Source organism: Zestomonas carbonaria, assembly GCF_904061905.1.
Taxonomy (GTDB): domain Bacteria; phylum Pseudomonadota; class Gammaproteobacteria; order Pseudomonadales; family Pseudomonadaceae; genus Aquipseudomonas; species Aquipseudomonas carbonaria.
Genome location: NZ_CAJFCI010000016.1, coordinates 1 through 55,509 on the forward strand (window position 1 = coordinate 1; position 55,509 = coordinate 55,509).

53 protein-coding genes, 1 other RNA gene and 1 pseudogene (1 of these 55 only partly in view) are annotated in these 55,509 nt (G+C 65.2%); 11 read left to right on the plus strand and 44 right to left on the minus strand.

Annotation, left to right across the window (positions count from 1 at the left end; all coding sequences use genetic code 11):
* Positions 1-192 precede the first annotated feature (192 nt).
* Positions 193-438: a hypothetical protein gene (locus PSEWESI4_RS01820; protein WP_187669492.1), complete on the plus strand. Its 246-nt coding sequence runs from the start codon at positions 193-195 to the stop codon at positions 436-438.
* A gap of 39 nt (positions 439-477) precedes the next feature.
* Here PSEWESI4_RS01820 and PSEWESI4_RS01825 read toward each other — a convergent pair whose 3' ends face one another.
* On the minus strand, positions 478-3,387 hold the full coding sequence (locus PSEWESI4_RS01825) for an ATP-binding protein (RefSeq protein ID WP_187669493.1): 2,910 nt from the start codon (positions 3,385-3,387) through the stop codon (positions 478-480).
* A 134-nt stretch (positions 3,388-3,521) separates the two neighbouring features.
* Between PSEWESI4_RS01825 and ssrA the strand changes: the two genes are divergently transcribed.
* Positions 3,522-3,878, plus strand: a transfer-messenger RNA (tmRNA) gene (ssrA, locus tag PSEWESI4_RS01830).
* Between the two features lie 319 nt (positions 3,879-4,197).
* On the opposite strand, the gene PSEWESI4_RS01835 is transcribed toward ssrA, so the two are convergent.
* The 8 genes from PSEWESI4_RS01835 to PSEWESI4_RS01870 form a co-directional block, all read right to left on the minus strand.
* Positions 4,198-4,635 carry a lipocalin-like domain-containing protein gene (locus PSEWESI4_RS01835; protein ID WP_187669494.1) on the minus strand — a complete coding sequence of 146 codons (438 nt, stop codon included), beginning with the start codon at positions 4,633-4,635 and terminating at the stop codon, positions 4,198-4,200.
* Positions 4,636-4,639: 4 nt separating this feature from the next.
* Positions 4,640-5,476, minus strand: coding sequence for an alpha/beta fold hydrolase (locus PSEWESI4_RS01840; protein ID WP_187669495.1), 837 nt, complete (start codon positions 5,474-5,476; stop codon positions 4,640-4,642).
* Positions 5,473-6,432, minus strand: a complete 960-nt coding sequence (locus PSEWESI4_RS01845) for a VOC family protein (RefSeq protein ID WP_187669496.1) — start codon at positions 6,430-6,432, stop codon at positions 5,473-5,475. Before PSEWESI4_RS01845 ends, PSEWESI4_RS01840 begins: the two co-directional genes overlap by 4 nt.
* Positions 6,433-6,466: 34 nt before the next feature.
* Complete coding sequence (locus PSEWESI4_RS01850; protein WP_187669497.1) at positions 6,467-7,225, minus strand: SDR family NAD(P)-dependent oxidoreductase; 759 nt, start codon at positions 7,223-7,225, stop codon at positions 6,467-6,469.
* Between the two features lie 68 nt (positions 7,226-7,293).
* Entirely contained in the window at positions 7,294-8,742 is a 1,449-nt protein-coding gene (gene iaaH / locus PSEWESI4_RS01855) for an indoleacetamide hydrolase (RefSeq protein WP_187669498.1), read from the minus strand.
* 26 nt (positions 8,743-8,768) lie between these two features.
* Positions 8,769-10,091, minus strand: a complete 1,323-nt coding sequence (locus PSEWESI4_RS01860; protein WP_187669499.1) for a zinc-binding metallopeptidase family protein — start codon at positions 10,089-10,091, stop codon at positions 8,769-8,771.
* Between the two features lie 9 nt (positions 10,092-10,100).
* A complete protein-coding gene (locus PSEWESI4_RS01865; RefSeq protein ID WP_187669500.1) occupies positions 10,101-11,126 on the minus strand; it encodes a ring-hydroxylating dioxygenase ferredoxin reductase family protein in 1,026 nt (341 codons plus the stop codon).
* Between the two features lie 414 nt (positions 11,127-11,540).
* Positions 11,541-12,443, minus strand: coding sequence for a LysR family transcriptional regulator (locus tag PSEWESI4_RS01870; protein WP_187669501.1), 903 nt, complete (start codon positions 12,441-12,443; stop codon positions 11,541-11,543).
* A gap of 101 nt (positions 12,444-12,544) precedes the next feature.
* On the opposite strand from PSEWESI4_RS01870, the gene PSEWESI4_RS01875 reads away from it, so the two are divergent.
* The 3 genes from PSEWESI4_RS01875 to PSEWESI4_RS01885 all read left to right on the plus strand — a co-directional run bounded on the left by PSEWESI4_RS01875 (position 12,545) and on the right by PSEWESI4_RS01885 (position 15,856).
* The gene (locus tag PSEWESI4_RS01875) at positions 12,545-13,729 is read left to right on the plus strand and encodes an MFS transporter (RefSeq protein ID WP_187669502.1); all 1,185 of its coding nucleotides are present in this window, start codon (positions 12,545-12,547) and stop codon (positions 13,727-13,729) included.
* A 47-nt stretch (positions 13,730-13,776) separates the two neighbouring features.
* Positions 13,777-14,583, plus strand: coding sequence for a 2,5-didehydrogluconate reductase DkgB (gene dkgB, locus PSEWESI4_RS01880; RefSeq protein ID WP_187669503.1), 807 nt, complete (start codon positions 13,777-13,779; stop codon positions 14,581-14,583).
* A 154-nt stretch (positions 14,584-14,737) separates the two neighbouring features.
* Positions 14,738-15,856, plus strand: a complete 1,119-nt coding sequence (locus tag PSEWESI4_RS01885) for an alkene reductase (RefSeq protein ID WP_187669504.1) — start codon at positions 14,738-14,740, stop codon at positions 15,854-15,856.
* Here PSEWESI4_RS01885 and PSEWESI4_RS01890 read toward each other — a convergent pair.
* The 23 genes and pseudogenes from PSEWESI4_RS01890 to PSEWESI4_RS02000 form a co-directional block, all read right to left on the minus strand.
* Entirely contained in the window at positions 15,819-16,064 is a 246-nt protein-coding gene (locus tag PSEWESI4_RS01890; RefSeq protein ID WP_187669505.1) for a DUF2274 domain-containing protein, read from the minus strand. The two genes, PSEWESI4_RS01885 and PSEWESI4_RS01890, sit on opposite strands and share 38 nt — an antisense overlap.
* Positions 16,061-17,353: a TrbI/VirB10 family protein gene (locus tag PSEWESI4_RS01895; RefSeq protein ID WP_187669506.1), complete on the minus strand. Its 1,293-nt coding sequence runs from the start codon at positions 17,351-17,353 to the stop codon at positions 16,061-16,063. Before PSEWESI4_RS01895 ends, PSEWESI4_RS01890 begins: the two co-directional genes overlap by 4 nt.
* A gap of 2 nt (positions 17,354-17,355) precedes the next feature.
* Positions 17,356-18,345, minus strand: coding sequence for a P-type conjugative transfer protein TrbG (trbG, locus tag PSEWESI4_RS01900; protein ID WP_187669507.1), 990 nt, complete (start codon positions 18,343-18,345; stop codon positions 17,356-17,358).
* Positions 18,342-19,046 carry a conjugal transfer protein TrbF gene (gene trbF, locus PSEWESI4_RS01905; RefSeq protein WP_187669508.1) on the minus strand — a complete coding sequence of 235 codons (705 nt, stop codon included), beginning with the start codon at positions 19,044-19,046 and terminating at the stop codon, positions 18,342-18,344. The genes trbG and trbF overlap by 4 nt, the downstream gene beginning before the upstream one ends.
* Before the next feature lie 12 nt (positions 19,047-19,058).
* Entirely contained in the window at positions 19,059-20,447 is a 1,389-nt protein-coding gene (trbL, locus tag PSEWESI4_RS01910) for a P-type conjugative transfer protein TrbL (RefSeq protein WP_187669509.1), read from the minus strand.
* Positions 20,444-20,776: a hypothetical protein gene (locus PSEWESI4_RS01915; RefSeq protein WP_187669510.1), complete on the minus strand. Its 333-nt coding sequence runs from the start codon at positions 20,774-20,776 to the stop codon at positions 20,444-20,446. The genes trbL and PSEWESI4_RS01915 overlap by 4 nt, the downstream gene beginning before the upstream one ends.
* 12 nt (positions 20,777-20,788) lie before the next feature.
* Positions 20,789-21,517, minus strand: a complete 729-nt coding sequence (gene trbJ, locus PSEWESI4_RS01920) for a P-type conjugative transfer protein TrbJ (RefSeq protein WP_187669511.1) — start codon at positions 21,515-21,517, stop codon at positions 20,789-20,791.
* The gene (gene trbE, locus PSEWESI4_RS01925) at positions 21,514-23,964 is read right to left on the minus strand and encodes a conjugal transfer protein TrbE (protein ID WP_187669512.1); all 2,451 of its coding nucleotides are present in this window, start codon (positions 23,962-23,964) and stop codon (positions 21,514-21,516) included. Before trbE ends, trbJ begins: the two co-directional genes overlap by 4 nt.
* Positions 23,965-23,976: 12 nt before the next feature.
* On the minus strand, positions 23,977-24,246 hold the full coding sequence (locus tag PSEWESI4_RS01930) for a VirB3 family type IV secretion system protein (protein WP_043208638.1): 270 nt from the start codon (positions 24,244-24,246) through the stop codon (positions 23,977-23,979).
* Positions 24,243-24,626: a TrbC/VirB2 family protein gene (locus PSEWESI4_RS01935; protein WP_033482754.1), complete on the minus strand. Its 384-nt coding sequence runs from the start codon at positions 24,624-24,626 to the stop codon at positions 24,243-24,245. The genes PSEWESI4_RS01930 and PSEWESI4_RS01935 overlap by 4 nt, the downstream gene beginning before the upstream one ends.
* On the minus strand, positions 24,623-25,669 hold the full coding sequence (trbB, locus tag PSEWESI4_RS01940; RefSeq protein ID WP_187669513.1) for a P-type conjugative transfer ATPase TrbB: 1,047 nt from the start codon (positions 25,667-25,669) through the stop codon (positions 24,623-24,625). The genes PSEWESI4_RS01935 and trbB overlap by 4 nt, the downstream gene beginning before the upstream one ends.
* A complete protein-coding gene (locus PSEWESI4_RS01945) occupies positions 25,666-26,130 on the minus strand; it encodes a ribbon-helix-helix protein, CopG family (protein WP_187669514.1) in 465 nt (154 codons plus the stop codon). Before PSEWESI4_RS01945 ends, trbB begins: the two co-directional genes overlap by 4 nt.
* Positions 26,127-28,130, minus strand: a complete 2,004-nt coding sequence (locus PSEWESI4_RS01950) for a conjugal transfer protein TraG (protein WP_187669515.1) — start codon at positions 28,128-28,130, stop codon at positions 26,127-26,129. The genes PSEWESI4_RS01945 and PSEWESI4_RS01950 overlap by 4 nt, the downstream gene beginning before the upstream one ends.
* A 236-nt stretch (positions 28,131-28,366) precedes the next feature.
* Entirely contained in the window at positions 28,367-28,645 is a 279-nt protein-coding gene (locus PSEWESI4_RS01955) for an EexN family lipoprotein (RefSeq protein WP_187669516.1), read from the minus strand.
* Entirely contained in the window at positions 28,642-29,586 is a 945-nt protein-coding gene (locus PSEWESI4_RS01960; RefSeq protein ID WP_187669517.1) for a LysR family transcriptional regulator, read from the minus strand. The genes PSEWESI4_RS01955 and PSEWESI4_RS01960 overlap by 4 nt, the downstream gene beginning before the upstream one ends.
* Positions 29,587-29,692: 106 nt before the next feature.
* Positions 29,693-30,706 (minus strand): patatin-like phospholipase family protein, encoded by a 1,014-nt coding sequence (locus PSEWESI4_RS01965; RefSeq protein WP_187669518.1) that lies wholly within the window; start codon positions 30,704-30,706, stop codon positions 29,693-29,695.
* A 265-nt stretch (positions 30,707-30,971) separates the two neighbouring features.
* Positions 30,972-31,733, minus strand: a pseudogene (gene tam / locus PSEWESI4_RS01970) (trans-aconitate 2-methyltransferase).
* A gap of 159 nt (positions 31,734-31,892) precedes the next feature.
* Complete coding sequence (locus tag PSEWESI4_RS01975; protein ID WP_187669519.1) at positions 31,893-32,642, minus strand: SDR family oxidoreductase; 750 nt, start codon at positions 32,640-32,642, stop codon at positions 31,893-31,895.
* A 145-nt stretch (positions 32,643-32,787) separates the two neighbouring features.
* Positions 32,788-34,203, minus strand: a complete 1,416-nt coding sequence (locus PSEWESI4_RS01980; protein ID WP_187669520.1) for an efflux transporter outer membrane subunit — start codon at positions 34,201-34,203, stop codon at positions 32,788-32,790.
* The gene (locus PSEWESI4_RS01985) at positions 34,197-34,931 is read right to left on the minus strand and encodes an SDR family NAD(P)-dependent oxidoreductase (protein WP_187669521.1); all 735 of its coding nucleotides are present in this window, start codon (positions 34,929-34,931) and stop codon (positions 34,197-34,199) included. Before PSEWESI4_RS01985 ends, PSEWESI4_RS01980 begins: the two co-directional genes overlap by 7 nt.
* Before the next feature lie 13 nt (positions 34,932-34,944).
* Positions 34,945-38,133 (minus strand): efflux RND transporter permease subunit, encoded by a 3,189-nt coding sequence (locus PSEWESI4_RS01990; RefSeq protein WP_187669522.1) that lies wholly within the window; start codon positions 38,131-38,133, stop codon positions 34,945-34,947.
* Positions 38,134-38,219: 86 nt separating this feature from the next.
* Positions 38,220-39,476 (minus strand): efflux RND transporter periplasmic adaptor subunit, encoded by a 1,257-nt coding sequence (locus PSEWESI4_RS01995; protein WP_187669617.1) that lies wholly within the window; start codon positions 39,474-39,476, stop codon positions 38,220-38,222.
* A gap of 49 nt (positions 39,477-39,525) precedes the next feature.
* Positions 39,526-40,269: an SDR family oxidoreductase gene (locus PSEWESI4_RS02000; RefSeq protein WP_187669523.1), complete on the minus strand. Its 744-nt coding sequence runs from the start codon at positions 40,267-40,269 to the stop codon at positions 39,526-39,528.
* Positions 40,270-40,370: 101 nt separating this feature from the next.
* Between PSEWESI4_RS02000 and PSEWESI4_RS02005 the strand changes: the two genes are divergently transcribed.
* Positions 40,371-41,267 carry an AraC family transcriptional regulator gene (locus PSEWESI4_RS02005; RefSeq protein WP_187669524.1) on the plus strand — a complete coding sequence of 299 codons (897 nt, stop codon included), beginning with the start codon at positions 40,371-40,373 and terminating at the stop codon, positions 41,265-41,267.
* Between the two features lie 295 nt (positions 41,268-41,562).
* A complete protein-coding gene (locus PSEWESI4_RS02010; RefSeq protein ID WP_187669525.1) occupies positions 41,563-41,769 on the plus strand; it encodes a winged helix-turn-helix transcriptional regulator in 207 nt (68 codons plus the stop codon).
* Between the two features lie 45 nt (positions 41,770-41,814).
* On the opposite strand, the gene PSEWESI4_RS02015 is transcribed toward PSEWESI4_RS02010, so the two are convergent.
* Entirely contained in the window at positions 41,815-42,129 is a 315-nt protein-coding gene (locus PSEWESI4_RS02015) for a winged helix-turn-helix transcriptional regulator (RefSeq protein WP_235978864.1), read from the minus strand.
* A 195-nt stretch (positions 42,130-42,324) separates the two neighbouring features.
* Here PSEWESI4_RS02015 and PSEWESI4_RS02020 point away from each other — a divergent pair, with 195 nt between their 5' ends.
* Entirely contained in the window at positions 42,325-42,720 is a 396-nt protein-coding gene (locus tag PSEWESI4_RS02020) for a nuclear transport factor 2 family protein (RefSeq protein WP_187669527.1), read from the plus strand.
* Positions 42,721-42,773: 53 nt separating this feature from the next.
* On the opposite strand, the gene PSEWESI4_RS02025 is transcribed toward PSEWESI4_RS02020, so the two are convergent.
* From PSEWESI4_RS02025 to PSEWESI4_RS02065, 9 genes are all read right to left on the minus strand, one after another.
* Complete coding sequence (locus PSEWESI4_RS02025; protein ID WP_187669528.1) at positions 42,774-44,768, minus strand: relaxase/mobilization nuclease domain-containing protein; 1,995 nt, start codon at positions 44,766-44,768, stop codon at positions 42,774-42,776.
* Positions 44,769-45,216: 448 nt separating this feature from the next.
* On the minus strand, positions 45,217-45,816 hold the full coding sequence (locus PSEWESI4_RS02030; RefSeq protein WP_116325962.1) for a S26 family signal peptidase: 600 nt from the start codon (positions 45,814-45,816) through the stop codon (positions 45,217-45,219).
* On the minus strand, positions 45,813-46,370 hold the full coding sequence (locus PSEWESI4_RS02035) for a DUF2840 domain-containing protein (RefSeq protein WP_047337403.1): 558 nt from the start codon (positions 46,368-46,370) through the stop codon (positions 45,813-45,815). The genes PSEWESI4_RS02030 and PSEWESI4_RS02035 overlap by 4 nt, the downstream gene beginning before the upstream one ends.
* Positions 46,367-46,630: a hypothetical protein gene (locus tag PSEWESI4_RS02040; RefSeq protein WP_047337411.1), complete on the minus strand. Its 264-nt coding sequence runs from the start codon at positions 46,628-46,630 to the stop codon at positions 46,367-46,369. The genes PSEWESI4_RS02035 and PSEWESI4_RS02040 overlap by 4 nt, the downstream gene beginning before the upstream one ends.
* Entirely contained in the window at positions 46,627-47,265 is a 639-nt protein-coding gene (gene parA, locus PSEWESI4_RS02045) for a ParA family partition ATPase (RefSeq protein ID WP_116325961.1), read from the minus strand. Before parA ends, PSEWESI4_RS02040 begins: the two co-directional genes overlap by 4 nt.
* A 253-nt stretch (positions 47,266-47,518) precedes the next feature.
* Positions 47,519-48,376, minus strand: coding sequence for a replication initiator protein A (locus tag PSEWESI4_RS02050; protein ID WP_047337401.1), 858 nt, complete (start codon positions 48,374-48,376; stop codon positions 47,519-47,521).
* A 14-nt stretch (positions 48,377-48,390) separates the two neighbouring features.
* Positions 48,391-48,660 carry a helix-turn-helix transcriptional regulator gene (locus PSEWESI4_RS02055; RefSeq protein ID WP_425375622.1) on the minus strand — a complete coding sequence of 90 codons (270 nt, stop codon included), beginning with the start codon at positions 48,658-48,660 and terminating at the stop codon, positions 48,391-48,393.
* Positions 48,661-48,786: 126 nt separating this feature from the next.
* Complete coding sequence (locus PSEWESI4_RS02060; RefSeq protein WP_047337400.1) at positions 48,787-49,557, minus strand: DUF2285 domain-containing protein; 771 nt, start codon at positions 49,555-49,557, stop codon at positions 48,787-48,789.
* Between the two features lie 348 nt (positions 49,558-49,905).
* Positions 49,906-50,256 (minus strand): DUF2958 domain-containing protein, encoded by a 351-nt coding sequence (locus tag PSEWESI4_RS02065; protein ID WP_047337399.1) that lies wholly within the window; start codon positions 50,254-50,256, stop codon positions 49,906-49,908.
* 317 nt (positions 50,257-50,573) lie between these two features.
* Between PSEWESI4_RS02065 and PSEWESI4_RS02070 the strand changes: the two genes are divergently transcribed.
* From PSEWESI4_RS02070 to PSEWESI4_RS02080, 3 genes are read left to right on the plus strand one after another with little or no spacing between them, the layout of a single operon-like run.
* Positions 50,574-50,867, plus strand: a complete 294-nt coding sequence (locus PSEWESI4_RS02070; RefSeq protein WP_047337410.1) for a helix-turn-helix domain-containing protein — start codon at positions 50,574-50,576, stop codon at positions 50,865-50,867.
* Positions 50,860-52,113 (plus strand): hypothetical protein, encoded by a 1,254-nt coding sequence (locus PSEWESI4_RS02075; RefSeq protein ID WP_116326035.1) that lies wholly within the window; start codon positions 50,860-50,862, stop codon positions 52,111-52,113. The genes PSEWESI4_RS02070 and PSEWESI4_RS02075 overlap by 8 nt, the downstream gene beginning before the upstream one ends.
* Entirely contained in the window at positions 52,110-53,129 is a 1,020-nt protein-coding gene (locus PSEWESI4_RS02080) for a hypothetical protein (protein WP_116326034.1), read from the plus strand. The genes PSEWESI4_RS02075 and PSEWESI4_RS02080 overlap by 4 nt, the downstream gene beginning before the upstream one ends.
* 71 nt (positions 53,130-53,200) lie before the next feature.
* Here the strand turns inward: PSEWESI4_RS02080 and PSEWESI4_RS02085 are convergent, their stop codons facing one another.
* Positions 53,201-53,515, minus strand: coding sequence for a DUF736 domain-containing protein (locus tag PSEWESI4_RS02085; protein WP_047337397.1), 315 nt, complete (start codon positions 53,513-53,515; stop codon positions 53,201-53,203).
* An 842-nt stretch (positions 53,516-54,357) separates the two neighbouring features.
* Positions 54,358-55,509, minus strand: partial view of a ParB/RepB/Spo0J family partition protein gene (locus PSEWESI4_RS02090; protein ID WP_058142532.1) — the 3' portion only. The gene runs 894 nt beyond the window's last position; only the last 1,152 of its 2,046 coding nucleotides appear in the window; the start codon falls outside the window, past its right edge; the stop codon is at positions 54,358-54,360.

The window sequence follows — 55,509 nt, forward strand, 5'->3', positions numbered from 1 at the left end:
CGGATCAAGGTGATCAAACGCATGGCCTATGGCTTCCGGGACTCGGACTACTTCTTCCTGAAAATCAAGGCCGCCTTCCCCGGGAAAGCGCGATGAACCCTTTTTTTGCGGCGGCATTCCGACGACACCCACCGGCCGAATGGCGCAGGCTTTCCTATACTCAAAAGCCCACCCATTCATGGGAGAACCGCAATGCGCCGCCTCAGCCTCCTGTTTGCCGCCCTGCTGTTCAGTACCCCACTGTGGGCCATGCACTGCCCGCAGGACATGGCCAAGATCGACCAACTGCTGCAAAGCAACCCGCCCAGCGACCCCGCCGTGCTGGCCCAGGTGCAGAAACTGCGTGCCGAGGGTGAAGAACTGCACAAGGCAGGCAACCACTCCGAATCGGTGAAAGTGCTCGGCGAAGCCCTGCAACTGCTCGAAGCCAGCGAGTAGCCACGTTATCGGCCCGGGCCCCCGCCGATAAAGGGGCCCTCAGGCCGTCTGCCCCAGCAACGACATGGCCAGCCGGCGCACCTGCTGCAGGTCCACCGGCTTGGCCAGGCAACCCTGGGCGCCGCGATGGCGGGCTTCGGCGAAGGCTTCCTCGTCGGCCGCCGCGCTGATCACCAGCACCGGCACCTCATGCAGGCGCACGGAGCGGCGCAGGTAGTCGAGCACTTCGAGCCCGTCGCCATCCGGCAGGTCGAGATCGAGCAGCACCAGGGCCGGCGTCGCCGTCTCCAGCTCGGCGAGCGCCCGCTGCACGGTGGCCACCCCACGCACTTCCGCGAGATCGCGCAACCCCTCCTGCAACACCTTCAGGCAGGCCGGATGGTCCTCGACGCACAACACCTCGGCCAGCGGCCGTGACTCAGGCGCCGGAGTGGATGCCTGGACGTCGTCCGTATCGACTGGAGCGGCCGCGCCGGGCAGGTCGATCCAGAAGCGGCTGCCCTCGCCCGGCGCACTGCGCAGGCCGATCTCGCCATCCATCAGCTCGGCCAGCTCACGGCACAGCACCAGGCCGATGCCGGCGCCGGGAATGCTGGAGTTTTCCCAGCCGAGCCGCTGGAACGGCTGGAACAGGCGCTCCTGCTGCTCCTCGCTGAGCCCCGGACCGCTGTCCTCGACCCACAGCCGCACGCAGCTCGGGCGCACCTCGTAGCCCAGGCTGACCAGGCCGTGCGGGCTGTTGTACTTGATCGCGTTGGACAGCAGGTTGAGCAACACCTGGCGCAGCCGGCGCACGTCGCCGAGCACGTACAGCGGCGGATCGACGGGCATCACCTGCAACTGCTGCTGGCGCTGCTGCACCTCCGGTTGGATCAGCTCGGCACAGCCGGCCAGCAAGGCACCGACCTCCACCGGCTTGAGCTGCAGTTGCTGGCGCCGGCTCTCGATGCTCGACAGGTCGAGGATGTCGTCGACCAGCGAGGTCAGGTGGCGGCTGGCATTGACGATCTCCCGCGCGTAGCCGAGCACCGGCTGGGCATCACCCTGCTCCTCGGCCTCCAGCTCGATCAGTTGGCCAAAGCCGTGGATGGCATTGAGCGGCGTGCGCAGCTCGTGGCTCATGCTGGACAGGAAGCGGCTCTTCGCCTGGCTGGCGGCCTGGGCCTCCAGGCTGGCGCGGCGCAGGTCTTCCTGTACCTGCTTCAGGCGGGTGATGTCGACGTGGGTGCCGGCGATCTTGGTCGCGAAGCCATAGGCGTCCCGTTCGAGCACCTGGCCACGGCTGAGCAGCCAGGCGTAGCGCCCTTCGGCGTCGGCGAAACGGTACTCGGCATCGAAGACATCCTCGCTCTCGCGGCATTGCAGGCGCAGGCGGCGCACGCGGTCTCGATCGTCGGGATGGACACGCTCGTTGTACTCGACCAGCGGCACCTGGTCGCGTTGCAGGCCGAAACGGCGGATGAAGCGCTCGCCCAGCTTGAAGGTCAGGGTCTCGCCATCCATCTCCCAGAGGCTTTCGGTGGTGCTTTCCAGCACCAGCTCCAGCTTGCGCTGGGCGCGTTCGCGCTCCGCCTCGCTGGCCTGCAACTGCGCGCCGGCCTGGCTGACCGCCTCGCCCATGACGACCAGTTCGTCGATCGAACTGCTCGGCGCAGGCGGCTGGTAATCGCCCTGGCCGAGCTTGCGCAACATGCCGGCGATCCCCTGCAACGGCTCGGCCAGTTCGCCGCTCAGGCGCCGCGAGCGCCGCCACATCCAGGCGAAGAACAGCGCATAGAAGGACAGCAGGCCGGCGATCAGCAGGTAGCCGATCTGCCGGTAGTGTTCCGCCAGGCGGTTGGTCTCCTGGAAGATGTTCGCCTCGTCGACCACCAGCAGCAGGCGCCAGCCGGTCTGCGGGATCTCGCTCCAGGCCACCAGTTGCTTGCGCCCGCCGAGCGACACCTCGCGCACGTCGCTGCCGCTCGCGGCCATCGCCTCCAGCAGCGGCTGCAATTCGCTGCGCTTGCCGAGGTTGAAATCCTCGGGCTTGAAGGTTTCCTGCTGCACCGCCTGGCGATAGGCGTACTGGGTCAGCTCGCTGACACCGAAGTCGCGCTCGCCGGCCTTGGGCAGCGCCATGATGTTGTTGTCGCGGCTGACCAGCATCGCGTAACCCTGCCAGGGCACTTGCAGGCTGCCGATCTCGGCGAGCATGTTGTTGATGGTGATGTCCAGGCCGACCACCCCTTCGAGGAAGTCGCCGCGATACACCGGGGCGATCCCCGACATCATCCAGCCCTGCCCGGCCGGGTCCAGGTAGACGTCGGTCCAGGCCACCTTGCGCTCCGGGTTGTGGCGGGCGTCGGCGAGGTAATAGAAGTTGTAGTTGGGGATCACCATGTCGTGCGGATAGCGATCCGGGGTCATGAAGAACGGATAGATGCGGTTGTAGCTGTCCCAACTGTTGAAGTAGACCGCCGCCACCAGCGGGTTGGCCTCGTGGATCGAGCGCATCAGCGGGTCGACGTGCATCAGCCGCAGGGCCTTGGCGTGATCCTGGCGCTCGGGCGGCGTGCCATTCGCATAGAAGGAAGCCGCGCGGCCATCGTCGCTGCGGCTGTAGAACACCCCGCTCGGGGTCATCGCGTGGCGCTGGCGCTCCAGCTCGTCCGGCTGCAGGTCCGGGTCGAGCAACGCGCGCGTCACCGCGTCGCGATAGATGCGCACCTGCGCCTCGATGGCCTGCAGCCGGCTGTCGATGACCTGCCCCTCGCGGCGCACCGCGGCGGCCAGGTCCTGCACCGCGCTCTCCTGCAGGTGATCGATCTGCGAATCGCGAATCGCCGCGTTGGTCAGCAGATACACCGCGATCAACACCGACTCGACCAGGATCAGCGGAATCAGCGCGCTCTGCACGAAGGCTCGCCAGATCCACTGGCGCAAGGGATAACGAGATGATCGCGGCATGGACGTCCCTGAGTCGACGACGGCAAAGAGCGCATCATAACGATTGTCGGACAGCAGCAGGGCACTCCGATGGTCGACTCGACGGAACCTTTGCCGTAGACTGCGTGTCCCTCCTGTGTACCCACAGAGGTTTTGGGGCCGATTAGGATTCGACGCCGGTAACGAAACTTGAGGGGCATGCCGAGTAGGTGACAGTTCTCGTAAATCCGCTGCCACAACTTCATAGTTGCCAACGACGACAACTACGCTCTGGCCGCCTAAGGGCGCCAGCAGACCCTAGGGGATGCCTGTAAACCCGAAGATTTGGTCTGTCAGATAGAACAGGATCGCCGCCAAGTTCGCTGTAGACGTAACGGCTAAAACTCATACAGCTCGCTCCAAGCACCCTGCCACTCGGGCGGCGCGGAGTTAACTCAGTAGAGATGGCTAAGCATGTAGAACCGATAGCGGAGAGCTGGCGGACGGGGGTTCAAATCCCCCCGGCTCCACCAAACAACCATCAAAGACGTCCTCGGACGTCTTTTTTTGTGCCTGAAACCCAGTAAATACGGGACCTCCAGCGCTATTACGATCCGATAGCGTCCAGCAGGATCCACGAAACTCGGTATTCCAAGTGGTATTCCAAGCCATCGATTGGTCATTCTTGGAATACCGGAACCGCTCTTGGAAAACCTATGTTCGCCCATGCTAGCCGCCTCTCGGACCTCGCCATGCTTCAGGCCGAGATCACCGAGCCTTGGACGCCTCCAGGATCCAGGAAGGTTTGAGCCCTTCGGCCGCCCCTCTGCCGACCTACCGGGGCTGGGGCAGTCAAGCATCGACCGGAACGGCCCGCCGCCAGACGAGCCTGGCGGTGCGCGCTTCCGGGGTACCCTCCTCGAGGCGCGCGGTCAGCGCCAGCACGTCCCCATCCAGAACCGCCACCCGGCGCTGCGTGCCGCCCCCCCAGTTGGGGAACAGGCTGTGGCGCACATGGTGCTGGATAACATCCCCCTGCACCTCGTAGCCCCCCGCGTAGGTCAGGTAGCTGCCGTAGGCGGCGGCCTTCTCCGCATCGCTGGCCGACCATTGCCCGCCGCTACGGAACGGCTCGCGGTTCTTCCTGGCGACCACGCAGAACATGCCGTGCGGCCCGTATTCGATGAAGCCCTCCAGTTCCACGCCCATCGGGTGGACCACGCGGCCGTCGTCGTAGAGCTGTTCCCAGGCGAGGATTTCCCAGCGGCCCTGGATGTCTGCTGCGTTCATGGCGTTACTCCGGCGTTTTAATGAGGAAATCCATCAGCAGGCGGATGAACTCCCCTGCCCGCTCGATCTGCACCCAGTGCCCGCACTCGCCGAACACGTGCAGTTGCGCATGGGGGATCAGGCGCAACATGCGCTCGGAGACCTCCAGCGGAATCACCTGGTCGTCGCGGCCATGGATCAGCAAGGTTTGCTGGGGCAGGTCGCGTAGCGCGTCCTCGGGCAGCGCGAGCATCTCCACGCCCTGCTGGCGTGGCGCGGGGAACAGCCGGGCGAAGCGCGTTTGCACGTCGTCGCGGATGCTGGCCTCGTAGCGCATGCGCACCAGGTCGTCGTTGATCAGCGAATGGTCGTAGGCGAACACGCCCATCAGCTCGCCCATGGCCTGCAGCGAGGGTTGGTAGCCCCAGACCTTCTCCAGGCCCTCGGTGATGGGGAAGGAAAGCCCCGCCGAGCCCATCAGCACCAGGCGCTTCACCCGTTGCGGATGGCGCTGGGCCAGGGCCAGGGCGATGGCGCCGCCGAAGGAGTTGCCGACCACCGAGACGCTGGCGATGTCCAGGGCGTCGAGCAGGCCGGTCAGTTGCTTGACCCAGGCTTCGGGGTCCAGCCGGCGCTCGCCGGGGCACTGGGTGTAGCCGAAGCCGAGCATGTCCGGGGCGATCACCCGGGCGCGCGCGGAGAGTTCGGGGATCACCCCGCGCCAGTTGGCCCAGGCGGTGACGCCCGGGCCGGAACCGTGGATCAGCAGGATCGGTTCGCCCTTGCCCTGGTCGTGGTAGTTGATGGTGCAGTCGCCGATGCGAAGGCTGTTGGCGATTTCTGGCGATGTCCGGGTAGTCATTGTCTGGCCTTTGCGGTCTGGCTGGTGGTAACGACGGGAGCACGCATGCCCTGCGCGGCCAGGCGCTTGAGAATCTGCCTGGCCTCCTCGCGCTTGTCCGGCGGCAGCCAGGTGCGGTCGTGCCCCCACAGGCTCATGCCCTGCAGTTCTTCCACCTCCCAGTCGGGGCCGATGGTGCGCCCGGCCCAGCCGAGCTCGAACATCCAGCCGTCGGGGTTCTTCAGGTAGAAGGAGGTGACGTGGTCGTTGATGTGCCGGCCGAGGGTGACGCCGATGCACTCGGGGTCGGCCAGCGCCATGTCGTAGGCCCGCCCGAGGTCGTCGAAGTCGTTGTACTCCAGCATCATGTGGTAGATCTTCGCCGGCCCGCCGGTGTGGGCGATGCCCAGGGTGTGGTGGCGCGGGTTGACGTGGAGGAACTCGACGCGGAACGGCGCCCGGGCGCGGTCGCTGACCTTGAAGCCCAGCACCTCCTTGTAGAGGTGGCACATCTGCTCGAAGTGCGCGGTGATCAGCGCCACGTGGCCGATGCCCAGCTCGCCGGTGCGGAAACCGCCCAGCGGGCGCCCCGGCACGAAGGGGCTGGCGGCGTCGGCCAGGCCCCAGGCCACTTCGATGCGCACACCGTCGGGGTCGCGGAAATGCAGCATTCCGGCGACGCCGCGCAGGGCGTTCTCCTGCTCTGTGCCGCGGGTGATCGGGTAGCCCGCCGCCGTCAATGCCTGGGCGGCCTGCTCCAGCTCCTCCGCGTCCCCGACCTCGAAGCCCATGCCCATGCTGGGTTCGCCTTCGCAGGCTTCGAGCAGCAGGCGCTGGACCTTCTGGTCGGCGCGCAGGCGCACGCAGCGCCCCGGCTCGACCACCTCCACCTGCAGGCCGATGTGTTCCGCCGCCTGCTTCTGCCAGGCCGGCAGGTTGGGTGTGCCGACTATCACGTAGCTCAGTGCCCTGATCATGCTTGCGCCTCTCCTGCGCTGGTCCATGTGTGTGTCATTCCGCCGACATCCCGCCATCGACCGAGAGGGTGGCCCCGGTGACGTAGGAGGCCTGCCCGGAAAGCAGCCACAGCAGCGCCGCGCAGACTTCCCCGGGCTGGCCGATGCGCCGCATGGGCACGCCGTCGTCGTACAGGTGCTCGTCGCCGCCGGTGACGCGGTCGAAGCTCGGCGTCTTGATCGGCCCCGGGCAGAGGGCGTTCACTCGGATGCCGCGGGTCGCGTAGTCCAGCGCCGCAGCGCGGGTGGCGCCGACGATGCCGTGCTTGGCGGCCACGTAGCCGGCGGTGCGCGGCATCGCCTTGAGGCCGAAGATCGAGGCGTTGTTGACGATGGAGCCGCCGCCCGTGCGCAGCATCGCCTCGGCTTCGAATCGCATCATGTAGAGGACGCCCTTGAGGTTGATGTCGACCACCTCGTCGAGCTCTGCCAGGGGCGTTTCGTGGATGTCGTGGAACGCGCGCTGCAGGCCGGCGTTGTTGAAGGCGCCGTCGAGCCGCCCGTAGTACTTCATGGCCAATTCGACCAGCGCTTGGCAGTCGGCGGGCTTCGCCACATCGGTGACCCGGAACAGCGCCTGGCCACCCGCCGCGACGATCTCCTCGACCACCGCCAGGCCGGCCTGCGGGTTGCGATTGCCCAGCACCACACGGGCGCCAGCCCTGGCCAGGGCCAGGCAGGCATCTCGGCCCATGCCGCTGCCCCCGCCGGTGACGATGATCACCCGGTCACGCAGTTGGTAGTCCACACTCATCCACTAACCCTCCTGGACGTGAAAAAGAGGCGCCGGCCGAGAGGCTCCCGGACGGCCGGGCACCGCACTCAGGCCAGCGGGATGCGCCCCAGCAATGCTTCGAGGGCAATGCCGATGGCCAGCAGGCGACGGTCGGTCCCGGGCCTGGCATCCAGTTCCAACCCGACCGGCATGCCACTGCGGCTGCCCAGGCCGATCGGCATCTGGATGCACGGCAGGCCGGCGCTGGCGGCCGGCTCGGTGTTCTGGATCAGGCGTTCGAAGCATTCCGGCAGGTTGACCTCGTCGCTGGCCAACGGCGCGACGATGGTGGTGGTCGGGAATACCAGGGCGTCCAGGCCGTGCTGCTCGAACAGGTCCTGGTAGTGCTCCATCAGCGCCTGGCGGCCGCCGTTCCGCGCCGCTGCGTAAACGGGCCCGACGTCGACCAGGCCCTGGTTGCCGGGAACCTTCCTCGGCAGTACCCACTGCTCATAGATGGCCCGCACGTCCGGGCTGTGGATAGCCTCGGCCAGCTCGCGAATATCGATGCCGGAACCCTGCTCGCGCAGATAGGCGACCATGTCGTCGTAGGCTTCGTGGATCACCACCGGAAAACCGATCGGCTGGTTCAGTGCCTGGAGGTGCGAGCCCGCCACGTCCACCAGGGTCACGCCGTGGTCGCGCAGCTTCGCCAGGGCCGCCTCGGCGACCTCCCGCGTGTCCGCATCCAGGTTGCTCCAGAACTCCTGGACGACGCCCAGGCGCAGGCTGCCCAGGGTCACCGGCGGCAGCGCATGGTCGTCGCAGATCAGCGCATCGAGCAGGGCGACGTCGGCCATGCACAGGGCCATGGGGCCAATGGTGTCGCGGCTGCGGGCAATCGGGATCACGCCATGGTCCGGGTAGCGGTCACGGCTCGGACGCAATGACGAGCAGCCGTTCAACGCACAGGGGATGCGCATCGAGCCGCCGGTATCGGTCCCCAGGGCGGCCAGGGCCATGCGCGCGCCGAGGGCCACGGCGCTGCCGGAAGAGGAGCCGCCGGCGATGCGCTCGCTGTCGTAGGCATTGCGCACCCCGGGCCGGCTGCCGCTGTTGAAGGCGCCGTTGTAGCCCGTGGCGCCGAAGGCCAGCTCATGCATGTTGGTCTTGCCCAGCAGGATCGCCCCGGCCTCGCGGAGCTTCTGCACCGCCAGCGCGTCGTGCCGGGGAACGAAGCTGGCGAACGCCGGCGTACCGGCGGTACAGGGCAGCCCAGCGACATGGATGTTGTCCTTGACCACGATGGGAATGCCGCTCAGCGGCTTCAGCGGCTGGCCGGCGCGGCGGGCGGCATCGGCGGCGCGTGCCGCGGCCAGCGCCCCCTCCCCGTCCAGCGTCACGTAGACATTCAGCTCCCGCCCCTCCTCGGCACGCTCCAGGCAGGCCCGGACCAGCTCGGTGCTGCTGAGGACGCCATCGCGGAAGGCGGCCTGGGCCTCGGCGATGGTCAGGTCGGTGGCGGCGGGAGCGGCCATGGCGTCGAAAAGCTTCATACGATCTCCTTGCGAGAACTGGCCCTCTAGAGGCCCAATTCACTGCGTGGCCTGGTCAGGGTATCGATCAGCGCGTACATGATTTTCTTCGCGCAGGGGATCAGGTCCGGGATGTAGGTCGCCCCCATGCCGCCCAGGCCCTCGGCGACCGGCAGCGGCGCCCCCTGCGCCGGCCACGGCCAGCCGATCCGCGCGGTGGGGATGCCGAGACGGCGCAACGCGGCACCATCGGTCTGCCCGCCGAGCGGATCGGCCTCGCCATGCGGGCGATGCTCGATGTGCTCCCAGCCACGCCGGCACGACTGGATGATCCAGTTCTGCGGATCGGTACTGCCGCCGGCGACCGAGCCGTACATTTCCCAGTCGAGGACCAGTTCGGGGCGCCGCGCCTGCAAGTCGCGGACGAAGGCGGCGAACTGCGCCTTGACCCCGGCCGGGCTGGTGCGCGGGTTGATGCGCACGTCGAAGAAGATCTCGGTGACCGCCGAGGGGAAGGCCGGGCGCTCCGGGTTGCCGCCGCGCACCCCGGCGATCCAGCCGTGCGGCTTGATCTGTCCGGAAGCGTTGCGCTCGGCATAGTCGATGATCCACTGCTCGAGCTCCTGGATCACCGTCGCCGCCGGCACCACCGAGCTGCGGAAGCCCGGCGTGCCGCGCGGTACGCCGGCATAGCCGAGGGTGCCGTGCACGCGCAGCTTGAACCAGCCCATGCCCGGCTCTTCGTGGTAGACCCAGTTCCACGGCTTCATGACGATGGCGAAGTCCGGCGAACCACCACGGTTGAGCAGGTGCGTCACGCCGTTGGACATGCCGGCGTGCTGGCGCGCCGAGACGTCCACCGGCATGCCGCCGTCGGCCATGCCCACCAGCAGGTCGCCGACCAGCGGCACCTCGGCCTCGATCAGCGCGGTGGCCACCTCGGTCAGGGTGGCGACCATGCCTTTCGGATTGGAAGCGCCGAGACCGAATACCCAATCGTCGACCCTCTGCGCCGAGGGCTGCATATCCGCCTCTAGGGCCTCGCCGGTGAGGATCTTCTCGGCCTCGTCGAGTTCCAGGTGGGTATCGAGCGGCGCATAGAGCAGCACGCTGGCGCCACCGCCGCTGCCGCGCACTTCGGCCAGCACGTTACCGCTGGTGAAGCTCATCGGCTGGTAGCGGGCACGCATGCCGATGCTCTCCAGGTGCTTGGCCATGTGCTCGCTGGCGGCACGCGCGGCGCCGGTCGGGCTGTGGATGTCGGTGATGGCGAACAACAGGTTCTGCAGGCGTCGTGGATCGATCCTGGCGCAGGCCTGTTCGTACCACTTCATCTGCTCGGCGGAAAAAGCGACGGGGGTGGTTTGCATGGCGGTTCCTCAATGACTGGCCACAAACTGTTCGGCGAAGATGTTCGCGGGATCGGCGCCCAGTTCGATCAGCCGCGCGGTGGCGGCGTCGATCATCGGTTGCGGGCCGCACAGGTAGGCGACGGTATCGGCACTGACGTCGCCCTCGCGCAGGGCGCTGACCGGGCTGCCGTGGTGCAGGCCGTCGCGCGGTTCGCGGTCCACGCAGATGCGCGCCTCGAGGGTCGGCAGCCATTGCTGGCGCAGTTCGATGTCGTCGAGGCAGAACAGCGCATCGGGCACCGCGCAGCCGAAGCTGAGCAGCATCGGCGGCTTGCGTCCGCCGCCCTGGCGCAGGGCGTCGATCATCGACAGGATCGGCGCCAGGCCGGTGCCGCCAGCGACGAAGATGTGTGGCGAACGTCGCTTCTCCTCGCGCAGGAAGAACGCCCCGTAGGGCCCGCTTAGGGTCAGCACGTCATCGTTGCTGGCCTTCTCCTCCAGGTAGCTGGACATCGCACCGCCCGGCAACAGGCGGATCAGGAACTCCAGCTTGGGCAGCTCGGCCGTGGTGCTCGACGGCGAGTAGCTGCGCACCACGCCGTAGCCGGGCACCTCGATCTGCATGAATTGCCCGGGGCGGAACTCCAGCCAGTCGCCCTCGGCCAGTTCCAGGGTCAGGCGTATCACGTTGCTGGCGATGCGCTCGACCGAGTCGACGAAGGCATGTACCTCGTGGGCCACGCTGGAGCCGACCTCGCTGCCATAGCCGAGCTCGAAGGTGCAGTCCGACTGCGCCTGGCACAGGCACAGCAGGCGCTGGCCGGCGGCGTACTCGCTGGCCAGCAGGGTCGAGCTGGCACCCTGGCGGGTATTCGCCTCGCCGTCGGCGAGCTGGGCGATGCAGCTCGAACAACTGCCGGAGCGACACTGGAAGAGCACCGGCATTTCGGCGGCCAGCGCGGCATCGAGGATGGTCGTGTCGGCGGGGACGCTGAAGCTGCGGCTGACGCCGTCGGCGAAATTCAGGGTGACTTGGTACTGCGTGTCTTTCATGGCTGGTCGGCTCCCAGGCAAACATCGGGGTCCGGCGGCAAGGGCCGGAAGCAAGGCATGGCTCGATCTTAAAAAGCCGCCCGGTGGCCGGCGCTCCCATGGGCTACGGGCTTATCCCGGCAGCGCAAAAACCTCCACGGCAAAGGTGACGGGCAAAAAAGTTCTGGTGTCAAGTCTTTCGTGAAAATCACGCAAGGCTTGAAACCGCATATGGGACAGTAGGTTAGCTCTTTTGGGGGCCGCGTTGCAGGGCAGCGGCTTGGCGGGCTAGGAGCCACATAAGAGCGTCGCAGTAGAAAGCCGAGGCGCACTAGGTCGGGGATGGCCGGCAGCAAGCGCGCTGCCTCATCAACGACCGAAGGAACGTTGCGCCTGAATATGGTAGCGCAATTGATGCCTCCGCTTCACCCTCGTTCATTCTTCAAAGGCGCGTTTGCCCAATCGCTGCACCACATGATCGACGAAAGAGGTGATGCGCGATGACAGCGCTGTGTTGCGATAGTAAACAGCATTGATGGACTGCCGCACATCGAGAGTCTGCCTGGAAAAAAGCTGGACAAGCCGCCCCGCCTGGCGATCCTCGCGGGTCATGAAGTCCGACAGGCACACGATGCCCGCGCCCGACAGCGCGAGGTGCCGCAGCGTCTCGCCGCTCGACGAGGCGATGGTGGGTTTGATGTGCACCGGGTTCTCGCTGCTGTCGCGCAGCGGCCATTCGTTCAGGGATTCGGGCTGTGTGAAGCCCAACAGTACGTGCTGCGAGAGTTCCGCCACCTTCAAAGGCGTGCCGTGGCGTTGCAGATAGTCGGGGCTGGCCAGCACCCGGATTCGACTGCTTCCGATGGGGCGGGCGTGCAGCGTCGAGTCCTTCAGCACGCCGATGCGGAATGCCACGTCGGTACGCTTCTCGATCAGATCAGTGATGCCTTCGTTGCTGGTGAGCTGCAACTCCACTTGCGGATAGCGCTCACGAAAGCCATCCACTAACGGCGCGACAACGTGCAGCATGAAGGGCGTAGCGGCGTCCACGCGCAGGCGGCCCGCAGGCTGCTCCAGGCGGGCCGCCATCTGTTCCTCGACGGCATCCACTGACGCGACGATCGCACGGGCCTGCGTCAAGAAGGCCGAGCCTTCCTCCGTCAGTTCCAGCCGCCGCGTGGTTCGTCGAAGCAGCGTCGTGCGCAGCTTGCGCTCCAGCCGGCCCAGCGCGCGGCTGATGCCAGAGACGGTCTGCTCAAGCTGCTCCGCCGCCGCCGTGATCGAGCCGGTATCGACCACCGCAATGAACACCTGCATTTCGTCGAGGGTGATCTTCATTCTTGATCCTGAATCAATAGTCTTCTGCTTATAGATGGCTTTTTCGGCAACTGCAAACGCTGGACACTGCTCGCATCCCGCAACCTCCTTCGGATGCAGCCATGCCACTCGCCCTGTTCGCCCTGACCCTGGCCGCCTTCGCCATCGGCACCACCGAGTTCGTCATCGTCGGCCTGATCCCGACCATCGCGACCGACCTCGGCGTCAGCGTGCCCTCGGCCGGCCTACTGGTCAGCCTGTACGCCCTGAGCGTGGCCGTCGGCGCACCGCTGCTGACCGCGGCCACGGGCCGGGTGCCGCGCAAGGCGCTGCTGGTCGGGCTGATGGCGTTGTTCACCCTCGGCAATCTGGTTGCCTGGCAGGCGCCGGGCTACGGCACGCTGGTCGCCGCGCGCGTGCTGACCGGCCTGGCGCACGGCGTGTTCTTCTCCGTCGGCTCGATCATCGCCACCGGCCTGGTGCCGCGCGAGAAGGCCGCCAGTGCCATCGCCACGATGTTCAGCGGCATGACCGTGGCCTTCGTCACCGGCATCCCGCTGGGCACCTTCATCGGCCAGCATTTCGGCTGGCACGCCACCTTCCTGGCGGTGTCGCTGTTCGGCCTGGTGGCGCTGCTCGGTGCGCTGGCCTTCGTGCCGCGGAACATCCCCCACACGCCGCCGGCGCCGTTGCGCCGGCAGGCCCGGGTGCTAATGCAGCCGCGCCTGCTGCTGGTCTATGCAATGACGGCAGTAGGCTACGGCGGGTCGCTGATCGCCTTCACCTTCCTCGCGCCGATCCTGCAAGACATCGCCGGCTTTGCACCGGGAATGGTTGGCGCGGTGCTGCTGGCCTACGGCGTGTCGGTGGCGGCCGGCAACGTCTGGGGCGGCCGATTGGCCGACCGCAAGGGGCCGGTGAGCGCGCTCAAGACCATCTTCCTGCTACTGGCGGCGGTGCTGCTGGTATTGACCTTCACCGCGCCGAGCAAGCCGCTGGTGGTACTGACTGTGCTCGCCTGGGGCGCGGTGGCCTTCGGCAACGTACCGGGCCTGCAAGTGTACGTAGTGCAGCAGGCCGAACGAGTTGCGCCCGAAGCAGTTGATGTCGCCTCCGGTTTCAACATCGCCGCCTTTAACCTCGGCGTGGCTGGCGGCGCCTGGGCCGGGGCGCTGGTCGTGGATCACCTCGGCCTCACGCATACCCCCTGGATCGCTGCGCTGGTAACGCTTGGCGCCTTGGGTTTGACCGTACTGAGCGGGCGTATTGATCGCCGAGCCGCGATGGGACAGCCGGCGGCCGCATGAATCCTGAGTCGTTTTTTTCTCGCTCGTCAACTTAACAGGAGCATTCCATGAGCAACATTCCTTCCTTCGGCGTTGGCACCTTCCGACTGACCGGCCAAACCGTTATCGACTCGGTGCGCAACGCGCTCGACCTTGGCTACCGTGCCGTGGATACGGCGCAGATTTATGGCAACGAAGCCGAGGTCGGCCAAGCCTTGGCGGGGAGCGGTGTGCCGCGCACCGATCTGTTCGTCACAACCAAAATCTGGATCGACAACTATGCCAAGGACAAGTTGATTCCAAGCCTGCGTGACAGCCTCGCCAAGCTGCGCACCGACTATGTGGATCTGACCCTGATCCACTGGCCGGCCCCCGGCAACGGCGTCGAACCGTCCGAATACATGAGCGCGCTGGCAGAGGCCAAGGCGCTGGGCCTGACCCGGCAGATCGGCGTCTCCAATTTCAACATCGAGCTGACGCAGCAGGCCATCGCCGTAGTCGGCAAGGACGCGATTGCCACCAACCAGATCGAGCTGAGTCCCTACTTGCAGAACCGCAAGTTGGTCGCTTTCCTCAAGGAACAGGGCATCGCCGTCACGTCATACATGACGCTGGCCTACGGAAAGGTGCTGAAAGATCCGGTGATCGGCCAGATCGCGCGCAAACACAACGCTACGCCGGCGCAGGTGACGTTGGCCTGGGCGCTGCAACTGGGCTATGCGGTGATCCCGTCTTCGACCAAGCGCGAAAACCTGGCGAGCAACCTGCTGGCACAGCAACTGCGTCTGGACGACGAGGATATGGCGCAGATCGCCGCGCTGGAGCGCAACGGCCGCGAAGTCAGCCCGGACGGCCTGGCCCCGAAGTGGGACTAACTGCAAGCCCTGCGTGCGGCTGGCTCCGATCACATCAGCCCGCACTTTCGCCGCAATCAGCGGCCGCTCGGCGATACCTCCCACGAGATCGCCGAGTACGTCCTGCCCCTATTTCATTCGGCCGACGCGAGCGTGTCGGCCTTGGAGTCCTGTGATGCCTAATGCCACCGACCCTCTCTTTCGGCCGCTCACACTTGGCGGCCTCGATCTGCCCAACCGCATCGTGATGCCACCGATGACGCGCTCGCGTGCCAGCCAGCCTGGGGATGTGCCAAACAGGCTGATGGCCGAGTATTACGCACAACGCGCCAGCGCCGGCCTGATCGTCAGCGAAGGCACGTGGATCTCACCAATGGGCAAGGGCTACGCATGGACGCCTGGCATACATACGCCCGAACAGGTCGCCGGCTGGCGCTTGGTCACTGACGCGGTTCACGCCGTTGGCGGACGCATCTTCGCCCAACTCTGGCACGTCGGCCGCTTGAGCCACACCACCCTGCTCGGCGGCCAGTCGCCCGTGTCTTCGTCTGCATTGCAGGCCGAAGGCGTCAACGTATTCGTCCCCGACAGCGGGGGCAAGCCGGGGTTCGTGCAAGCATCCATGCCACGGGCGCTGGCCACGACCGAGGTGCGCGAGATTGTCGAACAGTTCCGGCAGGCGGCGCGCAATGCGGTCGATGCCGGCTTCGACGGTGTGGAACTGCACGCAGCCAATGGCTACCTGGTGAACCAGTTCATCGACTCCAATGCCAACGATCGCACCGATGAATACGGCGGTTCGCTGGAGAACCGGCTTCGATTCCTCGATGAAGTTGCACGAGCGCTGGCCGATGGTCTGGGCGATGCTCGCCGCGTTGGCATCCGGTTGGCGCCGCTGACCACACTCAACGGCTGCGTGGATGCAGACCCCGAAATCACGTACGCCGCTGCCGCGAAGCTGCTAGGTGAAATCGGTGTGGGCTACATTCACATCGCCGAAGCCGACTGGGACGATGCACCAGACATGCCGGTTGTGTTCAAGCGGCGGCTGCGCGAAGCGTTTCCCGGCACACTGATCTACGCGGGCAAATACACCGCCGAGCGCGCCCGGCAGGCTCTGATTGAAGGTTGGGCCGACCTGATCGCCTTCGGTCGTCCCTTCGTCGCCAACCCCGACCTGCCCGAGCGCTTGCGCCTTGAAGCGCAGCTCAACACGCATGACCGCGACACACTATTTGGTGGTGGAGCACACGGCCTCACCGACTATCCGAGCCTAGATGCTTTGGCGGTTTAGAACCTTTCCTAAACCCCCGATCTCCCGCCATGAAGGCTTCCAGCATGTGTGGAATCAGCGTCACGGCATCGACCGTCTCGCCATACGCCTGCGCGTGCAGCGCAGCGTAGCGGTCGAGGTCGGCTTTCAGGCTAGCCGGGCATGAGAATGTGACCTTGGTGCTCTCGGTCTTGGGCAGCGGCCCAAGCCGCAGTTTGCGCGTCGTCATCGTGAAGTCCCCCGATTGAAGAACAGCGGCTGGTATGGCCGCAGCACCAGATCCCGGTTGACGATGATGCGCACCGGCAGGCCCGGTCGCTCCGTCAGCGTGGGCTGGATGTTGAGGTTGCGCCGGGTCATCTCCTGGCCGACCTGATTGATGCTGTCCTGCGCGCTGTCGCGCCCGGCGATGATGATGCGATCGCCGTCCTGGCGGTTCTCCGGCGCGGCCAGCTCGGCACCGACGCCCAGCAGCGTGGTCAGCACCGCACCGGCGAAGATGCGATCCCAATGCCAATCGACGCCATCCTCCAGGCCGGCGTAGCCGGCCGGGTCAGTGCCGGCCAGGTTATCGAGCGCGAGCGAAGACGTGTCGGGCAGGATGATCCGGTTCCAGACGACTTGAACGCGGCTCTGCCCGTAGCTGACCTGGCTGTTGTAGCGGCCCAGGATGCGCGAACCCTGCGGGATCAGCAGGAAGCGTCCGGTGGCCGTGTCATAGACCGGCTCCGTCACCGTGGCGATCACGTCGCCCGGTAGATCGGACTTGATACCCGTCACCAGCGCCCCGGCGATCACCGTGCCGGCCATCACTTGATACGGCGATGCCGGCATTTGCAGGTTGCCGGAATTACGGGTTGCCGTGGTTCCGCCTTGCTGGAACGCCTCCTTCTGGTCTTGCCTGTTCTGCACGGCCGTCGGGTCGGCAGGCTGGGCCGCCGTCGAAGCCGGCCCGGCCGCCATCGGGTCGAAGGCCGCATTGGCGGCGAAGCCCGGCGCGGCAGCCACCTGCGACTGCGCCACCGGCGCGGCTTGCTGGGTGCCGGTGCGGAAGAATACCGACGATGTGGCCGCTTCCTCGGCCTCCTTCAAGTGGGCCAGGCGTTCGGCCTCGACCGGGTCGTGACCGGATGTGGCGTAGGCGGCCACGGCCGGCTGCTGCGAATTCACGATGGCCGGTCCAAGGTCGCCCGGCAGCGGCGGCCCCAGCTCGGGCACGTCGGGAGGCAAGGACGGCGGCAGCTTGGAATAGTCGGCTGGAAGCTGATCGAGTCCTTCGGAGCGTGAAACGCGATCCACGTTGTAAAGCTCGGTCTGCTCGTTGGCCGCGCGCCGCTGCGGTTGCAACGACCACATCAGCGCGCCGAGCACGGCGACCGACAGGCCGCCGGCGAGGATGGCCAGCGTGCGCCGGTTCAGCCGTGTGACCGGACGCGGCTGGGCGCGCAGCGCCACCGCTTCGGGTTCGACCTTGCCCGCTTGCGGCGCGGCAACGTCGGGAGTGTCATCCTGGCTCATGGTCAGTTCCTCCGCGTGCCATCCGTGCGCTCGATGCGCACCACGTCGCCACCGTCCCCGCCCAAGCGCAGTTCGGCCGCACCGAACAGCCGATCGACGATGTAGTACGGCGGGCGGAAGCGGTAGTTCACCAGTTGCCCGTCGCCCTGCGCTCCGATCACGAACAGCGGCGGCAGCTCTCCCTGGGCGATGCCCGCGGGGAACTGGATATAGACCTTCTCGCCGTCGTCGAAAGCGCGCAGCGGCTTCCACGGCGGATTGCTGCCGCTGATCGCGTAGCGGAAGCGGATGCGCTCAAGCGACAGGCCGGTATCGACCGGCGTGGTCGCCTGCGCGGCCTGCGCCTGGCGCTGCAAGGCCAGCATCCGATCTCTCGGGTAGTCCCAGGACACTGACGCCATCCAGGCGCCTTCGGTCGAAGTGAGTTCCAGCAGGTATGTCCGGCGGCTGGTGGTGATGACCAAGTTCGTCTTCAACCCGGAACGGATCGGCTTGACCAGCACATTGATGCGCAGCTCGTCGCCGCTGCCGCTGGACGTGTCGCCGACGATCCAGCGCACGGTATCGCCAGCGGCGACCGTCACCAGTTCTTCGCCGGGCTGGAGCGAAACCACTGTGACGCGGCCCGGCGCGGCATAGACCTGATACAGCGCACCATCGGTGTACGGCCAGACCTGAATCGCGTTGACGTAGCCCTCGCGCGTGGGCGCGATGCGTGCCTCGGCATTGGCCTTCGACACTCGCACGGTTTCGTCGGCCGGCTCTGGTGCGGGCTTGTCTTCGTCCACCTCCGGCAGCGGCTTCAACTGCGCCGGCATCGGCAGCACCGTTGGCACCTCCACGACTTCGACCGGCATGGGCGGTTCGGGCAGCGGCTGCGCCTGCACGGGTTCCTCGAGCGAAATGGTCGGTGGCGGCTTGCCCTGCGTAGCGCAGCCCGACAGGGCAAAAAGCAACAACGGCAAGGTGTAAAAGCGGAAAGGCAGGCTCATGGCTTGGCTCCTTCGGAAGAATCCAGCTCGCGGCTCCACGACAGGCCGTTGACGTAGATGCCCAGCGGGTTGTGGCGCAGACGTTCCTCGGTGCGCGGGGTTTGCAGCACGATGGACACCACGGCCGTCCACCGCTCCAGCCCGGCGGCCGCGCCATTGACGTAGCGGCGTTCCGTCCAGCGCACGTTGAAAGACGTGTTGCTGGCGCGCACGACACTGGTGATCTGCACCGTCACCGATTCGCGGCCGATGCGTGCGAACGGGTCGTTGGTGCGGGCGTGGTCGTTGAGCACGGCCGCGCCCCTGTCGGTGGTGTAGTCGTAGGCATCCAGCCAGTTCTGCCGCACCACGATGGGGTCGATGGACAGCGATCGAACCAGCGTGATGAAGCGCGCGATGTGGTACGCCGTCTGCGCGTCGTTGGGCCGGTACGGCGTGGCCGCTTCACCCACTGCGCGTACCTGGCCGGCGTTGTCCACTTCCACCACATAGGGCGTCACGAAGGACTGCGCCGAACGCCAGACCAGGCCGCCAGCCATCAGCAGCGCCAGCGCCAGGCAGCCGAAGGCCATCAGCCGCCAGTTCTTCGCCTGCGCGCGGGCCGAGCCGATACGGTCGTCCCACACCTGCGCGGCGGATTGATAGGGAGTGGCAGGCTGCGGCGTATCGGCATAGCGCACCTGCGGTCGCTTGAATCGCATGGTCGTCTCTCCTTATGAATCGGAATCGCGCAGGCTTGGGCCTTGCCCTGAGCCGCCGCCATCGCCACCGCGCAGCGTGTGGGCGGTGGTGGTCGCGGCATGGGTCATCTGCTGACGGCGGTGCAGGCGCTTGGCCCAGGCCGGTTGCTTCTGCCCGGCGGCGGCCGGGGCATCGCCTTCGGCTGCGCTCCCTTGGGCGGCGGCGCCGCTGGCCGCTGCCGCACCGCCGCCAGAAGCCGGTGCCGCGCCGTCGGCGCGGAAAGCGGCTGCTGTCCGGTCTTTGAGCGAGCGCGCCCCGGCGGCGGCCTTTTGGCCGGCAGCCTGCGCGCCGGTCTTGGCGACGTTGCCCAGGCCCGCCATCGCGCCTTTGGCGCCGCCGCCGGCTGCGGCAGAACCCGTCTGGAATGCCGACCGGGCGCTGCTGGCCGTCGAAGCGGCGGCCCGCGCACCGCTACCGGCCAGCTTGGCGGCAGCCGGCGCCATGCGCGCCCCGGCCATGACCGCGCCGCCCACGCCAGTCGCGGCGGCACCAATGGCAACGCCTGTGCCAACAGCGCCGACAGCGGCACCAGCCATCGCGCCCGCGCCAAGCTGCGGCGCACCGGATACGAGGCCCGTGGCGATGCCCGGCCCGAAGATGCCCAAGGCCAGCAGCGCAAGCGAGGCCAGCATCACGACCAGGGCATGGTCGATGGAGGGTTCATCCGGCACGGTCTGGAACTCGGCGAACAGACCCGAACCGATGCCGACGATGACGGCCAGCACCAGTACCTTGACGCCAGACGACACCACGTTGCCGAGCACCTTTTCTGCCAGGAAGCTCGTCTTGTTCCAGAGCGCGAAGGGCACCAGCACGAAGCCGGCGAGCGTGGTCAGCTTGAACTCAATCAGGGTGATGAAAAGCTGCACCGCCAGCACGAAGAAGCAGAGGATCACCACCAGCCAGGCGAGGAACATCACCACGATGGGGTCGATGTTCACGAACACCTCGGGGAACCCGGCCATCTCACCGATCTGCTCCAGAATCGGCGCCCCGGCGTCGATGCCGGTCTTGGCGAGCCGGCCCGGTTGCAGGAAGTTCTCCATCGTGATGGCCGAGCCGGTGGCCGTCAGGCCCAAGCCGGCGAACGAGCGGAACACGATGCCGGCCAGCCAGTTGAAGTTGCCGATGATGTAGGCGAAGGCACCGACGTAGAGCACCTTGCGCAGCAGCTTGGCGATCACGTCTTCGCCCTGGCCGGTCGCGTGGCTCATGGCCCAATACAGGCCGGCGATGGTCATGTCGATGACGATGAGCGTGGCGGTCAGGAACGCCACTTCGCCTTGCAACAGTCCAAAGCCCGAGTCGATGTAGCGCGAGAACGTGTCCAAGAAGCGGTCGATGATGGTCACGTCGTTCATGGCGCGTCCTCGTGTGCGGACAAGGCCGGCGTTTCACTGCCATCGGTGGGTTCGTCGAAGCTCGGAGGAATCGGCGGCAGGTCTGCCAGCGTCCGGTATTCGTCCGGCCCGGTCTGGCCGGCGAAGAAGCGCCGCCGGAACGCCTCGGCGGCGGCGCGGCAGGCGTCCTCGCCCACGGCTTTCCGGTCGGCCGCGCATTGCGTGCGCAGCGCCTTGAGCCGCACGGGATCGGCGGCCAAGGCATTGGCCAAGTCTTCGGCCTGCTGCTGGCCGCACGCGTTCAGCAGCAGGGCCAGCAGCGAAGCCGACAGGGCGAGGACGCATCGCATGGCTGTCTCCCGTCAGTTGCCGTAGAAGTCCACGCGCTGCGGCGTGTAAGGCGTGCCGGTGCCAAGGAAGCGCCGCCGCACTTCACGGGCGCGCTCAGTGGCCGCCGCCTGCCGCGCCAGTTCCAGCGAGGCCGCACGGTCTTGCGTGATCTGGAGCTGCTGAGCCTGGATGGACTGCTTCGCCTGCAAGGCAAGGAGTTGGTTCGTCGCCTGCATCGCTTGCAGCGCGCCGGTGGCGGACTGGCTCTGGCTGACCAGATCGGCCAGCGCGCTTTCGTCTTGGGTCAGGTTCTGCGACACCTGGGCTTGCATCCGCATCGCGGTGTGCAGGCCGTTGAGCGTGTTCTTCCAACGATCCTGCGCATCGCGGAACATCTGATCGCCACTGACGGTTGCGGCGTACTGCTCGGGGTACAGGCGTGCGAACTCCCGATCCATGTTCTGCACGTCGTAGGCCAGTCCTTGCGCTTCGGCGATCAGGCGTTCGGTGGTGGCGAGCGTCGAGCGCAGGCGGTTGACGATGTTGAAGTCGAGATTCGCCAGATTGCGCGCCTGGTTCATCAACATCTGTGCTTCGTTTTGAAGCTGGTTGATCTGGTTGTTGATCTGCTCCATCGTGCGGATCGCGGTCAGCGTGTTCTGCACGAGGTTCGTGGGATCGACCACGACCCATTGCGCCTGGACGCTGGAAACAGTGCAGAGCATGGCCGCGACGGCGGCGGCGAGAAAACGCTTCTTCATGGCAGGTTCTCCAGTGGTTGGGGGTTGAGGAACGAAACGGCCGCCGGTGCGGACGGCAGCAGGTCGGCGGCCCAATCGAGGCCGCGATGGCGCAGCCACGCGCCGGCGAAGCCGGGTGCGCCGGCCTGCGTCAGCACGCGGTCGATGTCGCGTTGGTCTTGCGGTGTGGATGCGCCCGCGAACGCGAGTGCGGCCGGCCCCAGGTCGAGGTCGAACAGGCGATTGCCGAGGCGCGATTGGTAGTAGTAGTCGCGCTTGGGCTGCGCGGTGGCGACGATTTCGATTTGCCGGCTGTTAAGGCCGAAGCCCTCGTAGATCGTGCGAATCTGCGGCTCGGTGGCCTGCGGGTTAGGTAAGAAAATCCTGCTCGCGCAGCTTTCGATGATGGCTGGCGCAATGGTCGAATCCTTGATGTCGGCCAGCGACTGCGTGGCAAAGATGACGCTGACGTTCTTTTTCCTGAGCGTCTTGAGCCATTGGCGGATGCGGGCCGCGAAAGACGGCTCATCGAGGAACAGCCACGCCTCATCGAGAATCAGCAGCGTGGGCGCACCGTCGAAACGCTCGTCGAAGCGGGCGAACAGGTAGCGCAGCACCGCTTGCACTGCGGCGGGGCTGTGCATCAGTTCTTCCATCTCGAAGCCCTGCACGCCGGCCATGCCCAGCCGGTCGTGGTCGGCGTCCAGCAGCTTTCCGTGCGCGCCGCCCAGGACACAAGGCGCGAGTGCCTGGCGCAGCGCGTTCGATTGCAGCAGCACGGAAAGCCCGGTCATCGTGCGCTGTTCCTGCGGCGCACCGGCGAGGCTGCCCAGCGCCGACCAGATGGCCACCTTCTCGTCCGGGCCGACGGTCACGCCTTCATGCAGCAGGCGACCTTCAACCCATTCGGCGGCCCAGGAGCGGTAGCCCTCATGGTCGATGCGGGCGAGCGGCTGGAACGCGATGCCGCCATCGGCGCCCAGGTCGTAGTGCTCGCCGCCCAGGCCGAGGATGGTGGCGCGCATGGATCGGCCCATGTCGAAGGCGAAGATCCGCGAGCCGAAGTAGCGGCGGAACTGCAAGGCCAGCGTCGCCAGCAGTACCGACTTGCCCATGCCGGTGGGGCCAGCGACCAGCGTATGTCCCACGTCGCCGATGTGCGTCACAAGCCGGAACGGCGTCGCGCCATCGGTGCGCGTGACGATCAGCGGCGGGCCGTCGAGGTGGTCGTTCTTCTCCGGCCCGGCCCACACCGCCGACAGCGGCATCATGTGCGCCAGGTTCAGCGTCGAGACGATGGGCTGGCGCACGTTCGCGTAGGCGTTGCCGGGGATGGACGACAGCCACGCATCGACCGCGTTCAAGGTTTCGGGAATGGTCACGAAACCGCGGCCCTGGATGACGCGCTCCACCATGCGCAGCTTCTCGTCCGCCACGGCCGGGTCGGCATCGAGCACCGTCACTGTGGCGGTGAGATAGCCGAACGCGACTTGATCGCTGCCCAGTTCCTGCAAGGCCGCGTCGGCGTCGGCGGCCTTGTTGCTGGCGTCGGTATCGACCAGCGGGCTTTCCTGCTGGAAGATCGTTTCGCGCAGCAGCGCAACGACGTTCTTCCGTTTCGCAAACCACTGGCGGCGCAGGCGGCCGAGTTCCTTTTCCGCCTCGGCCTTGTCCATGCAAAGAAAGCGCGTGCTCCAGCGATAGGCAAAGCCCAGGCGGTTGAGGTCGTCCAGAATCCCGGGCCACGTCGAGGTCGGGAAGCCGCGCACCGACACCACGCGCAGGTGCTGGTCGCCCAGCATGGGCGCGAGACCACCGACCAGGGCGGAGTCGGCCAGCAGCGCGTCGATGTGAAACGGCACTTCGGGCATGCACACGCGGTAGCGCCGCGTCGAGACGGTCGCGTGCAGGTAGGTCAGCGTTTCGGCGTCATCGAGCCAGGCGATTTCCGGCATGACGCCATCGAGCAGGTCGAACACGCGATCCGTTTCAGCCACGAAAGCATCGAGTCGGCCGTCCCAATCCACGCCATCGCCGGGCGAGTTCTCGTAGAGCAACTTCGCCGCGCGGGCGCGGGATTCCTCCGGCGGCAGGAAAGCCACCGTCAGGTGATAGGCGCTCTCGAAGTGATGGCCCGATTCCTCGAACGCGGCGCGGCGTTCTTCATCGACCAGCCAGGACAACGGTTCGGGAAAGTCGGAATGCGGATAGTCGGCGGCGGATTGGCGCTCGGCCTCGATGAACAAGGCCCAGCCAGAACCCAGTCGGCGCAGCGCGTTGTTGAGCCGTGCAGACGCGGCGATCAACTCGCCTTGCGTGGCGCTGTCCAGATCGGGGCCGCGGAATCGTGCCGTGCGCTGGAAACTGCCGTCCTTATTCAAGACGACGCCGGGCGCGACCAGCCCGGCCCACGGCAGCCAGTCAGCAAGCAAGGCCGGGCGCTGGCGGTATTCGGCAAGGTTCAGCATCGCGGCGTCCCCCTACACGTCGAGCAGCGGTTTGTGCTTGATGTGCCGGGCGAAGACCTGCATGAACTGCGGATCGACGCGCGCCCCCCAAACCGCCAGCGAATGACCGACGATCCAGAGCACCAGCCCCGGAATCCACAGTTGCAGGCCCAGCCCGACGGCGGCGGCCAGCGTGCCGTTGGCGATCGCCACGGTGCGCGGCGCACCGCCCATGAGGATCGGTTCGGTCAGCGAGCGGTGCAGCGGCACCTCGAAGCCCGGAAGGTCGCTGGCCGTACTCATACGACGGCCCCGCCGGAGAAGCTGAAGAACGACAGGAAGAACGAGGACGCGGCGAACGCGATGCTCAATCCGAACACGATCTGGATGAGCTTGCGAAAGCCCCCCGACGTGTCGCCGAAGGCGAGCGCCAGGCCCGTGGCGATGATGATGATGACGGCGACGATGCGCGCCACCGGCCCCTGGATGGAATCGAGGATGGATTGCAGCGGGCCTTCCCACGGCATCGAGGAACCGGCGGCCTTCGCCGTGCCGGCCGTCATCAGCATGACGGCGGCCAGCAGCAGGCCGTGGTGTGCCGGCGCGGCTAGGCGCCGCAGGCGCGCAAGGATCGAGGCCGGATTTACGGAAAAACGGAAAGCAACAGCGTTCATCTGCGTCATGGCAGTTCTCCAGGGTGGTCAGGGGACGGGAAAGAAGGCGGCGCCAGCGCGGGAAACGGCGTTTCCATCGCGTCCGCCAGGCGGTAGCCAGCGGCGTCGAAGCCGACGACACGGGCAATGCTTTCGACGTGGCGCTTGCGGCCACGACCGGCGATGTGGATGACGACGTTGACCGCTTCAGCGATCAGCGCCCGTGGCGGATTCACCGCGACTTCGAGAATCAACTGTTCGAGGCGCAGCAGCGCGCCCAGCGCGGAACCGGCGTGGATCGTGGCGATGCCGCCGGGGTGTCCCGTGCCCCACACTTTGATGAGGTCGAGGGCTTCGCCGCCGCGCACCTCGCCGACGATCACGCGGTCGGGGCGCAGCCGCATCGTGGCGCGCACCAGCTCGGTCATCGACACCACACCGGCGCGGGTGCGCAGCGGTACATGGTCGCGGGCCGCGCATTGCAGTTCGATGGTGTCTTCGAGCACCAGCACGCGATCACCGGTGGCGGCGATCTCGGCCAGCAGCGCGTTCGCCAGCGTGGTCTTGCCGGTACTGGTGCCGCCGGCGATCAGGATGTTCTGCCGCTCGCGCACAGCGCGGCGCAGGAACTCGGCCTGCCCGGCGGTCAGGATGCCGTCGGCCACATAGCGATCCAGGCTGATGATACTCACGGCGCGCTTGCGCAGCGCGAACGCCGGGCCAGGCGCGGCCGGCGGCAAGATGCCCTCGAAGCGTTCGCCAGTCTCCGGCAGCTCGGCGGTCAGCAGCGGCTGGCCGCGATGCACTTCCGCGCCGACGTGGGCCGCGACTAGGCGGATGATGCGTTCGCCATCGGCTTCGGACAGCTCCACGCCCAACGGCGCACGGCCCGACGACAACCGATCGACCCATAGCGTGCGGTCGGGGTTGAGCATGACTTCCACCACGTCCGGGTCTTCGAGCGCGGCGGCGATCACCGGCCCCATTGCGGTACGCAGCATCTGGATGCGGCGATCCAGCGAGGTGGTGGCTGACGAACGAGGCTCGGGCGGGATCTGCGGAACGGCGCTCATGAGGCACGCTCCTGGGCTTCGGCCAGCGCCGCTGCGTCATCCATCCGTGCGGTGTCCGGGTGCAGTTCTTCCACCACGTCGCGCACCAGGCTCCGGCCGCGCAGCAGGTGGCGGCCAAGCTGCTCCACGAATTGTTCGAAACGGGCCTTGCCCTGGGCGCGGGCGGCTTCCTGATGCGCTTCGGGAACCGGCGTGCTGACGGTCAGGAAGTAGCGGACGAACAGCGCCAGCGCTTCGATCTGGATGTTCTGGTCGCGCTCCAGGCGTTCGGCCTGCCGCGACAGCCGATCCAGCCGCTTGGCGATGGCCGCCTCGCGCTGGTCGCCCGCGTCCGGCGACAGCCAAGACGCCAGCGCCGCCGCGACGATGCTGGATTTCGACACGCCTTTCTTGGCGGCCAATTCGTCCAGGCGCTTGGCGTGCTCGGGCTGGATGAACAGATTGAGGCGGTAGTGGCTCATAGCTCGATTCCGTCGTTGGGGTCGAGGGAAGCCAGCCGCGCCGTGCGCTGTATGGATGGGTCAAGCTGGCGAGGAAGGGGAAGCGGCAGGTCGTCGTCGTCATCGAGCAGCGCGAGGTCGGCCGCAGGCGCGGCCAGCTCGGGGGCGTAGGCGACGGTTTCGGAGAGTTCGGGCTGACGGCGCGGGCCGCCGTCGTCGGCAGAGGCAGCGAAGCCCTCGGCGGTATCGGACGCCGGCGCGACGGGCACGGCGGGAATCGCCAGGCCGCTCCAGTCGTCCAGACGCGACGGCGGTGCGTCTGCGTACTGCCCGTCCGCGAGTGCGGGAGGCGGCAGCACACGGCGCTTGAAATTGCTGTCCGCGTAGTAGCGCAGCTTCTTGGCCTTGATCGGCGCTACGCTGGACACCATCACCACCGCCTCGTCGGGCGGAAGCTGCATCACTTCGCCCGGCGTCAGCAGCGGGCGCGCGGTTTCCTGGCGCGACACCATCAGGTGGCCCAGCCACGGCGCAAGCCGATGGCCCGCGTAGTTGCGCTGCGCGCGCAGCTCGGTGGCCGTGCCCAGCGTCTCGGAAATGCGCTTGGCGGTGCGTTCGTCGTTCGTCGCAAACGTCACGCGGACGTGGCAGTTATCGAGGATGGAATGGTTCTGCCCGTATGCCTTGTCGATCTGGTTCAGGCTTTGGGCGATGAGGAAGCTGCGGATGCCGTAGCCGGCCATGAAGGCCAGCGCCGTCTCGAAGAAGTCCAGGCGCCCCAGCGCCGGGAACTCATCGAGCATCAGCAGCAGCTTGTGGCGACGTTCGATGCCGTCGGAGCCATCGAGCGATTCGGTTAGGCGCCGCCCGATCTGATTGAGGATCAGGCGAATGAGGGGCTTCGTCCGCGAAATGTCCGAAGGTGGCACCACCAAGTACAGCGACACCGGATGCTCCGATGCAATCAGATCGGCGATGCGCCAGTCGCAGCGCGACGTGACTTCGGCCACCGTGGGATCGCGGTACAGGCCGAGGAACGACATGGCCGTGGACAGCACGCCCGAGCGTTCGTTGTCGCTCTTGTTGAGGACTTCGCGCGCTGCGGTTGCCACTACGGGATGCGGGCCATCGCCGAGATGCGGCGTGGTCATCATCCGGTGCAGGGTTAGCTCGAACGGGCTGGCCGGGTCGGACAGGAAGTTCGCAACGCCCCGCAGCGTCTTGTCCTCGCCGGCGTAGAGCACATGCAGGATCGCGCCAACCAACAGCGCATGGCTGGTCTTCTCCCAATGGTTCCTGCGCTCCAACGCACCTTCGGGATCGACCAAAATGTCCGCGATGTTCTGGACGTCGCGCACTTCATGCGCGCCGCGCCGTACCTCCAGCAGCGGGTTGTAGGCCGCCGACTTCGCATCGGTGGGGTTGAACAGCAGGCAATGCGAGAAGCGCGAGCGCCAGCCTGCGGTGATCTGCCAGTTCTCGCCCTTGATGTCGTGGATGACGGCCGAGGCCGGCCATGACAGCAGCGTCGGCACCACAAGGCCGACGCCCTTGCCCGAGCGCGTGGGTGCGAAGGTCAGGACGTGTTCCGGGCCTTCGTGCCGTAGGTACTGGCGATCATACTGGCCCAGGAACACACCCGCCGGCTGTGTGAGGCCGGCTTTGCGAATGTCATCCGCGTTCGCCCAGCGGGCCGAGCCGTAGGTCGTAACCAGGCGCGATTGCCGCGAGCGCCAGATCGACATGCCAATCGCCACCAGCACGGCGACAAGACCGCTTCCGCCCGCAATGGCACCGCCGGTATCGAACACGCGCGGCGCGTAGGCGTCGAAGAAGAACCACCACTCGAACAGCCGCCACGGGTGATAGACCGGCGTGCCGAAGAATTCAAACCAGGGCGAGCCGAGGCGTAGCTGGTAACCAAGGGCTGCTGCTGTCCATTGTGTGGCACCCCACACTCCGGCGATCACGATGCCGAATACCACGGCAATCTGACCGAACAGCACGTTCGTCCCTTGCATGACCTCGCCTCCGATTTCCCCTGCGCTTTATCCTCATGGAAAGCGCGGCACAAGGACGTGCCGCAGGCGTCAGGTTCGGTGCCGGGTCAGTGCCGGTCAAAGACCGTTTTCAGCAGAAAGGTCGAGCAAAAAGACAGAGTTCGCGCGGTGTCGAACCAAAGAAAAACGCCGCAAGCGAAGGCGCATTGCGGCGTGTTGAACAAAGAAATGAAGGCGAAGCGGCTATCCGCCAACAATCAGAACTTGGGCGATTCCTTCGGCGTCGTGTAAGGGGTTTCACCGTCACCATAGAACCGTTTGCGCGTGGCCTCGGCCACGCGGTTGCACAGCACGTCGCCGAGCTTCGGGCGGTCGGTTTTGCATTGCTGGCGCAGTTCTTTGAGCCGTTCTGGATTGGCCGTCAGTTCTTCCACTGTTGGGATATTCGCTTCCGAGGTGTCGGCCTTCTGAGGCGTTTCGGACTGGCCGCACGCAGTCAGCACGGCTATCAACAAGAACGGGATGATCTTCTTCATGGCGGAGGCTCCTCCAGTGAATCGAGATGATGGTCCGACTTGGGCCTTGGGGGGTCCGGTAATTCGATGGCCTGCACACGTTCAATGAACCGCGCCAGTACATCGGACGGCTCGCTGTCGGGATACAGCAGGTAGGTTGTCAGCGGCGGCACGCGCAACGCCAGCGGTCGGGCCACTACGCCTGAATCGGGATTTGTGGCAATGCGCGCGGCGCCCGTAAACCCAAGCGCGAGGCCCGCCGATACCAAGGCCATCATCAAATCGCACGAAGCGACACGCTCTGCGACCAGCGGCTCAATGTCGGCTCGGCGCAGCACTCGATCAACGAATTTAGCATGGCCTTCGCACACCTGTGGATCGCATAGAACCAGCGGATACCGCAGCAGTTCTTCCAAGGGGATGCGCTTATGTGCAAGCAATGGATGTCGCGCTGGCACCGTCACGATGAGCTGGTCTCTCCAGACGGGTACGGTAGCGATACCGTCGCCGACTTCATCGGACTGCGCAAAGCCAACGTCATACAAGTCGTCATGCAGTCCTTTGATCTGCTGTGACAACGGCACCTCGAAGAATCGGAGTTCGACTTCCGGTTCTTCCTGGCGGCATAGCGCCAGCAGTGCAGGCAAGCGCGATGGAGTGATGCCGTCCGAAAGCGCGACGCGCAGTTGCCCGTGAAAACCATTTGCTGCTGCTTTCACGCTATCGCGTGCCTGCTCCAAGGCGGAGAGCACGCGGCGCACGTGCTCCAGAAACAGCTTGCCAGCACGGGTCAGTCGGGTGCTGCGCGTGGTACGGGCAAACAGCATCACACCCAGATCTTCTTCCAACTCCTTGATGGCCCGTGACAGTGGAGACTGCTCGATGTGCAGCCGCTCGGCAGCACGAGCGAAGTGCAATTCTTCAGCAACCGCCATGAAACACCGAAGATGACGAAGCTCCATATCCGTTCCTCAACAGTTTTTCGGCGCACAGTGCAGCCCGTGTGTATTGCCGATGCCTTCACATCCTTGGGTTGACCAATCTTTATGTGGCGCCCTTTGCCTGCTATTACTCTTGCGTAGGCTGGAAGGTGGCAACCATCTTGTCTCGCTCTTTCGCGTCCTTTCCGGCGAGCGCAAACAATCTCGGAAGCGCTTCCTTCATCGCCAGATATCCAGCCTGGATTGCGCGATCACGCTGGGTCGCATCCTTCATGTCATCAACGACTACACTTGGCGCTATCAGTATGTCGGCCTCCGCCATCTCGGCCTGACTGACCAGGCAGGTCTGAGTCTGGGACACCTTGGCAATGGTCGAAAACAGGGAAGTTCCGTTGTGCCTCGGGCTGTGGCAGTAGATATCGACGCCGACAACGATGTCTGCCCCCATAGCGCGCGTAAATCGGACGGGCACCACACTGGAAACCCCGCCATCGACCAAGGGGCCTATGGCAGATGCCACCGGCTGCATGGCGCCTGGCACTGCTGCCGACGCGCGAATGGCAAGGCCCGCGTCACCTCGATCGATCAGAACCGATTCGCCCGTGTCGATGCCTGTTGCAACAGCCCCGAAGCGACGGGGCATGGATTCGATCGGAACGCCATTGGTCATCGAAGAAACCCATTGGGTCATGGCATCACCGCGCATCAAGGAGACCATGCTCAATCGCCAATCCGTCAGGCTCGACACCTTCAGGCTTCCGGCGATCTGCTTGAGGTCTGCAACGGATCGACCGCTTGCGTAGGCTGATCCGATCACGGCTCCAGCCGACGTTCCGACGACGATACCGACGTCTATCCCGGCTTCTTCGAGCGCTTCAAGCACGCCGACATGCGCGTACCCTCGCAGCCCTCCACCACCTAACGCCAGTCCGACAATGGGCCGTTCGGAAGCGAGCAAGGGGCGGCGCGCCGCATCGGCTCGGACTTCATCGATTGTTCTCACAGACGCCATCGCATCTGACTTCTGGCTCTGCATCGTGCTGCAGCCAGCGATGAACGTCCCGGTCATGACAATAGCAGTCCAGAAGATCGAGGACCGGTGCAGCGCATGGCGCCTTTTCTTGATGGGTGCTGTTTTCATGTCAATCTCCTTTGCGAGTAGCTGGAATCTTGCCGGCGCAAAGGAAGACTATCCATAACATATAGTCTTATTGTTTTTAGCAGTAGTCCAAAAAGGTGAATTGGAGGCTGCTACGAGGGCCGTGGCAGGCAGCCCCAAGGCCGTTCTGTCAGAAGCGCTGACGCAGGCGCGCATGAGCGCGCCCGCGCCTCTTGACCGGCACGGGTCGTCGAAAGCCTCTGGAATGCGCCGCCAAGGCTGGGCGCGGCCGCAGTTCAGGACAAGGTCAGCGAGTCGCCACCAGGAACAAGCGCGGGAATGGCAGAAGCACCGTCCCGTCCTCGAACTCGGGGTACTCCAGGGTGATGGCCTGTTGATAGTCCGCCAGGAACTCTTGTCGTTCTTTCGGCGACAGCGGAGCCAAGTAGGGGCGCAGTGCCGATCCCTTGAACCACTCCACTATCGCCTGATGGTCTCGCAGCGGGTGAAAGTAGGTCGTGCGCCAGACATCAACGTGTGCGCAGAGCGGTTCGAGCAATACATGGTACTAGGCGGCAGCGTGCCGCTCTGGATGCCGGACACCTTCGATCTTGCTGGCCCAACGCCCTTTCGCCGCAATGTCGCGCACAAGACGGTGCGGCGGCTCCATCAGATTGTCCGGTGTCTGTACCGCAAGGCATCCACCTTCCGAGAGCAGTCCGACAAGCCTTGGGTAGAGCGTGTGATGGTCGGGAAGCCACTGAAGCGATGCGTTGGCGAGTATCACGTCCATTGGCCTTGATGCCTGCCAATCCGCGATGTCGGCCACGTCGAACTGCATCCGAGGCAGGCGCACACGCGCCGCCTCGATCATGTCAACCGAGCTGTCCAATCCGGTGATCGCCGCAGACGGGTAGCGCTCGGCGAGCACTTCGGTCGAATTGCCTGGCCCGCATCCAAGATCCACGGCAACGGCAGCATGGTCACGCGGGATCGCGTTCACTAGATCGCGGACAGGGCGGGTGCGCTCGTCTTCGAATACGCTGTACTGCTTTGCGGACCATGTCATCGGTAGCCTCCATTCTCGGTTGCACGTTGCCATATTGCATGCGGCATCGCGGCTGTCGCTGGCGAGGAGTCCCGACTGGCGCGACAAAGCCCGTTAGACGGCCGAGTTTGAGGCAATTCGACCGCCTGGCGGACGCGGCACAGCGAACGTGCCGATAGTTCAGACCGCGCGATGCTTGGCGAATTCGATAGCGTCCTCGCCGGCCGGGAAGCGGAGCTGCCCCGAAGTGTCTTGCACTGCCGCCCAGACCGCCTGAGCGACATCGCTCTCCTTGGTCGTCATCTGCGGCTTACCGAACTCTGCAAAGATGGGCGCGGCAAAGCCTGCGTAGGCTTCAGGGATCAGATCCTGTGGATTGATCGAATTGTTCACGGTGAACCGTGTGGTCGGCGCGTAGCCCGGCTCCACCATCTTGGTACGGATACCGAAGTAGGCCATCTCGTCGGCCAGAGACTGCGTGAAGCCGTCGATCGCCTGCTTGCTGGCCTTGTACGCCGCTGCCAGCGGAAAGGGCTTCATGGTCACGGTCGAGGTCACGTTGACGATGACGCCGGAGCGGCGCTCCCGCATCTGCGGGATGACAGCTTGGCACATCGCCATGACGCCGAAGGTGTTGGTGTCGAACACCTTCTTGATGTGCGCCAGCGGCGTGGCCTCGAACGCACCGACAACGCCGATGCCGGCGTTGTTGACCAGCGCATCGATCGGGCCGGCTGCCGCAACGGCGGCGGCAATGCTTTCCTCGCTGGTCACGTCGAGGGGAAGGATTCGCAGGTTTTCGGCTGACGGGAGAACACCGGCATCCGGCTTGCGCATGGTGGCGATGACCTTCCAACCGTTTGCGAGGAAGTGACGCGCTGTTTCCAGGCCGTAGCCGGACGAACAACCAGTGATCAGTACAGTCTTCATTTCATGCTCCGAGGTGGGTTGATCAGGAATCAACGATAAGAAACGCCGGGCGGACCGTCGATATCAAGCAATCCGCCATTTTTTGTGATGGTCCGACAGAGGGGCTTTCCGCACGCGTTCGGCTACGCGCCCGAGCAGGCACTTCTCAGGGGATTGCTGCAAGGGCCGGGGTGACGTCGTGCTCACCCCAACCACCCAGCGACTTGTAGATGGCCACCACACCGACATTGACACCCCACTCGGCCTGGGCAACGGCGTCATCGGCGGACAGTTGCGTGCGCTGCGCGTCCAGCAGCGTGATGAAGTCCGACGAACCGGCGCGGTAGAGGGTCTCTGCCAATTCCGCCGCTCGGCGGGCGGCAATGGATTGCTCCACCCGCAACTTCAACTGCGCCTGCTGCTTGCCGTAGGACAACAGTGCGTTTTCCGTGTCCTCCAGTGCGGCCAGCACCGCCTTCTCGTACTCGGCTGCCACGCCGTCGGCCTGCGCTTCGGTCGCTCGCAGGCGAGCCCGCACGCTGCCCATGTCGAAAGCGGTCCAACTGATCGAAGGCGTCACCTGCCAGGCTCGGTTGCCGCCATTGAACAGGTCGCCCCAGCCGCCGGACAGGAAGCCGATGAAGCCGCGCACGCTGACCCGGGGAAACAGGTCCGCCGTCGCCACGCCCACGCGCGCCGTGGCCGCGGCCAAGCGGCGCTCGGCTGCGCGCACGTCCGGCCGCTGGCGCAGCAGTGCGGTGGTGTCCCCGATCGGCAACGGCTTGGCGAAAGCCGGGGCCTCGCGCGGGGCCAGCAGTGCATCGAGTTCGCCCGGACGCTTGCCGAGCAGCACCGCCAGGCGATGGCGCGATTGACCTTCGGAGGATTCCATCAATGGCACGTCCGCCTCTACGGCGCGCACGCGGGCCAGACTACTCTGCACATCGAGCTGACTGCCGGCGCCAAGATCGAAGCGGGACTCGGTCAGGCGCTGGGTCTCACCGAGGTTCACCAGCATCCTGCGCGCCACGTCCAGGCGCTTCTGCGTGCCGCGCAGCTCGAAATAGTTGCGTGCCACTTCCGCGGCGATGGTGATCTGCATGTCCTGCAGATCGTTGCGCTGGGCCTGCAGGTCCGCATGCGCGGCCTCAACGCTGCGGCGTACCCGGCCGAACAGGTCCAGTTCCCATGCGGCATCGAAGCCGGCGCTGTAGCTTGTGCTTTCAACGCGGCCTTGACCTTCGACGGGCTGCCTGGCCCGCGTGCCTTCCACACCGGCTTTCATGTGCGGAGCCATGTCCCAGCGACGTTCGCTGAAAAGCGCACGTGCCTCATTGACCCGTGATACGGCGATGCGTATGTCTGGATTGGCCAGCAATGCCTCGCGCACCAACTGGTCCAGCACGGTGTCATCGAACTGGCTCCACCACGTGGCGACCGGATGACCGATGGCATAGTCACTGGAGTTCGCATGTTGCAACACGGTCGGAGCGGTCCGCGGTGCCACGTAATTCGGCCCAACGGTCATGCAGCCGGTCAGCACGGTCGATGCGATGCCCAGGGCAAGGGTACGGATCACCATGACGGCACCTGCTCTTGATGGACAAGGCCGCCCTGTTGGTTGTAATGGCCGGATAACGCTTGGCGCAGGCTCAAACGCGCACCTTCGGTCACGGGTAATTCGCCCTGTCCGCTTCGCAGCGCCGTCCGCACGCTTCCCGGGTACACGCTGCGCACCACGATCCGACTGCCTTGCAACTCCTGCTCCAATTGCAGCGTCCAGGCGTCAAGCGCACTCTTGGAGACGCTGTAAACCGGCGACTTGGCGCTGCTTGCAACAGCGTGGCTTGATTGGTCGAAGCTGAGCAGGCTCTCGGCGCTCGACACATTGACGATCGTTCCGTGCGCGGCTTGGTGCAGCAGCGGCAAGAAGGCCTGCGTCACCGCGATGACGCCGAAAAGATTGGTTGCGAACGTCACCTGCCAGGTCTCAAGCGTTTGCTCGGACGGGATCTTTCCGAACTCGTCCATCACGATACCGGCGTTGTTGACCAGCACATCGAGACGACCGTGGCGAAGTTGAACAACATGGGCCGCCACGCGGATGCTTCCCGGGTCGGTGACATCCAGTTGCAGCGCCTCGACAGGCAGACCTTGCGCCTGGAACGACTGCGCTGCGGCAACGGCTCGCTCATGGTTGCGGCCGGTCAGGATCGTCTGCACGCCGGCCTCGGCCAGTTGGCGGACCGTCTCCAGGCCCATGCCGCGCGTGGCGCCCGTCACGAGGGCGATCTTGGATGAAGTGTCCATGGATGACCTCCTTTTAGGGGATGAGGGACGGATCAGCGGCGTGTTGCGCGGCTGCGGCCGGCGGCGCGTGGGAAACCAGTGGGCGGTTGGCCAGCTTGCGCAGGGCGACGTAGAACACCGGGGTCAGGAACAGACCGAACAGCGTCACGCCGACCATGCCGGAGAAGACGGTGATGCCCGTGGCGCGGTGCACCTCGGCACCGGCATCGGTGGACAACATGAGCGGCACGGTGCCGGCGATAAAGGCCACCGAGGTCATGATGATCGGACGCAGGCGCAGGCGGCAGGCTTCCAAGGCCGATTCCACGATATCCTTGCCCTGCAACTCCAGCTCGCGGGCGAACTCGACGATCAGGATCGCGTTCTTGCACGCCAGCCCTATCAGCACCACGAGGCCCACCTGCACGAACACGTTGTTGTCGCCGCCCGTCAGCCATACCCCGAACAAGGCCGACAGCATGCACATCGGCACGATCAGGATCACGGCCAGCGGCAGCGTCCAGCTCTCGTACAGCGCGGCCAGCACCAGGAATACCAGCAGCACGGCCAGCGGGAACACCACCAGCGCCGCGTTGCCCTGCGTGGCCTGCTGGTAGCTCAGGTCGCTCCAGTCGATCTCCATGCCGGCCGGCAGTACCTGCCGGGCTAGTTCGGTGACCTTGGCCATCGCTTCGCCGGACGACAGGATGCGTGGGTCGGCTTCGCCCATCAGGTCGGCCGCCGGGTAGCCATTGAAGCGGATCACCGGGTCCGGGCCATACGACTGCTTGATGTTGACAATGGAGCCGATCGGGACCATCTCGCCGCGGTCATTGCGTGTACGCAGATTGGCGATGTCCTCGACGCTGTCACGGAACGGACCATCGGCGTGCGCGATCACTTGCCACGTGCGACCGAACATATTGAAGTCATTGACGTAGGCCGAGCCCAGGTAGGTCTGCAACGTGTCGAACACCTCGGTCAACGGCACGCCCTGCGCCTTGGCCTTCACGCGATCGACCTCTGCATCCAACTGCGGCACATTGGCCTGGTAGCTGCTGATCGGGAATCCGACACCCGGCGTTTGCACCGCGGCGCCTTGGAACGCCTGCACGGCGTTCTGCAGCTCCCCATAACCCAGCCCCGCCCGATCCTCGATGAACAGCGACCAGCCCGAGCCACTGCCCAGCCCCTGGATGGGCGGCGGCATGAAGGCGAAGGTGAAGCCCTCTTCGATGCTGGAGAAGCGCTGGGTCAATTCAGCGGCGATGTCCTTGGCGCTTCTGCTCCGCTCCTCCAGCGGCTTGAGCATGAAGAAGGCCACGCCGCTGTTCGGGGTATTGGTGGATTGCAGGGGATTGAGGCCGGGGAAAGCGACTTCGTGCGCCACGCCATCCACGTCCTTAGCGATGTCGGCCATCTTTCTCAGCGCCGCGTCGGTGCGCTCGATGGACGCGCCTTCGGGGAGACGAACACCCGCAATCAGATACAGCTTGTCCTGTACCGGGATGAAGCCCGCAGGCACTGCCTTGAATATCACGCCCGCGCCGACCAGCAGCAACGCGTAGACCGCGAACACCGCGCCCCGGCGGCCCAGCGTGCGCGACACCGCGCCCTCGTAGCGCTGCGAACTGCGATTGAAGAAGCGGTTGAACGGGCGGAACAGCCAGCCGAACAGACGATCGATCAGGCGCGATGGGCGGTCCTTCGGCGCACCGTGCGGCTTCAGCAGCTTGGCGGCCAATGCCGGCGACAGGGTCAAGGAGTTGATCGCCGAAATCACCGTGGAGATGGCGATCGTGACGGCGAACTGCTTGTAGAACTGTCCGGTGACGCCGCTCAGGAACGCCATCGGCACGAACACCGCGCACAGCACCAGCGCGATCGCGATGATCGGCCCGGACACCTCTTTCATGGCCAGGTGTGCCGCTTCCAGCGGCGTGGCACCGTGTTCGATGTGGCGTTCGACGTTTTCCACCACCACGATGGCGTCGTCCACCACAATGCCTATCGCCAACACCAGGCCGAACAGCGTCAATGTGTTGATTGAATAGCCCAGCAGCAACAGCACCGCGAAGGTGCCTACCACCGAGACTGGCACCGCCAGCAAAGGAATGATCGAGGCACGCCAGGTCTGGAGGAACAGAATCACCACCAGCACCACCAGCAAGGTCGCTTCGAGTAGCGTCGTGATCACCGCACTGATCGAGTCGCGAACGAAAACCGTCGTGTCATACACCGAGCTGACCTTCAGCCCAGGCGGTAACGTCTGGCGGATCTGCCTCATCTGCTCCACCACCGCATCCCGGATTTCCAGTGCGTTGGCGCCTGGTGCCTGGAAGATGCCCACGCCGGCGGCATTCATGCCATCAAGGCGAGCGCGCATCGCATAGCTGCCGGCCGCAAGCTCGATACGCGCGACATCAGCCAGGCGCACGAGCTGTCCGTCGGCGCCGGTCTTGAGCACGATGTCGCCGAATTCCTCCACGGTTTCCAGACGACCCTTGGCGTTGATCGGCAGCAGGAAATCACTGCCACTGGGCATGGGTTCGGCACCCAACTGGCCTGCGGAGACCTGCACGTTCTGCTCGCGCACTGCACGCAGCACGTCACCGGCAGTCATGTCGCGCGCGGCGATCTTGTCCGGGTCCAACCACAAGCGCATGGCGTAATCGCCACTGCCAAACAGTTGGGCATCGCCCACGCCAGGAATCTTGGCGAGCCGGTCACGGATGTGCAGGCGCATGTAGTTGCGCAGGTACAGCGAGTCGTGCCTGCCATCTTCGGAGGTCAGGTGCACCACCATCAGGAAGACCGGCGATTGCTTTTGCGTGGTCACACCCTGCCGACGCACGTCTTCCGGCAGGCGTGCCTGTGCCTGTGCGACCCGGTTCTGCACGCGTACCGCCGCCTCGTCCGGATCGGTGCCCGGGCGGAAGGTCACGGTCAGCTGTAGCACGCCGTCGGAGCCGGCAACGGACTTGTAGTACATCATGTCCTCGACGCCGCTGATGGCTTCCTCCAGCGGTGTGGCGACGGTTTCGGCGATCACCTTGGGATTGGCGCCCGGATAGACCGTGCGCACAACCACCGAGGGCGGCACGACCTCGGGGTACTCGCTGATCGGCAGCAAAGGGATGGCGATCAGGCCGGCGGCGAAAATCACAATCGATAGCACCGCGGCGAAGATCGGCCGGTCTATGAAGAATTTGGAAAAGTCCACGGTGTATCTCCTGAATCAGGGACGAGTGGCCCCAACCTGCCGCCGAAGCGGCAGGTGAAGGCACGACACTGGGGGTTAGATGGCGCTTAGTTGGAGGCGTCGGCGCTTGCCGGGGTCGTGGAGACTTCCGTCATCGCCAGCTCGGGCTTGTCCGCCGCCCCAGGCACGAACGCCTTCTGATCCATCGCGACCAGGGTGGGCGTGACGGGCATGCCCGGCATGAACACCCTCTGCACACCGCTGACGATCACGCGGTCGCCGGCGGCCAGACCCTTTTCCACCACGCGCAAGCCGTCGGCCATCCGGCCCACCTGCACGTCACGGCGCTGTGCCTTGCCTTCGGCGTCGACCACGTAGACGTACTTGCGGTCCTGGTCGGTGAGCACGGCCTTGTCGTCCACCAGCGCGGCCTGGAACTGGCCGCTGCCCAGCAACCGCACGCGTGCGTACAGGCCGGGGGTGAACAGGCGGTCCTTGTTGTCGAGCACGGCGCGGGCGCGGATGGTACCCGTGCTGCGGTCTACCTGGTTGTCGAGGAAATCGACCACGCCCGCGTGCGGGAAGTCGCTCTCGTCGGCCAGCGCCACCTGCACCGGCACCTCGCCGTCGCGCTCGCTCGGGCGCTCGCCCTTTCGCGCCATCTCGGCATAGCGCAGGAACGTGCGTTCGTCGGCGTCGAAGTGCACGTGCACCTTGTCCAGCGACACCACCGTGGTCAGCACGCTGGCTGCGTCGCCGGCGCTGACCAGGTTGCCCGCGGTGACCAGTGCACGGCCGGCGCGGCCGTTGATGGGCGCGCGTACCTGGGTCCATTCCAGGTTCAGGCGTGCGCTTTCCACTGCGGCCTGCGCGGCGGCGACGTTGGCCTGCGCCTGGTCGGCGTTGGCGCGGCGCTGCTCGTATTCCTCGGTCGACAGGGCCTGCAGGTCGGCCAGGCGCTTGGCGCGCGAGGCTTCGCTGCGGCCGAGCTCGGCCAGCGTGCGCGCACGGGCGAGTTCGGCCTGCGCGCGCGCCAGCTCGGCGCGGTAGCTGCGTGCGTCGATGGTGAACAGTACGTCGCCCTTCTTCACCTCCTGGCCTTCGGTGAAGTTGACGCGCTCGATGTAGCCGGAAACGCGCGGACGCAGTTCGACGTGCTCGATGGCCTCGATGCGGCCGCTGAACTCGTCCCACTGGCTGACGGTGCGCACCGGCACCGGGGCGACGCTGACCTGCGGCGGCGGCGCGTCGTTCTCGGCGGCCTGGCCGCTGCAGCCGACCAGCACGGCTAGGCTCAAGGCCAGCACGCTCGCACTGCCGAGGACCGATGTCGATCGCGAAAAGTTGCGGGAGCGGGTTTGCATGATCATGAGAAGATCCTCGTGAGTGGGCGAGTCTTGGTGGCGCTCGCCGTCAGGTAGCACGCGCCAGTGCAACGGCGTCGGCACCCGCAGGGAAATGCAGGCGGTCGGTGGTGTCGTTGGCTGCATTCCAGACGCCTTCGGCCACATCCGTCGCGAGCGTCACGACAGAGATCTGGCCGAATCCCGCGAATACTTCATGGGCGTAGCGCTCGTAGGGCTTCGTGATCAGTCCCTGCATGCGCTGCTGGCCGTTGGCGGCGAAGCTCGTGGAAGGTCCATATCCGGGCTCAACCAGCTTGACGCGCACGCCCACCGCCTTGAGTTCATGTTCCAGCGATGCCGTGAAGCCTTCGATCGCGGTCTTGCTGGCGGTGTAGGCGGCAACCAGTGGGAACGAGGCCAGCGTCACGCTGGACGTGACGTTGACGATCGTGCCGGCTCCGCGGTCGCGGAACCGCGGGATCACCGCTTGACACATCGCCATGACGCCGAACGTATTGGTCTCAAAGATCTCCCGCACCGTGGACATCGGTGTGGCCTCGAATGCACCGAACAGGCCGATGCCGGCGTTGTTCACCAGCACGTCGATGGGGCCAGCGGCCTCCATGGCCCGGTCGATGCTCTCGGGCTGGGTGACATCCAGCGGCAGAATGCGCAAGTTGTCCGAGGCTGGAAGCAAGTCTGGGCGGGGCGTCCGCATGGTAGCGATGACCTTCCAGCCGTTTGCCAGGAAGTGACGGGCGGTTTCCAGGCCATAACCGGACGAACAGCCAGTGATCAGTACAGTCTTCATTTCGTACTCCGAGGTAGGTGGTTGACTCGGTGGGTACGTTAGGGAACTCTAGCCGGACCGTCGATATCAAATAATCCAATTTCTTTCAGTAATCGTCCAGCATGAGTGACCCTCTCTCCGAAATCGTCCGGCTGCTGCGCCCACAGGCCGTGTTCGCCAACCCGATCAGCGGCAAGGGCAATTGGGCGGTTCGCTACTGCGAGTTCGGCAAGCCCAGCTTCTGCATCATGCTGGAAGGCAGTTTTCGACTGGCCGTGGATGGACACGAGCCGACAACGATCAGCGCCGGTGATTTCGTGCTGCTCCCCACGACTCCGGGCTTAACGATATCCAGCTTTGTCCCCGCGCCACCGGTCTACATGGACCCCAACCAGGTGCGGGAAGAGCGGGGCGAATTGCGCTATGGCGAGCAGACAGGCCGACCCGATATGCGCTCATTGGGTGGTTCGTTCATTTTTGATTGCGCCGATCCGGGTCTACTGGTGTCGCTGCTGCCGAAAGTGGTGCACGTGCAAGGTTCGATGCGGCTGTCACAGCTCGTCCAGATGATGGGCGAGGAGACCACGGATGAGAAACCAGGCAACGAGTTCATGCGCTCCCGGCTGGCCGAAATGCTACTTGTCGAGGCTATGCGTTCAACTACGTCGGGAAGCGCCCCGCCGGGCCTACTCCGTGGATTAGGCGATGAACGATTGGCAGGCGTGTTGAAGCAAATGCATGCGCGTATTGACCAGAACTGGTCGGTTTCCCAACTAGCCAAGATCGCAGCCCTGTCGCGGTCCAGCTTCTTTGAGCGATTCACGCGGACGGTCGGAGTCGCGCCGATGGAGTACCTGCTCTCGTGGCGGATGGAAATCGCGAAGGAACTCCTGCGTTGCGACGAATTGTCTGTTTCGGAGATCGCCGAACGCATCGGCTATGGCTCGACGAGCGCGTTCAGCGTGGCATTCACCAGGCATGTCGGGCAGCCGCCCAGCCACTACGCGCGCTCAGTGTAAGAACGCCTGCCGTTCAAGGAATGGAAGGGCCGCGCGTTCGTCCAATCTCCCATGTCGCACCACCACCATGCACCGTCGCGGCGAGTGTCGGCAGCGATGTCCTGTGCGGCCTTCTCCAGACTGCGCCCGCACAGCGTCGCCAATAGTTGCGCAGCAGGATTACGCGCTGCCCCCGGCCGCTCAGCCAGCCCCTGCTCGGCGAGGAGCTCGGCACGCTGTTGCAGCGCGTTCTTGAGCTTGAGTAAAGTGCAACGCTATTCGGACTTCGAAATTGATCGCTGGGATTTCCCAGAAGATGCTGGCCCAGCAACTTCGGCAATTGGAGTCCAATGGAATCTTGTCGCGAAAGCTGTATCCGCAGGTGCACCCGAAGGTTGAGTTCCTGGCAGCGGATGGGGGGCAAGCCTTAAGTCGTTCTCTGGATGCAATGCTGAAATGGCCGGAACAGCGCCATGCCTTGCTGTCTGCACACGATGGCGATACGCCTCCAGAATCTTATTGAGCGTAGGAAGCAAGCCGACCTTCGGGCTTGCTTTTTTGCTCGGGATTACTCTTGGCGATCGGATGCTCCGTCATACAACTCCCGATTGCGCAGGACATCTTCGATATTCTTTTCCGCCCATAGACGCAGCTCGTCAAGCGCTGTAGCCAGTGACTCTCCCAGGGTGCTCAATGAGTATTCGACTTTCGGCGGGACAGACGCAAAGACTTTGCGGTCGATGATGCCGTCGCGCTCCAGAGATCGAAGTGTCTGCGTGAGCATCTTTTGCGAGACGCCTTCAATGTCCCGGCGCAACTCGCCAAAACGCCGCGGCCCTCCAAGCAGTAAGCCGATGATGAGTACGGCCCACTTGTCGGCCACGCAGTCGAGCACCTGTCGGGTGGGGCACGTAGCTAGGTAGGGATTCCAAGGGGGGCGCTTCTCATTGGTCACTTTTGGGTCCCTATATCACTTTTGGGTGCCTTCTTGCGAAAAGGTATGTTAGCACCTAATCTCGCTGTGCTTGCCTTGAACCCACGGATGGGCAATCTACACAACCCTATGAAGGAAGACTTTATGAGCACAGAGCAGAACATTGAGGTCGTGCGCCGCTACTTCGATGCAGTGGTACGAGGAGACTTGGAAGCGGTCGGCGATGCGTTCAGCGGCGATATCGAATGGCATCAGCCAGGCAAAGGGGCACTCTCGGGACTGCATCGCGGTAAAGAAGCCGTCTTCACACTGCTGGGCCAGTTCATGGAGCGCAGCGGCGGTTCCTTCCGTATTGATTCCGTCGGCCCGTTGATGGCTCAGGGTGACCTCGTGGCGACATCGCTCCACTTCCGCGCAGAAAAGCCTGACGCTTCAATCTCCATGTCGGGAGTGGATGTCCTGCGCATCGCTGACGGGCGAATCCGTGAAGTGTGGCTCTTCTCCGAAGATCAGGCTGCGGAAGACGCCTTTTGGGGATGACCATCGAACTGTGAAGTCGAGGCTTCCTGTTCGCTCTTGCGGCGGGTGACGATTCAGTTGATCGATGGTCCGCGCTGACGCCCGATTTCCCATGTCACCCCACCGCCGCGCATCGTCGCGGCGATCTGCTGCCCCAGCCGCGGCTCGATCACCGGCCGCCACGGCATCAGGCTGAATCCCTTGCCATCGTCCAGCATCGCGTAGCGCCCGCTGGCGAGCATGACCGAGCACCGGTAGATGCCGGCCACGCGCTGCCCGTCCGTGACGGGTCGATGCATCAGACCGGTTTCAGCGGCAATGTCCTTGGCGGCCTGCGCCAGTTCCCGATTGCGCAGCGTCCCCAGCAGGTTGCGGGCGAGGATCACGCGCTGCCCGCGCCGCTCGGCCACCCCCTGTTCGACCAGGAAATCGGCGCGCTGCTGCATGGCCTGCTTAGCTTCGCCGCCAAAGCCCAGGTCGCCCAATCCCCGGCCGCCGCCGATCAGTTGCTGGTCGAGCCAGGTGGCACCGATCACGCGGGCCTGCCGCTCGATGGGCAGGTGCGATTTCAGCTCCACCGCCACGCCGCCCAGCCGTTGCGCGTCGTACTGACTGCCACGCTCGGCTAGGTTGTCCGGCACCTTCCATAGGCCTTCGGCCACGCGCTCCACGATGCCGGCCCGGCGCAGGGCTTCCAGCCGCCGGACGTGGGCGGCGATGACTTCCTGCGGGTCGCGTCCGGGCTTGGCCCGGCCCTGTTCGATGGCCAGGTGATGATCGGCGCGGTACAGGCCATCGCTCGCCAGCGCGGCGATGTTCTTGTCGGCGGTGCGCACGTCGGCCGAACCCTTCACCTCCACCACCGCGCCCGTGGGGTAGTTCGCCAACTCGTCGCGGGCGTTCAGCGCGACGTAGTGGGCCTTGCCATCCACGCCGTCGATGACCAGATAGCCCCGGTCGTGCAGCTCGTCGGCCAGCCCCTTCGCGGCAACGCGGCCGATGATGCTGCGGCCATCGTCGCCCGGCTCGAACACGGCGAGCTCGCGCGGCTGACCTCTCATCGCCCGCTGCATCGTTCGGATAATGTCGCCACGCTCGCCCAGGGCGCGCAAGGTCTTCTCGGCATCGGCATGGACGGCCCAGGTGCCGGGCTGCGTTTCGTCGGCCAGGCCCAAGCGCTGCAAGCGTTGCAGGCGGCCGATCAGCAGCAGGCGCTGGCGTTGCAGCCGGGGGTCGTTGAAGCGTTCGACATGCATCCGGCCATCGTCGCCGGTCTCGCGTTGCAGCGTGCGATCCAGGCTCGTCCACCGCTCCTGTTCCACCTCGCGCTGCAAGGTCTGCTGGATCTCCAGTTCGGTACGCGGCCCCAGCCACTCCGTCGCCAGCTCGGCGGCCCGATGGCGGAAGCCGTGGGCGATGTAGTCGCTCGCAATGATGAGGTCTTTGCCGGTGTCGTCGCGCCCGCGCACGATCAGGTGGGTATGCGGGTTGTCGGTGTTCCAGTGATCCACCGCCACCCAATCGAGCCGCGTGCCCAAGTCGGCTTCCATGCGGTTCACAAGATGCCGGGTGTAGGTGCGCAGGTCGTCCAGTTCGGCCCCGTCCTCCGGCGAAACGATGAAGCGGAAATGGTGGCGGTCATCGGCGCAGCGTTCCTTGAAGGCATCGAGGTCGGCTTCGTCGGCCTGTGGCCCGTAGGCCCGGCCCGGTTCGCCATCGCGGCCCGCGCCGTCGCGCTCGATGTAACGCAAGTGCTTGGCGAGCGACTGGGGGCTGGCCCGTTGGTGATTGACCAGCAAGGTCTTGATGGTCACGCGCCGCGACATGGGCGTCAGCTTCGCGCCCGCGAAACGCGCCGCCGTATGGCCGCGCCCCAGGCGCGAGCCGGGGCGCTGGCCGGCGCGTGCGCCATTGCCACCGGCTGCGGAATGGCGCATCGAGGACTTGCCGCCGCTGGCCTTGCCGGTCTGCTTGAGCACCTTGGAAACGAAGCTCTGCCCCTGGCCCTTGCCCCGGTTCTTCGGGGCGCTGGGGCGCACGCGGAAATCGTCGTCGCGGCGGTCGGTCATGGCCGTTCTTCCTGCAAGCTCTGGCGTGTCCTGTCGTGCGAAGCACGCGGACATGCCTGCATTGGCGCGGGCCTCGCGCCCCAAGCGGCACGGCGGCGAAGCCGCTCCGTGCCGCGCCCCCCCCACGTGCAGACAGGCTTTCGACGCGGCCCGGTGCCGCGTCCTTTTGTCTTGCCTTCCGCCTTTGCCCTTCGCTGTCGCTCCGGGCGTCGGCGGCCCGGCGGCGCTGCTGCACCAGCAGCCAGCCCGCCGGCGAACGCGCCAATGGCCGCAGGCTGGGCGCGTTCGAGGCAAGACGCCTGCACGTTGGACGGCTGCGCCGGATGTTGCGCGAAGCGCGGCGCGGATGCGCTCGCGCTGCACGCGCGACGACACGGCGGCAGCAGCCGGAACGACTTGCCCGATGGCACGATGAGAGGCACGGCAACGTGCTGCGAATCGGCGGCCATCATGGGCTTGTCTCCAGCCAGACCGGATGCGCGACGCCGATCACGGCGGACGCACTGACCGGCCCGAAATAGCGGCTGTCGAACGACGCCGGATTGGTCACGCTCAACAGGAACAGCTCGCCCGGTTCGAGGCGGCGGCAAAGCTGCAAGGATGGCAGCGGCCGGCCCAGCCGGTCGGCAGGCAGCGCGGCGGCCGCAGGCACGCCGTCGATGCTTACCTGCCCGGCGACGATGCAAACGTGTTGCGGCGCGACCGCGCCCACACGTTTGAGCAGCGGCACGCGCATCGGCAGGTAGCCGCGATGCGCAGCCAGCATGGCGGCCCTATCGGGCAGCGGCACCAGCACGATGCTGTCCACGGACAACGGACGTGGCAGCGAGGCGGTGCGCGGGTCGAACGGCTCGATGCGATACCAACCGACCGCCACGCTGTCGGACGGGTTGTAGGTCAGACGCGGCAGCGGCGACACGAAAGCCGCCCAGGCCAGCGCAGCGAGGCCGACGGCGGCGAAGCACGCCAGCACGATGCGAGCGCGCAGGCGCGAGCGAGGATGCGGCGCGGCTTCGTGCGTGCGCGCGGTGGTGGATTGGGTCGTCATGGCAGCGCCCTCCCGGCCAGCCAGGCGGCGTACCGCTCGGCGGTGTATTCGGGCAGCGGCAGACGGGCCGCCAGACGGTTGCCCAGCGTGCGCCAGTACGCGGGCGACACATCGATGGCGGCGATGCCTTGCGCGTCGATGCCGTCGATGCATTCCAGCACGGAACGCACCGCGTTCTCGCCTTCGGCGTGCAGCAGCAGGCGTGCGCCCGGCCGCACGCCGGGGATGCGCTGCATGTCGTCCAGCGGCGTGGCGGCTTGCATCACCATGAGCTGCCAGCGGATCGTGCCGTAGTCGTTGGCCTCCCAGCGCACGCGGCAGAACATGGCTCGCGGCAGGAACACCGCGCAGCGCCGCCAGCGGTCGAGCCGCAGCGTGCGCGCCGGCTCACCGAAGCGCAGGTAGAGCTTGAAGCGCGGTTCGATGTAAGCGAGCGATACGCGAGTCAGCGGCACGCTGCCGGCCTGGCCGGCGAGTGCCGAAAGCGAAGGCGGCGGCGCAGCAGCCGGTGCAGCCGTCGCCGCGTGAGCGGCAGGCAAGGCGGATGCGTTCATGGCGGGTTCTCCAGGCGCTTGTCGGGAAACTCGCGCTCCAGCAGGCCGCGCAGCAGTTCGGCCACGGTCACGCCCTGGCCAAAGGCGGCGATCTTGATGCGCGCGCGGAGCGCGGGCGTCACGTCGAGCGTCAGGCGTGCGGTGTAGAGGTCGCCCTTGTTGAGCGCACCGGCATCGCCCTGGCGAATCCACGCCTCGGCGTGCGGATTCGCGGGCGGACGTGCGCCGATGCCAACGCGCTTGCTGCGCGGGCTGCTCATGTCGGCCACCGCAGCAGTTCATCGGCGAGCGCGGCAATCTCGCGGGTGGCGACGCTGTCGGGTGCCGTCTCGCGGGCGAGCCGGCCAGCGGCCACGCTGTCGGCGAAGACGATGCGCTGACGTACTTCGCTACGCAGCGCCGGCAGCGGCTGTTCGGCCAGCGACTGCCGCGCTTCCCTGCCGGTGATGGTGGTGCTGACGCGCCGGTTGATGACGAAGGCCGCGCGCAGTGCAGGCCGGAACACCTGCGCCTCGCGGATCAGCGCCACCATCTCGGCGCTGGCCCACAGGTCGTAGGGGCTGGGCTGCACCGGGATCAGCACGCGCTCGGCCGCCAGCAGCGCGGAGCGCGCCAAGGCGGCGATGCGCGGCGGGCCGTCGATGATGACGTGATCGGCGCGGCGGGCCAGCTCCGGCGCTTCCTGATGCAGCGTTTCGCGGGCGAGGCCCACGACGCTGAACAGCCGTGGCAAGCCCTGCTGGCTTCTGCGCTGCGTCCAGTCCAGCGAAGAACCCTGCGGGTCGGCATCCAGCAGGATGACGTGCTGGCCGCGCAGCGCGAGTTCGCCCGCGAGGTGCGTGGCGAGCGTGGTCTTTCCGACACCGCCTTTCTGGTTGAGCAGCGCGACGATCATGGCGCGGCCCTCCGGGTTGGAAAGCCGGGCTTTGGCTGTTGCGCGTGGTGCCGTTTCGCAGTTGTCCACCGAAGCGGCGCGCTTCTACTAAAAGTTATGTATTTCTTGTTAGGTATGTTAGAGGGCGCGCAAAGCCAGCAATGGCGCGGGTTTTCAGCCGATTTTTGTGCCTGATAGCACGAGGATGTGTTGCCTGATAGCACGAGCCTCCTGTTGCCTGATAGCACGAGTGAATCCACAGGTTTTCCCGCACTTATCCCCGTGCCGTAGGCAGCACGGGCCGGAAGGTCAGCAGCTCGGTTTTCTCGCCAGGCATCCGCTCGATGCCCAAGACGTAGCCGGGCAACGATTGCCGCGCCACCAGGGCGCGCAAATCGGCGGCGAAGTCGTAGAAGCGCGCTACGCTGCCCGACTTGCGGTACAGGTGCTGAAAGTCGAATTGCCAGCCGTGTTCTTGCCGCCCGCCATGCTTGCGCACCAATCGGTACAGCCAGCGTTCGATGCCACCGGTGAGCCGGAAATACGTCGGGTCGATGGTCAGCACCAGGGCCGCGTCCACCACGCCCGCATAGAACCAGTCCGGCAGGATCAGTTCGATGCCCAGCGGCGTGCCGCTGGCATCGGCCAGTTCCTTCCACTCGTTGATCCACGAGAAGCGGTGCAAACGCCTTCCCGTGGTTTCGCGGATGGACGTGGCCACCGTGGTCGATTGCAGCCGGTCGAGCGCCGCTTTCAGGCGCTGGTAGTCGCGCAGCGACGTACCGCGCCCGATGAAGCGCAGGATCTCGTAGGGGCGCACCTGCATCAGCCGCGAGGTCGGTATGCCCGCATCGCGGGCTTCCACGATCTGGCTGGCGGCCCAGATCAGGATGTCGGCATCCCAGATCGTGGCGATGCCATGCTCCTGCGTGCCTTCCACGCGGATGGTGATACCGCCAGTGCGAAAGTCGATCGGCGTTGTGCGCCGCGACTTGGCGAGCGAAAAGAACGGAAAGGCCATCAAGTCCTGGCTGTCGCGCGGCGCCATGTCGCCCGGCAGCGCGCGGAACAGGTCGAGTTGTTCGCGCTGCGGCAAGGCTTGCCCTGGCGGGCTGGGCATGGCGAAGGCCATCCACGCGCCGAAGGTCAGCGACCATCACGGTAGTCGCCCGCGTGGCGCTCGGCGTACTCGGGATCGGACGTAGCCGCGTAGCTGCGCGCATCGGCCCAGGCGTCGAGGTCGGACACCGCGTACATGACGCGGCGGCCGAACTTGCGGAATTTCGGCCCGCCGCCGATCACGCGCTGCTTTTCCAGCGTGCGCGGCGAAAGGCGCAGGTAGTCGGCGGCTTCGTCGTTGGTCAGGTAGCGTTGGGGCTGCGCGGGCGCAGCGACAGCAGCGGCGGCAGGCCGCAAGGGAGCGGGTCGCATGGGATGGTCCTCCATCAAGCCCGGCCACACCACGCGACCGGATAGAGGCACTTTCGAGAAATCCGGGCTTCCTGCTAAGGGACGAATTGCAGGGACTGCAAAACGTCCCCCTTACTGCGATGCAACTGGCGGAAGCTGCGCCAGGCTGCGATAGCCGCCGCGCATCAACGCCTCGCCACGCCGCACCAGCCGGCGCACGCGGGCGCGCAAGGCGCTGTCCTTGTGCCAATCGGCCACGACGATATCGGTGCCGAACAGTCCTTCGGCCACCTCGCGTAAGGATGCGCCCGCCAGGGTCGCGTCGAGCGCCTGCAAGCTGTGTAGCTCCAGCACCGCGGACGGCGTAGGCCGGGAGCGGGCCGCTGCCGCAGGCGCGGCCACGGTCGCGGCGGACAGCGCATCCAGCTCGGCCGCCAGCGTGCGATAGCGCGCGCAAGGCGCGGCGCAAGCACGGGTGGCGTAGAGATACGCCATGCCGTCTTCCAGGCCGGGCGCAAGTGCGAGCCGCAAGCAGCAGCCGGGCCAGTGCGACACCAGCACCAGGCGCTTGCCATCGTGGATCAGTTGCTTGCGGCCAGGCACGCGCCAGAATTCGAAGACAGCGGCTTCGGGCGGTGGATCGGCATCGGGAAGAAGCTGCACCACGGCATCGTGATCGGGGAACCAGGCCGGATGCGCGTCCCGCGCATCCAGGGCGGGATCTTCCAGCAGGCGCAGGCCCCAAGCCTGCGCCGCGTCCGGCCGGCGACGACGGCGCAGCCAGTCGCGGCGGTAATCGGGATTCCGTCGCAGGTACTCCCAGGCCAGTGCCGGGCCGTCGAGGTGCAGTGTGTAGAGATAGGCGGCGGTGGGATACCAATGCTCGGCGCTCGCTTCGGCCATGACGCAACCTCCCGTGTAGCAGGAACGTCGCCACGGATTTCGCCGTACGGAGCTATCGAATCGCCATCAAGCTGTCATCGGGTCGGGGTGAACTGATGTGGCAGGTGTCAAGACCGATTGGCTCCGAAGCATTGCGAAAATCGTCTCGATGCGACGGCTGAAACGCCAGAAAATCGGAGTCAGCATCAGGCACCGTGCCGAAACCCGCGCCAAAGATCATGTCTGTTTCGGTCAGGCACGCACCGATTTCGTGCAATAAAGCCGAGCAAGATCTATTCGGTCTTGACCAAGACCGAAATAGTCACAATGTGCTCGCCTTGGCTCGGCCTTCTCTGTCTTCGTGGCCGCTCAATCCGTGATCGAGCCGTTCTCCTGCGCCCGTCGGACGTACTCCGACAGCGGGCGCTCTGCCAGAAAGTAGAGATCACGCATCACCGGATGCTGGCTCGGCCCGACGATGGATGCCAGATCGGATAGCTTCACCGTTCCCAACGTCGGCAGGCCGATACCCAGGTCGATCAGTCCCCAGGCCGTATCACCGTCGTCCGGGTCAAGCGCGGCTAGCAGCCAGGTGGCGTGCGCGTCAGGGGTGAACAGTCGCACCGCCGGCATCGGGTCGATGCTCCGGCCAGCGGTGCGTGCCGCGCCGACGGCGAGCAGTTGCGCCCGCTGTTCAGCGGTGACGAGCGGCTGGGTCATGCCCCGAATCCCCACGCATCCGAAGATGCACGGGTACGCTTTTCCACCGAAGCGCGGAACCGCTGAAGCGGCTGCGTGCTTTGGCGGGAAAGCACGAAGGCGCAAGCCATCGAATCCGTACATGCACAGAAACGCAGAAGCGCAATTGTGAGGGTCAGGAAAGGCACGGAAGTAACTCTCTGGCTCCGGCTAAATCCGCAGTTGCGGATTTCCGTAAAAGCATGAGGCGGATTGCTCAGCAGGAATGAATACTATAGATTGTAGCCCTATTGGGTGCAATGAGCTGTCATCTTGGTTTTCTAGGGGAAACCAAGTTGGTGGCAGCGAAACACTCATTGGCGACGGCGATACGGACAGTCAGGAAGGCGCGCGGCTTGAGCCAGGAAGCGTTCTCCGACGTGTCCAGCCGTACCTACATGAGTTCGCTGGAGCGCGACTTGAAAAGCCCGACCATGCACAAGCTGACCGAACTGTGCAAGGTCATGGACGTGCATCCGCTCACGTTGCTGACTCTGGCCTATGCAGGCGACGACATGGACAAGGTAAGGCGTGTGCTTAAGCAAATAGAACAAGAGCTGCTATCTATCAAGCAACGGGATGTTCATGGATAAGAAGACCCAAGGCGCGTGGTTGCTGCACCACGCAAGAAAACTTCAAGCAACAACGAACCAAGATTTTGACTCGATCGCCTTCGCTGGGAAAAGTGGCACGTTGTTGTCCGCAATCTCCGCGGAAAGGCAAAGCGTTGTCACGCAACAACGCCTAGAAGCCCTCGCACGTGCCAACCACATCAGCCCCAAAACGGAACTCCCTGCAATCGTTGCCGAACTCGCGCGACAAAAGCTAATCCTGCCGGGCAGCGGGGGGGTGGAAGTCCTCGGTTTGACTGGACATAGCGTGCTCGAGCACACATCCAGAATTTTCGATGAAAGCAGCCACGAGGCACATGAAGAAGCCGTAATCTTCGTATCAGAGATTGCCTCCGAGACGCCCACGACGGACAAAGCTATCGCCGAGGTCGTTTCCGATAATTTGAAGCTTTCACGCAAGGAAGTCGGCGATACGCTGGATCTTGCGACCAACATCGGCTTCTTTGACTCTGAGCCGATCTCGGCTCAAGAGAAATTACTTTTCAATGGCAACCTGTTCCGGCGCGATGATGCGCGGAAGGTCAATGCAATTCTATCAACCTTGAAAGCCCCCGAGGCTGCGCTTCTGACAGAAGTGAATCAGAAGCTTCAAGAAACAGGCTGCCTACCATTGGAGACGGTCAACAGGATTCTCGGGCAGGATCTTTTCGCACGCCTTCACTCCATTGGTCTATTCGATGTCAGCGTCGTGGGTAATGATCAGGGAAAGAGCTACTTCGTTACCCGTCCGGCTGCATTCTCCAAATTCAGCAACTCCATTGCGGACGACGCGTTGGATTTGGCCAAGGCGCTGGTAGCCTCGCTCACCTACGGGATGACCGTCAGCAGCTATTACCGTGGCCGTATCCAGATGGTTTCGGCACTCATGAATAAGCTGATCGCAGGCCATAGCGTCGGTCCCGCCACCGCTATTGGAAGCGACTATCAGGCCCTTGAGCTCAAAGGCGTCGTCGCCGTGACACCTGCTGATAACGGCATGTTCAGCATGAGGCTCCTGAAGCCGGAAGTGGGGCGTCTTGCACTCGCCGTAATCGAAGATGGCGACATAACGGCCGAGAGCGTTTCGCATATTCCTGGTGCACGTATCACTGAGTACGTCGCGCCGGAATTGAATCGAGAAGTGCAGCGGAAAAATGCCACAGAGGCAGTGAAACTGAAGGCGCGCAACCTGCTCCAAGAAATTCGAACCGGCGGGCTCAAGAGATGAAAAGCCAACCACTAAAGGGCTCTGCCGCCGAGGAAGCGCTGCGGAATTATTTCCTAAGCATTGGCTACTATGTTGCCAGAGGCATCAAGTTTACATTCCATCGATTTGATGTAACCGATGTCGATCTGTGGCTATATGCGCGCAATTCGCCTCTCAGCAGAGAACGCATCTGCGTCGACATCAAGAACAAGAAGACACCGCAGGCTCTCGAACGCATTTTTTGGGCAAAGGGACTGCAGTCAGTTCTAGGTCTTGACTCGTGCATTGTCGCGACAACAGATTCTAGGCCGGATGTTCGCGAGTTTGGCCTCCAACACAATGTCCGGGTATTGGATGGTAAGTTCCTTTCGCGACTAACTAATAGCGCACGCAGCCACAAAGAGCGCATCACCGAGGAAGACTTCCTTGCGGATCTTGAATCGGGCTCTCTAGGCCGATTGAGTGGTGACTGGCGTGGCAGGTATGAGGAAAGCAAATCTCGCCTGCTTCACTCCTTGAACTTCGACGGATGCAACGCTTGGCTTGAAGACATCGAATATTTGTTGACCCAAATCGCCTCCGGCAATCGGGCATGGAGACTCTTCTATGCCTCATGCTCGCATTTCATGATCGCGATGGACTTCATCCTCAGAGAATTCATTGCTGAGGATCAGGAGCAACGCCGTCAGATCATCGAACGCGGAATACGCTACGGCGTATCAGGGCAGGCTTTCACGGAGAAGGTCGGTCGCATGGCGGCAGCACTGGTGGAGGGCGTCGCGGCTCAACCTGGCCTCGCTGATACGCTGCAACAGGAGCTTCAGCAACAGGCCAGTAACGTCAAAGCCGATCTGTTGGCCGAGTTCTTTGCCAGGAACCTAACGGGGTCAGCGGCGTTCGATGTGGCCCTTGCGTTAGAGTCCGCAGCCTTTTCGCCCCAAGCTCCCACGCCATCCGCGCTGCCTTCACAGGCGCAGGCAGTGGTTGGAGTGATCGCTGATTTTTGCGGCGTAGATCGAAAGATTGCGCTCGCCTAACGCGCAGGCGAGCGATTGGAACTGAGAGATGCCATGCCCCGCCGCAAGGGGCGGGGCGCGGTAGGCGGCCGTCAGGCTGCCTTGGGTTTGCTACGCGACCAGATCAGGTCGTGCGTGCCGTCCTCGTTCTCGATCAGGCGGGCATAGACCGTCGCGGGGAACGAAGGGTCATCGAGTGAAACCGACAGGTACGGACGGTCGGCCTGGCTGGTTTTCTTCCACGCCGCGCCGATCTCGTGGCCGGCCGCCTGAAGGTGGAAGTCGGGGGCGTTCTCGGTGTCGCCCTTGTCGTTGGGAACCAGCTTGACCTTGACGTTGAGCGTCAGGGTGCGGAGCGTGCCGGTGAAGCCGTCTTTCTCTGCGATGAAGGTGCCGATGTTAGCCATGATGTTTCTCCTTTCGGGTTGAACAAGGTCGCGCCAGTGCGTCCTTGTTGTGATCCGTCCGGCGGGGGATGGGCTGGCCGCACCGCTTGCGGTCGAAGCGCAGCGGAGAGCCTGGAAGCGAAAAGAATTTGTCCCGCGAGGAATGCGCGCAGCGCAGGGGAAATTGTTTTCGCTGGAAGGTTGCGACCATCAAGCCCAAGGCGCAGCCGCCCCCCCGCCAGGATTCACAACAAGACAAGGACGTACAGGCCGACCGCCCCCGAATGGAGACATGGCCGACTCGGCATCCCCGCGCGACGGCTTCACCGGCTTGCGCCCTGACGCGGGCAAGGCCAACCACCAAGGACAAGGGCGAGAACGCGCCTGCCGTCGCAGGCGGCAACGTGCTTGAGGCGTGGCGTGGAAGCTCCATAGGCATGGCCGTGCGGCGTGTCGGTGAACCGTCCTTCGTGACGACCAGGCAGCGAACTGCCAGCGTCGGGGACGGCACGCTTTCGCACAACCTGCCGCAGCAAACCTGAGCGTAGCCCTACAAGCCTCGCCCATTGCAGCGGGGCGCTGTCTAAGCACCGGCGGCGCGATGCGCCGGCGCACTTGCCGGCTTCTTGGGTTTCTCGCGCACAAGGCTGCTTGTGCGCGGCCCCTTCGCCGCCTGCCCGAAGGCGGCGAAGGGGCGTTTTGGCTTGGGCCTTGAATCCGAGCGCGGCTACCGCCGCGCCCGGATTCTTGACCGCCAGCTCCAAGGCGGAACGGCCTGGAGCTGGTGCGAATGGGGGGAGTCCTTCGTTTCGACAGCATGAAGCGCCCCGGTCGGAACCGGAGCGCCTATCTGCGGTGCAGGGTCACGCGGCCAATGCCTCGGCCGGTTCATCCGCCACGGCGGCAGCTTCTCCCGTACCGTCCTGCTCCGTGCCTGCTTCCGGCATTACCTCTTGCGGGCCTTCGGTGCGGAAGATGGCGGGCATCCAGCCGGTGCCATCGGCCAGCCGTTCGGCTTCGCTGGCACTGTCGGCCTTCTTCAACTTCGCCAGCCGGGTCACATGCTCCGGTGCAAACTCGCCCACGGCTTCCAGAATCGCGGCTTTCGGCACATGCCGGAAATAACCCTCATTGGTGGGCTTCCACCATGCGGCTATGTCCAGCCCCACGGCCTGCGCTAGTTCCGCGCCGGGTTGCAGCGTGGTGGCGCGGAGCGTCACCACGTCTACCGTGGGTGCCACGCACACGGCCAGCAACCGCACCAGTTCATCCTGCGACTTCGCCAGCAGCACGGCGAACAGTTCGGCACTGTCCTCCGGCAAGGCGTCGCCTGCTACCTGTTGCAGTTCGCGCAGCGCGACGGCGGCGGGCGATTCTGGCCAGTCCGGGGCCATGCCTTCCAGTCGGTCTTGCACCTTCAGGCTCACGCCCAATGGCAGGTCGTGGCCGTAGTGGCTTTTCTGCAAGACGGTCTGCACCATGCCATGCACCAGCGCAGCCAGCGCCACTTGCGGACGCCGGGCGACTTCGATTTGCAGCACGGCGGTGCGGTGGGCGCTCAACCGCTGTGCCAGCCGGTCGGACATGGCGGCTGCCTTGGGCTGCTCGTCGTCCTCGGCTTTATCCTCGTTTTCAGCGTCTGCGCCACCGAAACCCTGCCGAAAGCGTTCCAGCGTGCGCAGCGCCTTGGCTTCGGCTTCGCGCATCAGGCCGCGATGAATCACGGCTTCGCCGCTGCGGTCGATGGTGACGATGGCACCGGCTGCGGCCTTCACGTTCGGGCTGTAGTCTTGCAAACTGTCCTCGATGGCCTGCAACTGTTCGCCCAAGGCTTCGCCTTTCTCCTGCAAGACACCGGCCTTTTCCTCGTCGTCGGCATCCAGCGCAGCATCCACGGCTTCTGCCAGGTCGTGCAGCTTGGCTTGCAGCTTCTCGATGCGGGCAGCTTCGCGCTTGTTCGCCGCAAGGCGTTCCCTCGGGACGCGTTGGAAGGCGTGCAAGTCGGCATGGGTCAC

Excerpts from the sequence above, each read along its gene's own strand:
- PSEWESI4_RS02010 (WP_187669525.1), top strand. The coding sequence starts at position 41,563 with ATGCTGGCCCAGCAACTTCGGCAATTGGAGTCCAATGGAATCTTGTCG.
- PSEWESI4_RS02020 (WP_187669527.1), top strand. The coding sequence starts at position 42,325 with ATGAGCACAGAGCAGAACATTGAGGTCGTGCGCCGCTACTTCGATGCA.
- dkgB (WP_187669503.1), top strand. The coding sequence starts at position 13,777 with ATGAGCAACATTCCTTCCTTCGGCGTTGGCACCTTCCGACTGACCGGC.
- PSEWESI4_RS02065 (WP_047337399.1), bottom strand. The coding sequence starts at position 50,256 with ATGACCCAGCCGCTCGTCACCGCTGAACAGCGGGCGCAACTGCTCGCC.
- PSEWESI4_RS01890 (WP_187669505.1), bottom strand. The coding sequence starts at position 16,064 with ATGACGACGCGCAAACTGCGGCTTGGGCCGCTGCCCAAGACCGAGAGC.
- PSEWESI4_RS01930 (WP_043208638.1), bottom strand. The coding sequence starts at position 24,246 with ATGAGTACGGCCAGCGACCTTCCGGGCTTCGAGGTGCCGCTGCACCGC.
- PSEWESI4_RS01965 (WP_187669518.1), bottom strand. The coding sequence starts at position 30,706 with ATGAAAACAGCACCCATCAAGAAAAGGCGCCATGCGCTGCACCGGTCC.
- PSEWESI4_RS01865 (WP_187669500.1), bottom strand. The coding sequence starts at position 11,126 with ATGAAAGACACGCAGTACCAAGTCACCCTGAATTTCGCCGACGGCGTC.
- PSEWESI4_RS01915 (WP_187669510.1), bottom strand. The coding sequence starts at position 20,776 with ATGCGATGCGTCCTCGCCCTGTCGGCTTCGCTGCTGGCCCTGCTGCTG.
- trbF (WP_187669508.1), bottom strand. The coding sequence starts at position 19,046 with ATGCGATTCAAGCGACCGCAGGTGCGCTATGCCGATACGCCGCAGCCT.
- PSEWESI4_RS02030 (WP_116325962.1), bottom strand. The coding sequence starts at position 45,816 with ATGACGACCCAATCCACCACCGCGCGCACGCACGAAGCCGCGCCGCAT.
- PSEWESI4_RS01945 (WP_187669514.1), bottom strand. The coding sequence starts at position 26,130 with ATGAGCCACTACCGCCTCAATCTGTTCATCCAGCCCGAGCACGCCAAG.
- parA (WP_116325961.1), bottom strand. The coding sequence starts at position 47,265 with ATGATCGTCGCGCTGCTCAACCAGAAAGGCGGTGTCGGAAAGACCACG.
- PSEWESI4_RS01870 (WP_187669501.1), bottom strand. The coding sequence starts at position 12,443 with ATGAAGATCACCCTCGACGAAATGCAGGTGTTCATTGCGGTGGTCGAT.
- PSEWESI4_RS01850 (WP_187669497.1), bottom strand. The coding sequence starts at position 7,225 with ATGAGTGTGGACTACCAACTGCGTGACCGGGTGATCATCGTCACCGGC.
- trbL (WP_187669509.1), bottom strand. The coding sequence starts at position 20,447 with ATGAACGACGTGACCATCATCGACCGCTTCTTGGACACGTTCTCGCGC.
- PSEWESI4_RS02040 (WP_047337411.1), bottom strand. The coding sequence starts at position 46,630 with ATGAGCAGCCCGCGCAGCAAGCGCGTTGGCATCGGCGCACGTCCGCCC.
- trbJ (WP_187669511.1), bottom strand. The coding sequence starts at position 21,517 with ATGAAGAAGCGTTTTCTCGCCGCCGCCGTCGCGGCCATGCTCTGCACT.
- PSEWESI4_RS01845 (WP_187669496.1), bottom strand. The coding sequence starts at position 6,432 with ATGATCAGGGCACTGAGCTACGTGATAGTCGGCACACCCAACCTGCCG.
- PSEWESI4_RS01985 (WP_187669521.1), bottom strand. The coding sequence starts at position 34,931 with ATGGACACTTCATCCAAGATCGCCCTCGTGACGGGCGCCACGCGCGGC.
- PSEWESI4_RS01950 (WP_187669515.1), bottom strand. The coding sequence starts at position 28,130 with ATGCAAGGGACGAACGTGCTGTTCGGTCAGATTGCCGTGGTATTCGGC.
- PSEWESI4_RS01825 (WP_187669493.1), bottom strand. The coding sequence starts at position 3,387 with ATGCCGCGATCATCTCGTTATCCCTTGCGCCAGTGGATCTGGCGAGCC.
- trbB (WP_187669513.1), bottom strand. The coding sequence starts at position 25,669 with ATGAGCGCCGTTCCGCAGATCCCGCCCGAGCCTCGTTCGTCAGCCACC.
- PSEWESI4_RS02080 (WP_116326034.1), top strand. The coding sequence starts at position 52,110 with ATGAAAAGCCAACCACTAAAGGGCTCTGCCGCCGAGGAAGCGCTGCGG.
- PSEWESI4_RS01995 (WP_187669617.1), bottom strand. The coding sequence starts at position 39,476 with ATGCAAACCCGCTCCCGCAACTTTTCGCGATCGACATCGGTCCTCGGC.
- trbE (WP_187669512.1), bottom strand. The coding sequence starts at position 23,964 with ATGCTGAACCTTGCCGAATACCGCCAGCGCCCGGCCTTGCTTGCTGAC.
- iaaH (WP_187669498.1), bottom strand. The coding sequence starts at position 8,742 with ATGAAGCTTTTCGACGCCATGGCCGCTCCCGCCGCCACCGACCTGACC.
- PSEWESI4_RS01860 (WP_187669499.1), bottom strand. The coding sequence starts at position 10,091 with ATGCAAACCACCCCCGTCGCTTTTTCCGCCGAGCAGATGAAGTGGTAC.
- PSEWESI4_RS02025 (WP_187669528.1), bottom strand. The coding sequence starts at position 44,768 with ATGACCGACCGCCGCGACGACGATTTCCGCGTGCGCCCCAGCGCCCCG.
- PSEWESI4_RS01960 (WP_187669517.1), bottom strand. The coding sequence starts at position 29,586 with ATGGAGCTTCGTCATCTTCGGTGTTTCATGGCGGTTGCTGAAGAATTG.
- PSEWESI4_RS02060 (WP_047337400.1), bottom strand. The coding sequence starts at position 49,557 with ATGGCCGAAGCGAGCGCCGAGCATTGGTATCCCACCGCCGCCTATCTC.
- trbG (WP_187669507.1), bottom strand. The coding sequence starts at position 18,345 with ATGAGCCTGCCTTTCCGCTTTTACACCTTGCCGTTGTTGCTTTTTGCC.
- PSEWESI4_RS01835 (WP_187669494.1), bottom strand. The coding sequence starts at position 4,635 with ATGAACGCAGCAGACATCCAGGGCCGCTGGGAAATCCTCGCCTGGGAA.
- PSEWESI4_RS01875 (WP_187669502.1), top strand. The coding sequence starts at position 12,545 with ATGCCACTCGCCCTGTTCGCCCTGACCCTGGCCGCCTTCGCCATCGGC.
- PSEWESI4_RS01955 (WP_187669516.1), bottom strand. The coding sequence starts at position 28,645 with ATGAAGAAGATCATCCCGTTCTTGTTGATAGCCGTGCTGACTGCGTGC.
- PSEWESI4_RS02050 (WP_047337401.1), bottom strand. The coding sequence starts at position 48,376 with ATGGCCTTCGCCATGCCCAGCCCGCCAGGGCAAGCCTTGCCGCAGCGC.
- PSEWESI4_RS01980 (WP_187669520.1), bottom strand. The coding sequence starts at position 34,203 with ATGGTGATCCGTACCCTTGCCCTGGGCATCGCATCGACCGTGCTGACC.
- PSEWESI4_RS01935 (WP_033482754.1), bottom strand. The coding sequence starts at position 24,626 with ATGACGCAGATGAACGCTGTTGCTTTCCGTTTTTCCGTAAATCCGGCC.
- PSEWESI4_RS01885 (WP_187669504.1), top strand. The coding sequence starts at position 14,738 with ATGCCTAATGCCACCGACCCTCTCTTTCGGCCGCTCACACTTGGCGGC.
- PSEWESI4_RS01895 (WP_187669506.1), bottom strand. The coding sequence starts at position 17,353 with ATGAGCCAGGATGACACTCCCGACGTTGCCGCGCCGCAAGCGGGCAAG.
- PSEWESI4_RS02000 (WP_187669523.1), bottom strand. The coding sequence starts at position 40,269 with ATGAAGACTGTACTGATCACTGGCTGTTCGTCCGGTTATGGCCTGGAA.
- PSEWESI4_RS01975 (WP_187669519.1), bottom strand. The coding sequence starts at position 32,642 with ATGAAGACTGTACTGATCACTGGTTGTTCGTCCGGCTACGGCCTGGAA.
- PSEWESI4_RS01840 (WP_187669495.1), bottom strand. The coding sequence starts at position 5,476 with ATGACTACCCGGACATCGCCAGAAATCGCCAACAGCCTTCGCATCGGC.
- PSEWESI4_RS02035 (WP_047337403.1), bottom strand. The coding sequence starts at position 46,370 with ATGAACGCATCCGCCTTGCCTGCCGCTCACGCGGCGACGGCTGCACCG.
- PSEWESI4_RS02085 (WP_047337397.1), bottom strand. The coding sequence starts at position 53,515 with ATGGCTAACATCGGCACCTTCATCGCAGAGAAAGACGGCTTCACCGGC.
- PSEWESI4_RS01820 (WP_187669492.1), top strand. The coding sequence starts at position 193 with ATGCGCCGCCTCAGCCTCCTGTTTGCCGCCCTGCTGTTCAGTACCCCA.
- PSEWESI4_RS02075 (WP_116326035.1), top strand. The coding sequence starts at position 50,860 with ATGGATAAGAAGACCCAAGGCGCGTGGTTGCTGCACCACGCAAGAAAA.
- PSEWESI4_RS02005 (WP_187669524.1), top strand. The coding sequence starts at position 40,371 with ATGAGTGACCCTCTCTCCGAAATCGTCCGGCTGCTGCGCCCACAGGCC.